This is a genomic window from Roseomonas nitratireducens, from assembly GCF_017813355.1.
GTDB classification, from domain to species: Bacteria; Pseudomonadota; Alphaproteobacteria; order Acetobacterales; family Acetobacteraceae; genus Neoroseomonas; species Neoroseomonas nitratireducens.
In genome coordinates, this window is record NZ_JAGIYZ010000002.1 from 225,551 (window position 1) to 282,046 (window position 56,496).

A 56,496-nucleotide genomic window follows, 5' to 3' on the forward strand; every position below is an offset into this window, starting at 1 on the left:
GCTGGCGGTTGCCGAAGGCCATGTCCGCGTTCAGCTGGGCGGCGAGAGCGGCATCGCGCTGGACCTGTCGGCCGGCGACGTGGTGGTGCTGCCCGCCGGGACCGGGCACCGCAACCTCGCCGCCGATGCGGCGCTGCTGGTGGTGGGCGCCTATCCCGAGGGCGCGGCGCCGCCCGACCAGCTACATGGCGCGCCGGAGGAACGGGCACGGGCCGTGCAGGCCATCGCCGCGACACCCGACCCGACGACGGACCCGGTCACTGGACGGCCCTACCCCGCCGGGTGAACGCCCCTCGCGCCGCCACGGCAAGGAAAGCCACGCTGCCGCCGGCCATGGACAGTATGACGATCAGAGGATGCGTCGGGAGGTCGTGGCCCAGGCCTTCGATCCCGTGGAAGACCCCGGCCGCGGTGAGAGGCAGCGCCACCAGCATCGCGAGGTTCCAGGGGCGCGGCGGCGCGGCCAGCGCGAGGAGCACCGGCGCCGGCCCATCAGGCGCGCCCGCCCGGCGCAGCAGCAGCCACACCAGGCCCAGCAGCGCAGCCAGCAGCAGCGGCGCGGCGGGCACGCGCGGCACGACCACGCCGAAAAACACCGCGGCCACAGCCAGCCCGGCCAGGACCACCGAGCCGCGGCGCGGCCGGAACGACGCGGGCCGGCCGAGCCAAACGCAGACATGGCCGAGCAGCAGGCCGCCCGTCGTGACCAGGGCATGCTGCACGAAGGCCGGGTGAGGCATCGCCAAGGGAGGGTCGTTGAAGCGCCACGAGAAGGCCCAGACGCCCCAGAAGACGCCGAGCGCCACCGACCAGCCCAGCGCCGCCCAGGCTCTCGGGGCGCGCAGGGCGAGCCCGATCGCCCACCAGCCCGCCAGCAGGGATACAGGCATGTGCCAGGCCAGCGCCGGCCAGACGATGGTGTAGGGAAACGGCATGGAGGGGTAGCCGAACAGCGTGCCGGCGATCCCGCCCTCGGCAAGCCAGCCGAACAAGGCCCCGGCCAGCACGAGCTCCCGGCCATTGCGCAGCCGGGCGGCCGCCACCGCGGCCAGGACGAGGTAGCCCAGCACCGAGTAGGTCAACCAGGTGACAAGGCGGGAGCCGATGCTGTCCTCGAGCGGGCGCCAATGGGCGAAGAACACGGTCTCGGAGAAGAAGAACAGGACCTGACCGGTGCCCAGGACCAACAGCGCCGTTCGCCACGGCGCTGCAGGCCCGGGAAGTGTCGCCGGGCCCGCCCCGCCGCGGGCCGCCGGCGCTGACGGCGTCACGCCGCGGCGGCGGTCAGCACGATGCGCCCGACGACCTTGCCGTCCTTCAGGCGGTTCAGCGCGGCATCGGCCTGGTTCAGCGGCATGTTGGTAATCGGGATGGCGGGCAGCGCGCCGGACTGGGCGATCGCGACCAACTCCCGCAGTTCCTTCACGTTGCCGACATAGGAGCCCTGGATCGTCAGCGCGCGGATCGGCACCAGCGGCAGCGGTACGGACATCTCGCCGCCGAACAGCCCGACCTGCACCAGCTTGCCGCCCTTGCGCAGCGAGTCGAAGCAGAATCGCGAGGTGTCGGTGCCGTTCACCAGGTCGATGATCGCGGCGACCGGGCCGCCCGCGGCCTCGATGATCTTCTTCGACGTGTCGGGGCCGTCGGCGAGCACGGTCTCGGTCGCGCCCTCGGCCCGCGCCGCGTCCAGCTTGCCCTGCGCCACGTCGACCACGACGATCCGCTTGTGGCCCTTGGCGCGCAGCACGGCGATGGCGTTCAGCCCGAGGCCGCCGGCGCCGACCACCACGACGGGCTCGTCCGCCGGCAGCGGCATCACCTTGTTGATGGCGCTGAACACCGTGATGCCCGAACAGGCATAGGTCGCCGCCAGCGACGGATCGAGGCTGCCCACCGGGACCAGGTGGCGCGGCTCGGGTGCGAGCACATGCGTCGCGTAGCCGCCATTCTGGTAGACGCCGAGGCTGCGCGGCGTGAGGCACATGTTGTCCTCGTCCGAGGTGCAGGCGCGGCACTTGCCGCAGCCGACCCAGGGGAAGACGATCATGTGGTCGCCGACCTTCAGCCCCGCGCCATTGGCCTCCGGCCCCCATTTCAGCACGCGGCCGACGATCTCATGGCCCATGGCGAGCGGCAGCGTCACGCCGCGGTCGGTCAGCCGCATCTTGCCGCGGGAGCCGAGATCGTACTCGCCTTCCCAGATGTGCAGGTCGGAATGGCAGACGCCCGCATGGGTGATCTCGAGCAGCACCTGCTTGCCGGTCGGCTCCGGCGTCGGCAGTTCGAGTTCCTTGAGCGGCTTGCCCGTTTCGACGACGGCCCATGCCCGCATGGCGCTTCCTCCGGTTGCTTTTCGCTGGAAGCATCCGACAGCGCGCGCGGAGGACGGTCAAGACCGCGCCATGCGCGTCAGCTGCGGATCTCGAGCACCGCGACGATGTAGGTGTGGGTCTGCGGGTACTCGGCATAGGGGCGGTCGCCCACATTGCCGAGCGGCGTCTCCTTCCCCCAATTGTACATCACGCCGTCCTCGTTGACGTAGACCCAGTGCCGCAGCCCGGCATAGGTCCCGCCCTTGTCGAGCCTGTTGCCCACGCCGACGACGCAGTTCCGGTAGGGGCGGAGATTCGCCTGGGTCCAGTCCATCCCGCCCGGCCGTTCCACGCAGGTCAGGCCCATCCACTGGATGTAGGCGACGAGCGCGGCCTTGGTCATGCCGATGCCCCAGCCATCCTCGCCGGTCTTCTTCAGGCCCGTCGCCTTCGGCTTCGTCAGTTCGGCGATCTTCAGCTCGCACTCGGTGATCAGCGTATCGATCGTCTTCTTCGCGTGGACGCCGCCGAAGCTCTGCGTGAAGGCGACGATCTCGTCGGCGATCGGCTTGTTGTTCCGGATGAACTTGAGGAAGGCGAGCAGCGACAGGCCAACATTGTATTCGAGTTCGGCCTGGCTGAGCCCTTGCAGCGCGTTGCCGCCGCGCTTGAGCAGCAAGGCGTGGATCACCGAGACGAAGCCGCAGACCCCGCCCCAGAACTCCTGCCCGAAGAGCTGCGTTCCGCCCTGCGCCTGCGTCTGCGACATGCCCGCCTCCTGCCTCGTGAGGGAGGAGGAGCGCGGCTCCCTTCTCCCCGATGCAACCAGCCGGTTCGAAGGCTAGCGATCACGCAACCGCCGCGGCAAGCGTCGCGTGGCGGCGCCCCGCCTCAGCGGGGCGTGGCGCCGCGGAGGAATTCGAGCGCCGCGCGCAATCCCTCCCCTGTGCCGCCGTTCAGCACCGCCGGATGCGCCGGCCCCGGCAGCATCACAAGTCGCCCGTCGCGCGCGGCTTCCGCCATGCGCCGCGCATGGGCGGCCGGCGTGATGCGGTCCGCCTCGCTCGCCACCACCAGCACGGGTGCCGCGATGCGCGGCATCCGCGACAGGCTCTCGAACGGATGGCGCAGCAGCAGGCCGGTGGGCAGGAAGGGATAGGTCTCCCGCGCCAGGTCGGCGACCGAGGTGAAGGGGCTTTCCAGCACGACCGCCGCGATGTCCGACCGCCCTTCGGCCAGCCGCGTGACGACGCCGGTGCCCAGGCTTTCCCCCCACAGCACGGTCGGCGCGCCGGGGAAGCGCTGCCGCGTCCAGGCGAGCATCGCCTGCGCGTCGCGCGCGAAGGCTTCTTCCCCCGGCCGGCCGGGATTGCCGCCATAGCCGCGGTATTCCGCGAGGACAACGCCATGCCCTGCGGTGTTGAGAACGGTTCCGAGGCCGCTGCGGTCCCCCGCATTGCCGCCATTGCCGTGGAAATGCAGCACGACGGGCATTCCCTGGCGTCCCGGCGCGACCAGGAAGCCGAGCTCGAGGCCGTCATCGGTGCGCAGCACCTCCCGCCGCCAGCCCTCGGGCGCGATCAGCGGGCGCGGGTCGGGCAGGAAGATCAGCCGTTCCTGCCCCGCCCAGAGGGCGCCGGTGAGCAGCAGCGGGATCGCGGCGACGATGGCGATGGCGGTGAGCATGCGGCGGTACATGGGGGCGCGCGGCGCGGTCGTCGCCTCATTCGCAGGGCTGGCTGCCGATCGCGGCGCCCGCGAGCGCGCCGACCCCGGCCCCGATCAGCGCCCCGCGCCCGGCATCGGCGCTGGCGGAACCCGCGAGCGCACCGACACCGGCGCCGATCGCAGCCCCGGTCAGCGCCCCGCCGCCCGGATCCTCGCAGAGCGGCCCGGCCGGCAACGCGAGCGGCACGGGCTGGACGACGACGCAGGCCGCGAGCGGCAGCGCGATCAGGGGCAGGAGGCAGCGGCGCATGGCGCGACGTTGCGCGGGCGATGCGGCGGCGATGTGGCGGCCGTGAACGGCGCCTCAGTCGGGGCGGATGTTGTTCTCCCGCACCACCCGGCCCCAGATCTCCATCTGCCGCGCGACGAAGGGCGCGAACACCGCCTCCCCCTGCGGATCGAGGTCGATGCCGAGGCCGATGACCCGCTGGCGCACCTCCGGGATGTCGAGCGTCTTGCGGATGGCCGCCTCCATCCTCTCCTTGATCGGCGCCGGCAGGCCGGCGGGGCCGAGGAAGCCCCAGAAGGCGCGGGCGTCGATCCCCGGGATGCCGGCCTCGGCCAGCGTCGGGATGTCGGGCATGGAGGGCGAGCGCGTCGCCCCGGTCTGTGCCAGCGGAAGGAGCGCGCCGGAATCGATGTGCACGCCGATCGCCGGGCGCGTGGCGATGGGCAGGTCGACCTCCCCGGCCACGGCGGCCGTGGCGAGCGGCCCGCCGCCGCGATAGGGCACGTGCACCAGGCGGAAGCCGCCGGCGCGCTGGGCCAGTTCCATCGTCAGATGCGCGAGCGAGCCGTTGCCGATCGTCCCGTAGGTCACCGTCTCCGGCCGCGCCTTCGCCGCTTCGACCACCTGGGCGAGGCTGCGATAGGGTCGCGTGCGGTGCGCGGTCAGCACCATCGGCGCCGTGCCGAACAGCAGCAGCGACGTCAGGTCGCGCTGCGTGTCGAAGCCGATGCTCGGGATCAGCGCCGGGTTGACCGCATGGGTGTCGAACACGATCAGCCAGGTGTTGCCGTCGGGCGCGGCGCGCGCGACCTGCGCGGTGCCGAGCGCGCCGGACGCGCCGCCGCGGTTCTCGACCACGACCGGCACGCCGAGTTCCTGCGTCAGCCGCGGCTGCAGCAGCCGCGCCATCGCATCGGTCGATCCGCCGGGGGGAAAGGGAACGACGATGCGGATCGGCCCGTTCGGCCAAGCGGACTGCGCGCGCAGCGGAAGCGGCGCGGCAAGAAGCGAGGTTGCGGCCAGCAGGTGGCGGCGCAGGACCATGGGACGTTTCCTCCGGCGGGTTTATCCGCCGGAGGTCGCCCGCCGCGCCCGCGCCGTCAAGGCGCGGACGGGCTCAGCTGCCGCCGCTCCCCCCGCCCAAGGTCAGGGAGGTCAGCGCGGACCGCGCGCTGGGGACGCGCGGCGGGCGCGACAGGCGCTGGATGGTCGCGGCCGGGCCGGCGGTGAAGATGCTGGCGGGCAGCGCGGCCTGCGCGGCGGCGCGGTTGTTGGCGTCGAGCGCCGTCGCTGCCTCGCGCAGGGCACGCGCCACCGCCGTGCCGTCGGCGCTGGCCGGAACCCCCAATTCGCGGCGGGCCTCGTTGCGCGATTGGGCGAGCTGCGTCACCGCGGTGCCGGAGCGGGAGGCGTAGTGCGGGCTCTGCGGGACCTCGATGGCGAGGTCCTCGATCGCCGCGATCGCGCGCGCGGCCTGGGCCGGCTGGTTCGCGCGCGGGCGCGAGAACCAAGCCGAGGCGTCGGCCGCCATGCCGCGGACCGGATCGGTCGTCACGGCCGAAGATGGCGCGACGGCCTGGGGCACGGGGGCCTGGGTACCGGGGGTGGTGCATGCCGCGACGGCGAAGCCCAGCGCGGCGAGAGGCATGAGGCGCATCACGACGTCTCCCTTCCTGGTGTTTCCGTAGGATAGCACGGAAGGAAGACTATCCCGCGGATCCCGCCTGCGACCTTGATTCGCCGCAAGCGGCCGGGACTTTACCCGTAGCCTTCCTGCCGCAGCCGGTCGCCCAGCACCTTCACCTGCACGGCCAGCGCCATCGTCTCCCGGTCGCGCAGGCTGGCGCGCAGCCCCTCGGCTTCGGCCGCCATCTCGGTCAGCAGCCGGTCGAGCCCCGGCGGCGGGGCGGCGCCGGCGGCCAGCCGGTCGGCGATCCGCTCGAGCCCGTCGAGATGCATCTCGATCAGCGGCCGCGCTTCCGCGAGGCGGGCGGGCAGAAGGCTGAGATCCGCCAGCACGCCGTCGAGCGCGAGGAGCACGCCGCCCATCGCCGGCGCCGGCAGCGCCGGGACGCGCGCGGCGAGCAGTTCCAGCCTGTGCCGCGCCTGGCGGAGCGGTTCCGGCAGCGGCGGCGGCGCGGGCGGCGGCGGCGGCGGGACGACTTCCCGGACGCCGGTGTACAGCAGGCTCGTCCCGCCCCAGGCGCCGATGGCGAGCAGCAGCGCCGCGACCGGCCCCGCCCCGGCGCCGAGCAGCGTGACGATCCCCGCCGCGCCGCCCATCGCCACGGCGGCGATCTGCGCATCCCCGCGCCGGCCGCGCCGCATCAGCCAGGTGGCGAGCATCGGCAGCGCGATGCCCGCGACGCAGCCCAGCAGCGCCCATTCGCGCCCGGCGAACAGGTTGAACAGCGTGGCGGGCAGCAGCGGCAGCACCGTGAAGGGCAGCAGCCAGCGCCGCCAGAAGGCGGAGATCATGGCGTCGTCACCGCCATCACCGCGCCGAACAGCGCGAGCAGCCCGGCGATCCACATGGTGCCGCCGAGAAGGAAGAAGCCGATCACCCGCGTGCCGAGCGGCGGCGGGGTGCTGGAGGGCGCGCCTGGCGCGTTGGCGGGATCGTTCACAGGGGGTTAGATCGTCCGGCACAGGCGGCCGATCAAGCCGCATCGGGGAGGAAGGCGGCATGGCGGAACGGATCGCGGTGGTGGGCGCGGGGCTGATCGGGGGCGCCTGGGCGATCGTCTTCGCCCGCGCCGGGCACAGCGTGCGCATCTGGGACCCTGCGCCGGGCGCGGCGGAGGCGGCGCTGGCGACGGTCGCCGCGCGGCTCGGCGATTTCGCCGCCGCCGGTCTCGTCGCGGAGGCGCCGGCGACGATCGCCGCGCGCGTGGCGGCGGCGCCGACGCTCGAGGCCTGCCTCGAAGGCGCGGACCATGTGCAGGAGAACGGGCCGGAGCGCGTCGAGGTGAAGCGCGAGACCTTCGCGCGGCTCGACGCCATCGCGCCGGCGGGCGTGGTGCTCGCCTCCTCGACCTCCGGCATCCCGGCCTCGGCCTTCACCGAGGGGTTGGCGGGACGTGCGCGCTGCCTCGTCGCGCATCCGGTGAACCCCCCTTCCCTCGTCCCGCTCGTCGAGCTGGTCCCGGCGCCCTGGACCGACCCGGCCGTGGTGGCGCGCACCCGCGCGCTGATGGGCGCCGTGGGCCAGGTGCCGGTGACCGCGATGAAGGAGACGAAGGGCTTCGTGCTGAACCGCCTGCAGGCCGCGCTGGTCGCGGAAGCCTTCCGGCTGGTGCGCGACGGGGTGATGAGCGTCGAGGATGTCGATGCCTGCGTGAAGGACGGGCTCGGCCTGCGCTGGTCCTTCATGGGCCCCTTCGAGACGATCGACCTGAACGCGCCCGGCGGCGTGGCGGACTATGCCGCGCGCTTCGGCGGGCTGATGGGCTCTATCACCGAGGAACAGACGCCCTTCCGCTACGACGCGGAGACGGTCGCGAAGGTGGATGGCGCGCGGCGCGCGGTGCTGGAGCGTGACGACATCGCCGGGCGCAGCGCCTGGCGCGACCGGCGGCTGATGGCGCTCGCCGCCTTCCGCAAGGCGCAGGGAGCGTGACGCATATCATCTCCGGCCGGCTGGCCGCGGCGGTATCGGCCAGCGCGGGGATCGGGCGAACAGGCCGGGATGCGCCAGCGGCGCGGGCTTTGTGATGGCGTGTTCCCCGGGCATCCTCGTCGCGCGGCACGGGGCCGTATCGCTGGGGCAAGGGACGCGACGATGACGACGACGTTCAGCCACATGGGCACGCGGCGCACGCCCGGTCCGCCACGCTGGCTCGGCTGGCTGTTCCTCCTGCTCGGCCTGCTCTTCGCCGCCGGCGCGGGCGGCTTCGTCTGGTTCGAGATGAAGTTCCGCGAACGCTCGGTCGAGGTCGAGGGACGCATCGTCCAGATGATCCAGCGCGCCAGCAACAGCAGCGGCGGCAGCCGTTCCTCGACATGGACGCCGGTCTTCGCCTTCCGCCTGCCCGACGGGAAGGAGGTGCGCGTCGAGGCCTCGTTCTCCTCCTCTCCGCCCTGCTGCGCGGTCGGTGACCGCGTGACCGTCCGCTACGACCCCGCGGATCCCGTGGATGCGCGCATGGCCGGCTTCATGTCGGACTGGTTCCTCATCACCGTCTTCGGCGGCATGGCGGCGGTGTTCCTGCTGCTCGGCGGCCTGCTGCTGCGCTTCGCCGCGCGCGGCGGGGCGCCGGTCGTCGCGGGGGGACCCGCGCCGGGCGCCTTCGCGGGGCAGCCCATGTCCACGCCCGCCGCCGCGCAGGCCGGGTCCCCGCCCGGCGTCGCGACCTTCCAGGTGCCGCTGATCGGGCTGAGGCGCGAGGGCGCCGCCTACATCCTGCAGGCCCGCTGGTCCGATCCGCGCAGCGGCGTCGCGCGCTTCTTCGAAAGCGTGCCCATCCCCTTCGATCCCGTGCCGCAGATGCGGCAGATGGACAGCGTCGCGATCGCCTTCGATCCGTCGCAGCCGGACGGGCCCTACATGATGGACCTGTCCTTCCTCCGCGCGCCGGGCTGACCCGCGCGGGGCGCGCTTGACGCGGCGCGGCGCGGCGCGCAGACGGACCCGCACATGTCCTTCCCTGACCTTCCCCCGGCGCTGGCATCCGCCCTCGCCGCCCGCGGCTATGCCGAGGCCACCCCCGTCCAGTCCGCCGTGCTGGCCCCTGAGGCCGCCGGGCGCGACCTGCTCGTCTCCGCCCAGACGGGCTCCGGCAAGACCGTCGCCTTCGGCCTGGCCCTCGCCCCGGACCTGATGGGCGAGGCCGCGCGCCTGCCTGCGCCCGGCGCGCCGCTCGCCCTGGTCGTCGCGCCGACCCGCGAACTGGCGCTGCAGGTGAAGACCGAGCTCGCCTGGCTCTATGCGGAAGCCGGCGGGCGCGTCGTCTCCTGCGTCGGCGGCATGGACCCCGTGGCGGAACGGCGCGCGCTGCTCGCCGGGGTGCATATCGTCGTCGGCACGCCGGGGCGGCTCGTCGACCACCTCGAACGCGGCAATCTCCGCCCCGAGGCGTTGCGCGCCGTGGTGCTGGACGAGGCGGACGAGATGCTCGACCTCGGCTTCCGGGAGGAGCTGGAGGCGATCCTCGAGGAAACGCCCGCCGGGCGCCGGACGCTGATGTTCTCGGCGACCGTGCCGCGCGGCATCGCGGCCCTCGCCAAGACCTACCAGCGCGACGCGCTGCGCATCGAGGCCGCGGGCAGCGCCGGCCCGCATGGCGACATCGAATACCGCGCCGCGCTGGTCGCGCCGCATGAGCTTGAGCGCGCCGTCGTCAACCTGCTGCGCTTCGAGGCGCCGCGCCTCGCCATGGTGTTCTGCGCCACGCGCGCGGCCGTCGCGCGGCTTTCGGGCAACCTCGCCGAACGCGGCTTCCCCGCCGTCTCGCTGTCCGGCGAGATGTCCCAGGCCGAGCGGCTGCGCGCGCTGCAGCAACTGCGCGACGGGCATGCGCGGGTCTGCGTGGCGACCGATGTCGCGGCGCGCGGCATCGACCTGCCGGAACTCGGCCTCGTCATCCATGCCGAACTGCCGCGCGACCCCGACACGCTGCTGCACCGGTCGGGCCGCACGGGGCGCGCGGGGCGCAAGGGCGTGTCCGTGCTGCTGGTGCCGCATCCGCGCCGTCGCCTCGCGGAGCGGCTCATCTCGGCGGCGCGGGTGACGGCTGCCTGGGGGCCGGCGCCATCGGCCGAGGCGATCCGGGGCCGCGATGCCGAACGGCTCGCCGAGGAAGCGCGCGCGTTGCTGGCCGAGCCGCCGGCCGATACGGATGTCGCGATCGCCCGCGAACTGGCGGGCGCGGGGGCGGAAGCGCTCGCCGCCGCGCTGGTGCGCGTCCTGCGCGCGCCCCTGCCCGCGCCCGAGGAATTGTCGGAATCGGCCCCCCGCCCGACGCGGCGGGAGGCGCCCGAAGCCCCGCGCGAGGGCGGCGCGGAAGGCGTGTGGTTCCGCGTCGATGTCGGCCGGGCCGGGAACGCCGATCCGCGCTGGCTGCTGCCCTTCCTGTGCCGCCGCGGCCATGTGACGCGCGCCGAGATCGGACGCATCCGCATCACGGCGCGGGAGACGCAGGTGGAGGTCGCCCCCTACGCCGCCGCCCGCTTCGCCGCCGCCGCGCGGCGGACCGAGGGCGAGGAGGACGCGATCCGCATCGCTCCCATGCAGCCCCTGCCGCGGGACCATCAGCCGCCGGGCGAGGAGCCGCGGCGCCGCCCCGTCAGGCCGCCTGAAGGAAGCCGAGCCGGTCGCCCTCGAACACCCCGCAGGTGAGCGGGCCGCCCGACCAGGCGGCGGTGTCGACGCAGATGCGGTTGTCCCGCACCACCGGGTTGAAGCCCGCGGTGTGGCCATGCACCACGACGAAGCCGTGGTCGCGCGGGCTGCCCAGGAAGTCGTGGCGGATGCGCAGCAGGTCCTCCCGCGACTGTTCCTCGAGCGGGATGCCGGGGCGGATGCCGGCATGGACGAACAGGTAGCCGCCTTCCTGGTGGTAGAGGTGCAGGCGGCGCAGGAAGCGCAGGATCGCCGGGTCGAAATGCTGCGGCCATTCCTCCCGCGCGCTGTCGGGGTCGATCCCCCAGGCCTCGAGCGTCGCGCGCCCGCCGCCCCAGAGCCAGTCGGCCGCCGCACCGCCGTCGCCCTGCAGCGCGGCGAGCATCGTCTCCTCATGGTTGCCGCAGAGGAACATCGTCTCGAGCCCCGGCACCGGGTCGTGGGCGACCAGGTCCTCCAGCACGCGGCGGCTGTCGGTGCCCTTGTCCACGTAGTCGCCCAGGTGCAGCAGCAGGGCTGACGGGCCGGGGCGCGCCCTGAGGTCGTCGGCGATGGCGCGGTGCAGCGCCTTCATCTTGTCGAAGGCGCCGTGAACGTCGCCGATGGCGTAGATGCGCCGGCCGCGCGGCAGCGAGGCCGGGGCTTCCCGCATCTCGATCATCGGCGCTCCGCGCGCGGGTCGAGCGCGTCGCGCAGCCCGTCGCCCATCAGGTTGAAGGCCAGCACGACGATCATGATGGTCACGCCCGGGAAGATCGACAGCCACGGCGCCTGGGTGAGGAAGCGCTGGGAGGAATTCAGCATCGACCCCCAGGACGGGTTGGGCGGCTGCATGCCGAGGCCGAGGAAGGACAGCGCCGCCTCGGCGATGATCGCCTCGGCGATGGCGAGGCTGGCCTGCACCAGCAGCGGCGGGATGATGTTGGGAAGGACATGAACGAAGGCGATGCGCCAGGGCGGGTTCCCAAGCGCCCGCGCGGCCTCGATCCAGTCCGTCGACTTCGCGTCCAGCGCCATGCCGCGCGCCAGGCGCACGAAGACGGGGCTCGCCGTGATGGCGATGGCGAGCATCGCGTTTTCCAACGCCGGACCGAGGAAGGCGGCGAGCGCGATGGCGAGGATCAGGAAGGGCACCGAGAGCATCGCATCCGCGACGCGGGAGATGATCGCATCCGTCCAGCCGCCGGCGAGCCCGGCCAGCAGCCCGAGCGGCACGCCGATCAGCAGCGCGCCGAGCACCGAGATGACGCCGGCCATCAGCGAGGCGCGCGCGCCCCAGATGACGCGGGAGAGAACGTCGCGCCCGTTCTCGTCCGTGCCCATCCAATGCTCCCAGGAGGGCGGCTTGCGGATGCGCGACCAGGAGGTCTGCAGCGGATCGTAGGGCGCGATCAGCGGCGCGAGCAGCGCGACCGCGACGAAGAGAACGACGATGACCAGCCCGAAGACGGCGAGGCGATGGCGCAGGAAGCGCTTGACCGCGCGCCGCGTCGGGCTTTCGCCGGCGGGGATGGCGGCGGTCGCGCTCATGCCTGCCGGAGCCTCGGGTTGATGGCCATGTAGAGCATGTCGGCGACCAGCGAGAGCAGCACGAAGATCAGCGCGGTGGCCAGCACCACCCCCTGCACCACCGGATAGTCGCGGTTGAAGACCGCATCGACGATGAGCTTGCCGAAGCCGGGGATGGTGAAGATCTGCTCGGTCAGCACGGCGCCGGCCAGAAGCCGCCCGAACTCGATGGCGCCGAGGGTGACGACCGGGATCAGCGCGTTGCGCAGCGCGTGCTTCCAGACGACGACGCGTTCCTTCAGCCCCTTCGCCCGCGCCGTGCGGACGTAGTCCTGGCTGAGCGCCGTCAGCATCGCCGCGCGCGTGTGGCGCATCAGCACGGATGCGACGCCGGTGCCCAGCACGAAGGCCGGCATGATGGTGGTCGCCAGCGACTGCCACGGATCCTCGCTGATCGGCACGTAGCCCGAAGGCGGCAGCCAGCCGAGCTCCACGCTGAACAGCAGGATCATCATGATGCCGAGCCAGAAGTTCGGCGTGGAGATGCCGAACAGCGCCGCCCCGTTCGCCGCCCAGTCGGCGGGCGTGTCCTTCTTCACCGCCGAGAGGATGCCGAGCGGCACGCCGATCAGCACCGCGATGACGAAGGCCATGGAGGCGAGCTGGAAGGTCACCGGCAGCTTGGCGAGGATCAACTCGCTGACCGGGACGCGGATACGCCAGGAGAAGCCGAAATCCCCCGTCAGCACCTTGCCCATCCACAGCAGGTATTGTTCGTGGATGGGGCGGTCGAGGCCCAGTTCGGCGCGGATGGCCGCGAGCACCGCGGGGTCGCCGCGCTCCTCGCCCGCCAGGATCAGCGCCGGGTCGCCGGGCATGAGCTGCTGCAGCCCGAAGATCAGGAAGGAGAGGATCAGGAGGGTGGGGATCACCTGCCCCACCCTGCGCAGCAGCCAGATGCCCACTTACTGGAACCGCATGCCCTGGAGGCGGATCATGCCGTCCGCGATCGGGCGGTAGCCGACCAGCCGCGTCTGGTGCGCCATGATGTTCTTGCGGTGCCACAGGTAAATGCGGTTCACGTCCTGGCCGAGCGAGATGCGGATCGCCTGGGCATAGAGGTCGCGGCGCTTGGCGACGTCCAGTTCGGTGCGCGCCGCATCCAGCAGGCGGTCCACCTCGGGGTTGGAATAGCGCCCGTCATTCTGCCCGCCGCCGGTGCGGCTGAAGGTGTAGATGTTCCCGTCCGGGTCGGTCCGCCCCGACCAGCCCACCAGGTAGGTCTGGAAGTCGCCGCGTGTCGCCGCCTGGAGCGAGGAGGCGAATTCCATCGCGCGCAGCGTCACGGTGAAGCCGGCCTCGGCGACCATGGACTGGATCACCTCCCCCACCTGCCGCAGGTCGGGGTTGTTCGGCACCGTCATCTCGATCGCGACCGGCGTCGTGACGCCGGCTTCGCGCAGCAGCGCGCGGGCGCGTTCGACATTGCGCGTCGTCGGCGGGAAATCGCGCACGTGGAAGGGATTGGCCGGCGGGAAGGGCTGGCGCGTCGGCGTGTACATGCCTTCGTAGACGACCTGGTTGATGGCCGCGCGGTCGATCGCCAGCTCGAAGGCCTGGCGGACGCGCGCGTCGCGGCCGAGCGGCGTGTTCGCCCGCTCCCCGTTCCCGACATTGATGGTGATGCCGAAATAGCCGAGTTCATCCACGGCGACGGAGCGCAGGTTGCGCTGGCGCTGGATGGCGCGGATGTCGTCGGGTTCCATCCGCTCGGCGAACTCGACGGCGCCGGACTGGATGTTGGCCAGCCGCACGGTGTTGTCCGGGATCGGCAGGTAGGTCACGCGGTCGAAATGGATGTTCGCCGCATCCCAGTACTCGCGGAAGCGCTCGACCACGATGCGTTCCTGCGCGACGCGCTCGACGAAGCGGAAGGGGCCGGCGCAGACCGGGCGGGTGCCAAAATTGCGGCCCGCCGCCTCGGCCGCCTTGGGGCTGACGATCATGCCCGCGCGGTCGGTCAGCGCCGCGAGGAAGGAGGCGGAAGGCGCCTTGAGCGTGATGCGCACCGTGCGCGGGTCCACCACCTCGACCGCCTCCATGTCCGCGATCTCGGAGCGGCGGAACGACCCCTGCATCGTCATGTGGCGGTTGAGCGAGTAGCGCACCGCCTCGGCGTCCATCGCCTCCCCGTCGTGGAAGCGCACGCCCTCGCGCAGCGTGATGAGCAGCGTCGTGGGGTTCTCCCAGCGATGCGCGGTGGCGAGCTGGGGCACGATCTCGAGCCGTTCGTTGATGTCGAACAGCTTGTCGCACAGCGCCGCGTAGACGATGCGGCCGACATAGGTGCGGCTCAGCGTGGGGTCGAGGATGTCCGGGTCCTCGCGCAAGGCGATGCGCAGGTGCTGCGCCTGCGCCGGCGCGATCGTCGCGACGGCGGGCAGGATGGCGGCGGCCGCGGCCAGCAGGGCCTTGACGGTGCTCTTCATGGTTGCGCTCCCGGTTGCGGGCCAGGGGCCCGGAAGAAGGATTGCAGGCGCCGCAGCCTTTCGCCACCGGCGGCCCGTTCCGGGCGCGGCGGGGCGGGCGGCAGGCGCCCGTCGAGGTGGCAGGCGACGCGATGCGGCCCGGCCGACAGTTCCGGCACCGTCACGCGGCAGCGATCCTCGGCGAAGGGGCAGCGCGTGTGAAAGCGGCAGCCCGGCGGCGGGGAGATGGGGGATGGCACGTCGCCCTCGATCGGCGGCGCCTTCGCGCCATGCCCGGGCACGGCTGCCAGCAGCGCCCGCGTATAGGGGTGCAGCGGCGCGGTCAGCACCTGTTCCGCCGGCCCTTCCTCGACGATGCGGCCGAGATACATCACCGCGACGCGGTCCGCGACGTGCCGCACCACGCCGAGGTCATGGCTGATCAGCACGAAGGTCAGCCGGAACTCGCGGATCAGGTCGGAGAGCAGGTTGATCACCTGCGCCTGCACGCTGACATCGAGCGCGCTGACCGGCTCGTCGCCGACGATCAGGCGCGGGCGGCTCGCCAGCGCGCGGGCGATGGCGATGCGCTGCCGCTGCCCGCCCGAGAATTCATGCGGCCAGCGCCGCGCGAGTTCCGGCCTCAGCCCGACGCGCGCCAGCAGGTCCGCCACGCGCGCCCGTTCCTGGTCGCGCGGCACGATGCGATGGAGGCGGAGCGGCTCGGCGATCGCCTGCTCGACCGTCATGCGCGGATCGAGGCTCGCGAAGGGGTCCTGGAAGATCAGCTGCATGTCGCGCCGGCGCGCGCGCAGCGCGGCCGCCGAGAGGCGCGTCAGATCCTCCCCCGCGAAGCGCACCGACCCCGCATCGGGCGTGATGAGGTTCAGCATCAGCCGCCCGAGCGTCGACTTGCCGCAGCCGCTCTCGCCCACGATGGCCAGCACCTCGCCTTCCTGGACGGAGAGCGAGACGCCATCGACCGCGTGCACCGCGCCTGCGCGACGGCCAAGCGCGTCGCGCACCGGGAAGCGCTTCACCAGCCCGTCGAGTTCGAGGAGCGTGCCCATGGTCACGTCAGGTGGACCGGACCGCGCCGGCCAGTCCCCAACAGACAAAGAAGGGAGGGGGCCCGGGGGAGGTTCCCCTCCCCCGCTCTTTCCTCGTCCATCACGCCGCCTCCAGCACCTGGTCGAGCGGCGCCCGCCAGCAGGCGGAACGGTGCCCGGGTGTTACCTCGACCAGCGGCGGCGCCGCTTCCGCGCAGCGCGGCAGGACGAAGGGGCAGCGTGGCGCGAAGCGGCAGCCCGGCGGCGGCGCGCGCAGGTCCGGCACCGTCCCCTCGATGCTCGCGAGCCGCTCCCCGCGCTCCCCTTCCCCCGGCGCCGCGCCGAGCAGGCCCGCGGTGTAGGGGTGTTCGGGCCGCGCGAATATCGCCGCGGCCTGCGCCTGTTCGGCGACACGCCCGGCATACATCACCGCGACCTCGTCGGCGTGGTCGGCGACGACGCCGAGGTCGTGCGTGACGAGCACCACCGCCGTGCCTGTTTCCCGCTTCAGGTCGTCGAGCAGCGACAGGATCTGCGCCTGCACGGTGACGTCGAGGGCGGTGGTGGGTTCGTCCGCGATCAGCAGGCGCGGCCGGCACGCCAGGGCCATGGCGATCATCACGCGCTGGCGCATCCCGCCGGACAATTGGTGCGGATATTGCCGCGCGCGGCGCGCCGCGTCCGGGATGCGCACGCGGTCGAGCATGCGCACGGCTTCGGCAAAGGCCGCGGACTTGTCGAGGCCCTGGTGGACGCGAAGCGCCTCCGCCACCTGGTCCCCGGCGGTGAAGGCCGGGTTCAGGCTCGTCATCGGCTCCTGGAAGATCATCGCCATCTCGCCGCCGCGCAGGCGGCGCCGGTCCTCGCGCGACATCGCGGCCAGGTCGCGCCCAGCAAGGCGGATGGCGCCGCCGACCTCGGCCGTGTCCGGCAACAGCCCCATCACCGCAAGGGCGGTCACCGACTTGCCGCAACCGCTTTCGCCCACGATGGCGAGGGTGCGCCCCGGCATGACCCGGAGCGAGACGCCGTCGAGCACGCGCACGCGACGTCCATCCTGGCGGAAGTCGAGTGTGAGGCCGGCGATGTCCAGCGCGGGGGCGTCATCCGCCCCAGCCTGCCGCGCCGTGCCTGTCCCTGCTTCGGAAGCCATGCCGCGACTAAGCGCGCCATGGGCTGCGGCGCAAGGGGGACGGGGCGGCTGTCCTGGCCCCCGCGCGCGCCGGTCTGCCTAAGCGGCTCGCAGCCCTGCCGCCTTTCCGTCCAGCGCGGCGAGCAGGCTTCGTCCCGAAGCCGCATCCTCGAAACGCAGGCGCACCAGATCGCCTTCCGTCGCGACGACGATCGCGGGCAGCGCCCGATGCCCCTGGACGGCGAGGCCGACCGGGGTGCCTACGGCCTGCGGCGGGCCGCCGGCGACCGCGGCGCCCCCTTCCGAGACATTGACGAGCCGCACCGCGTGGCGAGCGCCGTTGGCCTCGATGATGGCCGTGGCATCGGCGGCGACGCGCGGATGCTGGCGGCGGTCCACCTCCGCGGTCGATTCCCGCACGAGGCGGATCAGGGTCCCGCGCAGGTCGCCCATGGCCGCGTCCGCGTCGCGCGCCGCCTGCCTCAGGGCGGCCGCGCGAGTCTCGACGTCGCGCGTCATGCCGCTCAGGGCGCTGCTGCGGCCGCTCATGTCGCGCGCCGCATCGGCCGCGCCGGCCGCGGCGCGGGAGATCTCGCTCGTCGCGCTGCTCTGCTGGGCCATGACCTGGGCGATGGCCATCGCCGCCCCGTCGACATGCTGCACGGTGGTCGCGATCCCGCCCACCGCGCGCACGGCCTGCTCGGTCGCGCCGACCACCGCCTCGATCTGCCGGGCGATCTCGGCCGTGCTGCTCGCGGTCTGGTTGGCGAGGGACTTCACTTCCCCCGCGACCACGGCGAAACCCTTGCCGGCCTCCCCCGCGCGCGCGGCCTCGATCGTCGCGTTCAGCGCGAGGAGATTGGTGCGGGAGGCGATGTCGGAGATCAGCCGCGCGACCTCCCCGATCCGTTCTACCGATTGCTGCAGCCCGGCAATGGCGCGGTTGCCGTCCTCCGCGCCCGCGACGGCGCGGCGCGTGGCGGCGGCGGCTTCCTCGACCCGGCCGGTGATCTCGCGGATGGAGGCCGACATCTGCTCGGCGGCCGCGGCGCTGCCCGCGGAATGGTCGAGCGTCGCCCGTGCGCCGCCGACGAGGGCGTCGCTGCCGGCCGCGGCGGTCGCGGCGCCGTCGGCCATCGCATCCGCCTCCGCGGCCATGTCCGCGATCCGCGCGGCGATCTGGTCGAGGCTCCGGCGCGTCTCGGCCTCCAGCCGGTCGGCCATGGCGCGCAGCGCCGCGACGCGTTCGGCCACCGCGGCATCCCGCGCTTCCTCCTGCGCGATACGCAGCGCCTTGTTCTCCTCGGCGTTGCGGCGGAACACGTCGAGCGCGCGGGCCATGCCGCCGATCTCGTCGCGGCGGGACGCGTCGGGCAGCGCGATGTCGGTCGCGCCAGCGGCTAGGCCCTGCATCGCCCGCGTCAGCCGGCCGATCGGCTGGCCGATGCCCGCGCGCACGAGCCAGAGGGCGATCAGCCCGGCCAGCACGGCGCCGCCGACCATGGCGGCCAGCAACAGGGTCGCGAGACGTTCGCCGGTGGCGATGATGTCCTGCGCGGCGGCCTCAGCCTCGGCGCTGAAGCCGGACGCGGCGGCGGAAAGCGCCTGGTTCACCCGCGTGCGGTTCGCGCGGTTGTCGGCGTTGTTGCCCATCGCGTCGGCGGCGGGCGCGCCCTGCTCGACGCCGATGCGCGCGAGTTCGCTGCGGAAGCGAATGAAGTCCGCCAGCGCCGCCAGCAGCGGCGGCACGGTCTCGACGCCCTGGGCGATGGTTGCAAGGCGGTCCGCGTCGCGCCGGATATCGGCCAGGTGGCGGCGGAGCCCCGCGGCGAAGCGTTCGGATTCCGCGCGGTTCTTCGCCATGTAGAGCCCGCGGCTCTCCATCACCACGGCATAGACGCCGGCATCGATCCGCTGGGCGAGATAGGCGCGTTCCTGCAGTCGCCCCACATGCGCGACGTCGTTTCCGTAGTCGCGCAGGGCGGAATGCGCGAGCACGCCGCCGCCCACGGCGAGCAGGGCGAGAAAGCCAACGAGCGCGTAGACGCGCGCCGCGATCGATCCGAGCCAGCGTCCCATCACGGGGTTCCCGACGACATTTGCCGACATTGTCGGGAAATCCGGTTAAGCGGCGGTTTCGCCGCGACGAGATCAGGCTGCGGGCGGCGCCAGCACCCCGCGCCGCACCTGGTCGAGCTCGATGCTCTCGAACAGGGCGCGGAAATTGCCCTCCCCGAAGCCCTGGTCGCCCTTGCGCTGGATGAGTTCGAAGAAGATCGGGCCGATGACGGTACCGGTGAAGATCTGCAGCAGCCGCCCGCCGGAAGGCGAGCCATCCATCAGGATGCGGTTGGCGGCCAGCCGCGCCATGTCCTCCCCCGTGCCGGGCAGGCGCTGGGGCAGCAGTTCGTAGTAGGTGTCCGGCGTGTCGAGGAACCGCACGCCCTGGCCGCGCAGCGCCTCGACGCTGCCATGGATGTCGGCGGTGCCCATGGCGATGTGCTGGATGCCCTCGCCGTTGTAGGCGCGGAGGTATTCCTCGATCTGGCTGCGGTCGTCGGCGCTCTCGTTGATCGGGATGCGGATCTGGCCGCAGGGGCTGGTCATGGCCTTGGACTTCAGGCCCGTCAGCTTGCCCTCGATGTCAAAGTAGCGGATCTCGCGGAAGTTGAAGAGCCGTTCGTAGAAGCCCGCCCAGGCGTCCATCCGGCCGCGATGGACGTTGTGCGTCAGGTGGTCGATCACGGTCAGGCCCGCGCCGCGCGGGTTCGGATCGGCGCCCGGGATCGGGCGGAAGTCGACGTCCCAGATGTTCCCGCGCGGGCCGTAGCGGTCGACCAGGTAGATCAGGCTGCCGCCGATCCCCTCGATGGCCGGGATGTTCAGTTCCATCGGGCCCACGCGGCCATGGAAGGGCCGGGCACCGAGGCTGACCGCCCGGTCGAAGGCCGCCGCGGCGTCCGCGACGCGGAAGGCGATGGCGCAGCAGGACGGGCCGTGCACCCGGGCGAAGCCCTGCGCGAAGGAGGTCGGCTCGCCGTTCAGGACGAAGTTCACCTCCCCCTGCCGCCACAGCGTGGCGTCCTTGGAGCGGTGCCGCGCGACGGGGGCGAAGCCCATGGCGGCGAAGGTGGCTTCGAGGGCGGCGGTGTCGGGCCCGGTGAACTCGACGAATTCGAAGCCGTCGGTGCCCATCGGGTTGGCCTCGCAGACGGTGCCGGCGACGGGGGTGCGGTCGGGCGGGATGTCCATGGAAGCCTCCTGATGCGTTCCCGCGCAGGATCGCGGCGCGGCGAGGAGGGATTTCCGCGAAGTAGCGCGCCGGACGAGCTATCTTTGGTGGATTCCCGCGCCCAGGAGCCCAAGCATGGCTGATTCCATCATCGAGCTGGACGCGATCGACAGGAAGCTGCTGCGGGAGGTCCAGCGGGACGGGCGGGCGAGCCTCGTCGCGCTGGCCGAGCGCGTGGGCTTGTCCCCCACCCCCTGCCAGCGGCGCCTGAAGCGGTTGGAGGAGGCCGGCATCATCGCCGGCTATGGCGCCCGGGTGGATGCGGCGCGGCTCGGCCTCGGCCTGACCGCCTTCGTGCAGGTCAGCCTGTCCTCCCGCGCCGAGGAGACGGTCGAGGCCTTCCACGCCGCGCTCGGGCGCATGCCGGAGGTGCTGGCCGCCTGGGCGATGAGCGGGGAGACCGACTACCTGATCCAGGTCCTGGCGCGGGACCTGGAGGATTACGGGGAATTCGCCACGCGGCGGCTGCTCCGGCTGCCCGGCGTGAAGGACACCCGCAGCGCCTTCGTGCTGCGCACCGTCAAGCCCCCGGCGGGGGTGCCGGTCTGACCCCGGGGGGACTATCGTCGCGCGCCGGGCCGCCGTAGCGTTCGGCCGTCGAGAATCAGGATGCCCCCGCTGCGGGGGCGGGCCGCGGACGAACGCAGGCCATGGGGTGGGGAGCAGGCATGACAGACATCAGATACGTGGCGCCGAGCACGCTGGAGGAAGCGGTCGGCGCCTTCGCCGCGGCATCCGGCGCGGCGCGCATCCTGGCGGGCGGAACCGACCTGCTGGTGCAGATGCGCAACGGCGTGGTGAAGCCCGGGACCATCATCGACATCAAGAAGATCGCCGAGATGACGGCGATCGAGGAACTGCCCGACGGGCGCATCCGCATCGGCGCCGCCGTGCCGGGCGCCGTGCTGTCCGAGCATCCCCGCTTCGGCCGCGCCTGGCCGGGCGTGCTGGAGGCGATCAACCTGATCGGCTCGAAGCAGGTGCAGGGCCGCGCCTCCCCCGGCGGGAACCTGTGCAACGGCTCGCCGGCCGGCGACAGCGTGCCGGCGATGATCGCCGCGGGCGCGGTGGTGACGGTGCAGGGCCCGGGCGGGCGGCGGGAGATGCCGGTGGAAGCCGTGCCCGCCGGGCCCGGCCGCACCAACCTGGCGCCTGGCGAGATCGTGGTCTCCTTCACCCTGCCGGCGCGGCCGAAGGGGTCGGGCGATGCCTATCTGCGCATGATCCCGCGCACCGAGATGGACATCGCGGTGGTCGGCTGCGGCGTTAACCTGACCATGGCGGGCGGCGTCGTGACGGCGGCGCGCGTCGGGCTCGGCGCGGTCGCGCCGACCGTGCTGCTGGTCGAGGACGCGGCGAAGGCACTCATCGGCTCGCGGCTGGATGACGCGGCGCTGGAAGCGGCGGCGGCCGCCTGCCGCGCCGCCTGCAAGCCGATCAACGACAAGCGCGGCACGATCGCCTACCGGATCAAGGTGGCGGGCGTGCTGCTGAAGCGCACGGCGGCGATCGCCGCGGCGCGCGCGGGGGGGAACTGAGGGCATGTCGAAGCTTCACGTCACCACGACGATCAACGGGGAACCGGTCGAGTTCCTCTGCGACCCGTCCGCCTCCATGCTCGATGCGCTGCGCGGGCCGCTCGGCCTGACCGGCACGAAGGAAGGCTGCGGCACCGGGGATTGCGGGGCCTGCTCGATCACCGTCGACGGGCGCCTCGTCTGCGCCTGCCTGATGCTCGCCGTCGAAGCCGAAGGCCATGAGATCGGCACGATCGAGGGCATGGCGCAGGGCGACGAGCTGCACCCGCTGCAGCGGAAGTTCCTCGAGATGGCCGCGCTCCAGTGCGGCATCTGCACGCCGGGAGTGCTGATGGCCTCCCGCGCGCTGCTCGAGAAGAACCCCGACCCGACGGAGGAGGAGGTGCGCTTCGGCCTGGCCGGGAACCTCTGCCGCTGCACGGGCTACGACAAGATCGTCCGCGCCGTCCTGGAGACGGCCGCTGAAATGAGGGAGGCCGCGCGATGAACGACATGACGAACAAGTGGATCGGCCAGCGCACGATCCGCCCCGACGGCGCCGACAAGGTGACCGGGCGCGCGCAGTACAGCGCCGACACGACCATGCCCGGCATGGTGTGGGGCAAGCTGCTGCGCAGCCCGCATGCCCATGCGCGCATCCGCGGCATCGACACGAGCAAGGCCGAGGCCCTGCCCGGCGTGAAGGCGGTGGTGACCGCGAAGGACATCGTCGAGTTCCCGCTCGACAAGTCCGTCATGCTCGGCATCCAGGACATGCGCTGGATGTGCCGCAACGTGATGGCGCGCGAAAAGGCGCTGTTCCATGGCCACCCGGTCGCCGCCGTCGCCGCGATCAGCGAGGAAGTCGCGGCGCATGCCTGCTCCCTGATCGAGGTGGACTACGAGGTCCTGCCCCACGTCATCGAGATCGAGGACGCGATCAAGCCCGACGCGCCGATCCTGCATGAATGGAACCAGTTCGAGGGCAAGCCGTCGAACATCGCCGGGACCATGGTGCTCAAGGCCGGCGACATCGAGAAGGGCTTCGCCGAGGCCGACATCGTCGTCGAGCGCACCTTCACCACGCGCCCGGTGCACCAGGGCTACATCGAGCCGCATGCCTGCACCGTGTCCTACGCGGCGGACGGGCGGGTGACGATCTGGTCGTCCTCCCAGGGCCAGTTCATGGTCCGGGCGATGACCTCGCTGCTCACGGGCATCCCGCAGAGCAACATCCGCGCGATCCCGGCCGAGATCGGCGGCGGCTTCGGCGCCAAGACGATCGTCTACCTCGAACCCGTCGCGGTGATGCTGTCGAAGAAGTCCGGCCGCCCGGTGAAGATGGTCATGACGCGGGAGGAAGTGCAGCGCGCGACCGGCCCGGCGCCGGGCTCGCTTTCCACCGTCAAGATCGGCGCGAAGAAGGACGGCACCATCGTCGCGGCGCAGGGCACCTTCTACCTGCAGGCCGGCGGGCTGCCGGGCTCGCCGCTGCGCGGGCCGGTGGGCTGCTCCTTCGCCGCCTATGCCATCCCGAACGTGCTGTCGGTGGGCTACGACGTGGTCTCCAACCGCTCCAAGGTCGCGGCCTATCGCGCGCCCGGCGCGCCGCACGGCGCGTTCGCCGCCGAATGCGTGATCGACGAGATCGCGCAGGCGCTCGGCCTCGACCCGCTGGAGATGCGGCTGAAGAACAGCGCCAAGGCCGGCGACAAGGCGATCTATGGCCCGACCTTCGGCGCCGTGACGTTCAAGGAGACGGTGGAGTCCATCAAGCACCACCCGCATTACCGCGCGCCGCTCGACAAGAACCCGCGCCCGGGCGTCAAGCGCGGCCGCGGCGTCGCCTCCGGCTTCTGGTACAATGCCGGCGGCGAGAGCAGCGTGCAGGTGAACATCACCGAGGACGGCAACGTCCTGGTGACGACCGGGCATCCGGATGTCGGCGGCAGCCGCGCCTCCATCGCCAACGTCGTCGCCGAGCTGCTCGGCGTGGATCATGGCCGCGTCAACGTCATGATCGGCGACACCCAGACGATCGGCTTCTCGAACCTGACGGGCGGCAGCCGCGTCACCTTCGCGTCCGCCATGGTGGCGACCGCCGCGAGCGAGAAGGTGATCGGCCAGCTCAAGGAACGGGCGGCGAAGATCTGGGGGATCGAGGCCGAGGCGGTGAAGTGGGAGGACGGCATGGCCCTGCCCGCCGGCGACAATGCCGGCAAGTTCCCCCCGCTCAGCCTCAAGGAACTCGCCGCCAAGGCGAACGAGATGGGCGGGCCGATCGGCAACCAGACCCAGCTCAACACGACGGGCGCGGACCCCGGCTTCGCGACGCATTGCGTCGACGTCGAGGTCGACGTCGACCTCGGCATCGTGCGGGTGCTGCGCTACACGGCGGCGCAGGATGTCGGCCGTGCGCTGCACCCGGGCTATGTCGAAGGCCAGATCCAGGGCGGCGTGGTGCAGGGCATCGGCTGGGCTCTGTCGGAGGAATACCTCTACGACAGCAAGGGCCGCGTCGATAACGCGAGCTTCCTCGACTACCGGATGCCGGTCTGCTCGGACGTTCCGATGATCGAGGCGCTGATGCTCGAGATCCCGAACCCGAAGCACCCGCAGGGCGTGCGCGGCGTGGGCGAGGCGCCGATCGTCCCGCCGCTCGCTGCTATCGCGAACGCGGTACATGACGCGCTGGGCAAGCGCTTCTACGCGCTGCCCATGTCTCCCCCGCGCGTCAGCGCGCGGATGGACGAGGCGAACTGAGGCGAAGGCCGCGGCGGGGCGCCCTGCCCCGCCGCGCGCCACGATCCCGGGCGCTGGTGCCGAGCCGCGGCGCCAGCGCCTTTTTCGTGCGCCCCGTCAGAAGTCCAGCAGGTTGTCGCGGAACATCGCGTGGCTGTAGGCGCGGCGCGCCAGGCCGCGGCGCTGGAGTTCCGGCACGAGCCCGTCGCAGATCTCGGCGATGACGCGCCGCGAGGTGTCATTGGTCGAGAGCAGGAAGCCGTCGCCGCCGATCTCCTCCATCGCCGCGCCCATCTGCTCGGCCACCTGCGCGGGCGTGCCGATGAGCGGGATGGAACCGGCATCCGAGTAGATCTCGGCCGCCTCCCGCAGCGTCTTGTTGCCGGCCTTCTTGAGGAACTCATCGAGCGATTGCTGGTGCCCGTTGGTGGTCAGGCTGCCGAGCGGCTTGTCGAGCGGCAGCGCGCCGAAATCGAGGTTGGTGATCTTGGACAGGTGCGCGAGCCGCTTGGCGATCTGGTCCTCGGTCGTCGCGAGCTTCCGCCGATGCTTCGCCCGGGCCTCCTCGTCGGTATCGCCCAGGACCGGGGAGACGAGGAACAGCACCATGCAGCGGTCGGGGTCCCTGCCCTGTGCCGCCATGCGCGCGCGGACGTCGTCGCGATAGGCCTTCATCCCCGCCGTGCCCTTGACCATCGCGACGATGGTGTCGGCATGGGTCGCGGCGAATTGCCGCCCGCGCGGCGACCCGCCGGCCTGCGCGATGACCGGCTGCCCCTGCACGCAGGGGCCTGAATTGAGCGGCCCGCGGACCTTGAAATGCGTCCCATGGTGGTCGATCGCGTGGACCTTGGTGTGGTCCACGAGGATTCCGCGTTCCCGGTCCGCGACGATCGCGCCGGGTTCCCAGGATCCCCAGAGCTTGCGCACCACCTCCATGTACTCGTCGGCGATGTCGTAGCGCGTGTCGTGCGGCGGCATGCCGTCCAGGCCGAAATTCCGCGCCGCGTAGTCCGACGATCCGGTCACCGCGTTCCAGCCGATCCGCCCGGAGGAGACCTGGTCCAGCGTCGCGACGAGGCGCGCGAGGAGGTAGGGCGGATAGGCGAAGGTGCCGAAGGTCGCGACGATGCCGATATGCTTCGTCGCCTGGGCAAGCAGGGCCGCGACGACGGACGGATCCTGCCGCGGCACGGAAAGCCCGTGATGGAGGTAGATCTCCCGCGACCCGCCGTAGCTTTCGCCGATGTAGGAGGAATCCTCGAGTAGCACGTAGTCGAAGCAGGCGCGCTCGAGGTTGCGCGTCATCTCGATGAAGAAGTCCGGCACCATCCATTCGGTGCCGATGTTGCCGGTCCAGGGTTCCCCCCAGGCCTGCACCGAGGATCCCTGGAGGAACCATCCGAGGTGAAACGCCTTGCCCGCCATGCTCGCCCCGCCACGCTGCAGCGCTGCAGCGTTGCAAGACGCGGCGCCCCCGTAAAGCGCACCCCTCGGCAGTCAGTTCCCAAAGGCCAGAAAAGGGAGGGGGATCGGGGGAGGTTCCCCTCCCCCGACCTTCCTACAGCTTCACCCGCAGCGCATGGGCGATCTCGCCCACGATGCCGCGCCGGAAGGCGAGCACCACGGCGACGAAGATCGCGCCCTGGATCACGGTGACCCAGGCGCCCATCTCGGCCAGGTAGTTCTGCATGGTGACGATGACGGCCGCGCCCACGACCGGCCCGAAGACCGTGCCGAGGCCGCCGACCAGCGTCATCAGCACCACTTCGCCCGACATGGACCAGTGCACGTCGGTCAGCGTGGCGATGCCGAAGACGAGCGACTTCACGCCGCCGGCGACACCGGCGAGCGTCGCGGACAGGATGAAGGCGACGAGCTTGTAGTCGTCCGTCCGGTAGCCGAGCGAGGTGGCGCGCGGCTCGTTCTCCCGGATCGCCTTCAGCACCTGCCCGTAGGGCGAGTGGATGATGCGGTGGACGAGGAGGAAGCCGATCAGGAAGACGGCCGCGACGAACCAGTACATGGTCATGTCGGAGGCGAGGCTGATCGAGCCGAAGAGGCTGCCGCGCGGGATCGCCTGGATGCCGTCCTCGCCGCCCGTGAAGGGCGCCTGGACGCAGAAGAAGTAGACCATCTGCGCCATGGCCAGCGTGATCATGGCGAAGTAGATGCCCTGCCGTCGGATGGCGATCCAGCCGAAGACCCAGCCCTGGATGCCCGCGACCGCGGCACCGGCGAGGACCGCGATCTCCGGCGAGATGCCATAGGCCTTGGCCGTGTAGCCGGCGATGTAGCCCCCCATGCCGAAATAGGCGGCGTGGCCGAAGGACAGCAGCCCGACATAGCCGATCAGCAGGTTGAAGGCGCAGGCGAACAGCGCGAAGCAGAGCAGCTTCATCAGGAAGACGGGGTAGAGGAAGAAGGGCGCGATCGCGAGGAAGGCGATCAGCACGCCGAGCGCGGCGAGCTGCGCCCGGCTGAAGCCCCAGACCCCGTCGGCGCTCGTGGCGGGCGCGATGGTGCCGGCGGTGGTTTCGGATGCCATGGCTTCAGGCCCTCCCGAACAGGCCGGCGGGACGTGTGAGCAACACGATCGCCATGATGACGAAGATGACGGTGGCCGATGCCTCGGGCCAGTAGACCTTGGTCAGGCCCTCGATGATGCCGAGGCCGAAGCCGGTCAGGACCGAGCCGAGGATCGAGCCCATGCCGCCGATGACCACCACCGCGAAGACGACGATGATCAGGTTGGTACCCATCTGCGGGTTGACCGAGTAGATCGGCGCGGCCAGCACGCCGGCGAGCGCGGCGAGCGCCACCCCCGCGCCGTAGGTCAGCGTGATCATCCGCGGCACGTTCACGCCGAAGGCCTGCACCAGCGCCGCGTTCTCGGTCGCGGCGCGGAGATAGGCGCCGAGCCGCGTCTTCTCGATGACGAGCCAGGTCGCCAGGCAGCAGATCAGCGCGAAGAGCACGACCCAGCCGCGGTAGATCGGCATGAACATGAAGCCGAGGTCCCAGGCGCCCTGGAGTTCGGCCGGGATGCGATAGGGCAGGCCGGAGGAGCCGAACTCGTTGCGGAAGACGCCCTCGATCATCAACCCGATGCCGAAGGTCAGCAGCAGGCCGTACAGGTGGTCGAGCTTGTACAGCCTGCTGATCATCGTCCGCTCGATGATCACCCCCGTCGCGCCGACGATCAGCGGTGCCAGCAGCAGCGCCCACCAATAGCCGAGCCCCAGCCAGTTCAGCAGCATCCAGGCGACGAAGGCGCCCATCATGAACTGCGCGCCGTGGGTGAAGTTGATGATGTTCAGCAGCCCGAAGATCACCGCGAGGCCGAGCGAGAGCATCGCGTAGAAGGCGCCGTTGATCAGCCCGAGCAGGAGCTGGCCGAACAGCAATGGCGTCGGGACGCCGGTAATGGACTCGAGGAATTCGAGCATCGACGATCAGGTCCTTGTCACGAGCGCACGAGCGCGCAGCCGCCCTCGGCCTGGGGGCGGAAGGCGTCCTCCCCCGGGGTCGTTGCGGCAACCTTGTAGTAGTCCCATGGGCCGCGGGATTCCGCGGGGGACTTCACCTCGAACAGGAAGACCGGGTGCAGCTTGCGCCCGTCTTCCCGGATCCGGCCGGGGCCGAAGGCGTCGTCATCGGTCGGCATGGCCTTCATGCGCGCGACCGCGGCGCGGCCATCGGCCTTCGCCGCGGCCACGCCGATGTCGGCGACCGCCTTCAGGTAGTGCAGCGCCGCGCCGTAGCAGCCGGCCTGCACCATCGCCGGCGGGCGGCCCTGGTTCTGCGCGCGGACGCGGGCGGTCAGCGCGCGGGTGCGGTCGTTGAGATCCCAGTAGAAGGATTCCGTCAGCAGCAGCCCCTGCCCGCTCTCGAGCCCGAGCGCGTGCACGTCGACCAGGCCCATCAGCAGGGCGGCAAGCTTCATCGAGCGATGCAGCCCGAATTCCCGCGCCGCCTTGATGGTGTTGACCGTGTCGGTCGAGGCGTTGGCCATGCCGAGCACCTTGGCCCGGCTCGCCTGCGCCTGGACGACGAAGGCCGAAAAATCGGTGGTCGCGGGGAACGGATAGCGCGCCGCGCCCAGCACGCGCCCGCCCGCTGCCTCGACGAAGCGCGTCGTGTCGCGCTGCAGGGCGTGGCCGAAGGCGTAGTCGGCGGTGATGAAGAACCAGCTGTCCCCGCCCGTGCGCACGATGGCCGCGCCCGTGCCCTTGGCGAGCATCCAGGTGTCGTAGGTCCAGTGCACCGTGTTCGGGCTGCACTGCGAACCGGTCAGGTCCGATGTCGCGGCGCCCGAATTGAGGAAGACCTTGTTCTTCTCCCGTGCGATCTGGTTGACCGCGAGCGCGACGGAGGAGGTGGGCACGTCGAGCACCACATCCACGCCCTGGTCGTACCATTGCCGAGCGATGTTGGCGCCGACATCGGGCCGGTTCTGATGGTCGGCCTGCACGACCTCGACATTGAAGCCGCGCGCGCCGAACTCGGCGACGGCGGCCTGGGTCATGACGACGCAGCCGGGCCCGGTGGCGTCGCGATAGGGGCCGGACATGTCCGAAAGCACGCCGAGGCGGATCGTGTTCGCCTGGGCGCGGGCGCGCGAGAGCGGCCCGGGCAGCATCGCGCCGGCGGCGCCGGCGGCAAGCACTCCTCGACGGTTCAGCATGGGCTCTCCCTCCCTGTCATGCGGCCGCCGCGGCGGGGGCTGTTGCCGCCCCTCGCCGCGGCGCGCCACTCCCCGGTCAGCTCCTGACCAGTGCGCATCCGCCTTCGGACAGCGGGCGGAAGGCTTCATCCGCCGCGGTCGTCTGCAGCAGCTTGTAGTAGTCCCACGCACCGCGGCTTTCGCCCGGCGCCTTCACCTCGAGCAGGTAGGCGGGGCAGAGGCGGCGGCCATCGGCGCGGATCGAGCCCGTGCCGAAGGCGTCGTCGTCGGTCGGCATGGCCTTCATGCGCGTCACGGCATCGGCGCCGGAGGCGCGCGCTGCGGCCACGCCCATGTCGGCGACCGCCTTCAGGTAGTGCAGCGTGCCCGAGTAGCAGCCCGCCTGGGCCATGCCGGGGCGCAGCTGCTGGGGCATGTTCGGCAGCACGCGCTGGGTGAAGGCGCGCGTCTTGTCGTTCAGGTCCCAGTAGAAGGTCTCGGTGCAGACCAGCCCCTGCGCCGTCTGCAGGCCGAGCGCATGCACGTCCGAGATGAACATCAGCAGCGCGGCGAGCTTCACGCCGCGGCGGGTGATGCCGAACTCGGCCGCCTGCTTGATGGAGTTGATCGTGTCACCGCCCGCATTGGCGAGGCCGATGACCTTCGCGCGCGACGCCTGCGCCTGCACGAGGAAGGAGGAGAAGTCGGTCGTGCCCGGGAAGGGCGTGCGCACCTGGCCGAGCACGCGCCCGCCGGCGGCGCGCACGAAATTGCCCGTGTCCCGTTCCAGCGCGTGGCCGAAGGCGTAGTCGGCGGTGATGAAGAACCAGGTATCGCCGCCCGCGCGCACCATCGCCCCGCCCGTGGACTTGGCGAGCATGTAGGTGTCGTAGGTCCAGTGCACCGTGTTCGGCGTGCAGGCGGACCCCGTCAGGTCGGAGGTCGCGCCGGAGGAGTTGATGAAGACCTTGTTCTTCTCCCGCACCACCTGGTTCACCGCGAGCGCGACCGAGGAGGTCGGCACATCGATGATCATGTCGACGCCGTCGCGGTCGATCCATTGGCGGGAGATGTTGACCCCGACATCGGGGCGGTTCTGGTGGTCGGCCACCAGCACCTCGACATTGATGCCCTTCGCCGCCGCGCCGAAATCGGCGATCGCCTGGCGAACGCACGCCACCGAGCCCGGCCCGTTCACGTCGCGATAGAGGCCGGACTGGTCGTTCAGCACGCCAATCTTGATCGTATTGGCGGCCTGGGCACGCGCCTGCGACAGAGGCAGCGCACCGAAGGCCGCGCCGGCGGCGGATGCGGCCAGAAGGCTGCGGCGGGTTGTCTCGGTCATGCAACTCTCCCTAGCAAGAAAAGCGTCCCGGCCCGTGGGCCGGGACCGGTTGGATCAGGTGCGCACCAGCGGGCAATTGCCCTCGGCCAGCGGACGGAAGGCTTCCTCCGCCGGCGTCGTCTGGAGCAGCTTGTAGAAGTCCCAGGGCCCGCTGCTCTCCGCGGGTGACTTCACCTCGAACAGGTAGGACGGGATCAGGCGGCGGCCATCGGCACGGATGGTGGCGCGGCCGAACAGCTCGTCGTCGCTCGGCGCGGCCTTCATGCGGTTGACGACATCGACGCCCGAGGCCTTCGCCGCCGCCACGCCCATCGCCGCGACGGTCTTGAGGAAGTGCAGCGTCGCCGAATAGCAGCCGGCATGGATCATGTTCGGGTAGTTGGTCGGCGTGCGGCGCACGACGCGCTGCGTCCAGGCCCGCGTCTTGTCGTTCATGTTCCAGTAGAAGGATTCCGTGCAGACGAGGCCCTGCGCCGTCTGCAGCCCGATCCCCTGCACGTCGTTCACGAACAGCAGCAGCGCGGCGAGCTTGATGCCGCGGCGCGTGATGCCGAATTCCGCCGCCTGCTTCACGCAGTTCGCCGTATCGGCGCCTGCATTCGCCAGCCCGATCACCTTGGGCCTCGCGGCGGCCGCCTGCACGAGGAAGGAGGAGAAGTCGGTCGTGCCCGGGAAGGGCGTGCGCACCTGGCCGAGCACGCGCCCGCCGGCGGCGCGCACGAAGGCCGCGTTGTCGCGTTCCAGCGCATGGCCGAAGGCGTAGTCGGCGGTGATGAAGAACCAGCTGTCGCCGCCCGCGCGCACCATCGCCCCGCCCGTGGACTTGGCGAGCATGTAGGTGTCGTAGGCCCAGTGGATCGTGTTGGGGGAACAGGCCGGGCCGGTCATGTCCGCGGTGGCGGAGCCGACATTGATGTACGCCTTGTTCTTCTCCCGCGCGATCTGGTTGACCGCGAGGCCGACGGAGGAGGTCGGCACATCGACGATCAGGTCCACGCCCTGGTCGTACCATTGCCGCGCGATGTTGGATCCCACATCGGGGCGGTTCTGGTGGTCGGCCTCGATCACCTCCACGGCGAAGCCGTGGCTCGCGCCGAATTCGGCTGCGGCTTCGCGCGTCGCGGCGACCGAGGTCGGGCCGGTGTTGTCGCGATAGGTGCCGGACATGTCGGTCAGCACGCCGATGCGCACGGTGTTGGCCTGGGCGCGGGCGCGCGACAGCGGCGCGACGCCGAGTGCCGCACCGGCGGCGAGGATGCTGCGGCGGGATGCCTGGATCATGTGCTTGTCTCCTCCCTCTCGTTCGTTATGTCGTTCGTGGTCAGCTGCGCACCAGCGGGCAGCCGCCCTCCGCCACGGGGCGGAAGGCTTCCTCGGTCGGGGTCGTCTGCAGCAGCTTGTAGTAGTCCCAGGGCCCGCGGCTCTCGGCCGGCGTCTTCACCTCGAAGAGGTAGGAGGGGTGGATCTTCCGCCCGTCGGCGCGGATGGAACCGCGGCCGAAGCAGTCATCCTCGGTCGGCATGCCCTTCATGCGCGCGACCGCGTCCGCCCCGGAGGCCTTCGCCGCGGCGACGCCCATGTCCTGCACGGCCTTGAGGTAGTGCAGCACGCCCGCGTAGCAGCCGGCATGCGTCATGGCGGGCATGTTGGGCGACATGGCGCTGCGCACCCGGTCGGTGAAGCGGCGCGTGCCCTCGTTCAGGTCCCAGTAGAAGGTTTCCGTGCAGACCAGCCCCTGCGCCGTCTGCAGGCCGAGCGAATGGACGTCGTTGATGAACATGAGCAGGGAGGCGAGCTTCACGCCGCGGCGGGTGATGCCGAATTCGGCCGCCTGCTTGATGCAGTTCGTCGTGTCCGTCCCCGCATTGGCCAATCCGATGACCTTCGCGCGGGACGCCTGCGCCTGCACGAGGAAGGAGGAGAAGTCGGTCGTGCCCGGGAAGGGCGTGCGCACCTGGCCGAGCACGCGCCCGCCGGCCTGGCGCACGAAATTGCCGGTGTCGCGTTCCAGCGCGTGGCCGAAGGCGTAGTCGGCGGTGATGAAGAACCAGCTGTCCCCGCCCGCGCGCACCATCGCGCCGCCGGTCGAGCGCGCCAGCATCCAGGTGTCGTAGGTCCAGTGCACCGTGTTCGGCGTGCAGCGCGCCCCGGTCAGGTCCGAGGTCGCGGCGGTGCTGTTGATGTGGACCTTGTTCTTCTCGCGGCAGATGTCGTTGACCGCGAGCGCGACGGAGGAGGTGGTGACGTCGAGGATGGCGTCCACGCCCTGCGTGTCGATCCACTGCCGCGCGATGTTCGAGCCGACATCGGGGCGGTTCTGGTGGTCGGCGTAGAGCACTTCCACCGCGAAGCCACGCGGGCCGAAATCGGCCACCGCCTGGCGCACGCAGGCCGCCGCCGTCGGGCCGGAAATGTCGCGGTACATCCCGGACCCGTCGTTCAGCACGCCGATGCGGATCGTGTTCGCCTGCGCCCTTGCGCGGGAGAGCGGCGCGATGCCGAGCGCCGCGCCGGCTGCCAGTACGCTGCGCCGAGATGCCTGGGTCATGCCGTCCGTGCCCTTCTTCCGATTGCCGTCGCGTGTCAGTTCAGCTGCGCACCAGCGGGCAGCCGCCTTCGGCGAGCGGCCGGAAGGCCTCCTCCGCCGTGACGGTCTGCAGCAGCTTGTAGTAGTCGTGCTGGTAGCGGCTCTCCTCGGGACGCTTGACCTCATAAAGATAGGCCGGATGCATCTTGCGGCCGTCCTCGCGGATGGTGCCGCGGCCGAAGGCGTCGTCCTCGGTCGGCATCGCCTTCATGCGCGCGACGACCGCGCGGCCATCGGCCTTCGCCGCCGCCACACCCATGTCCGCCACCGCCTTGAGGTAGTGCAGCGTGCCGGAATAGTCGCCCGCGTGGCTCATCGCGACGGGGATGTCGCCGCCCGCGATGGCGCGGATGCGGCGCGTCAGGTCGCGCGTCTTGTCGTTCGCGTCCCAGTAGAAGGTATTGGCGCAGACGAGGCCCTGCGCGGCCTGCAGCCCGAGGGCATGCACGTCGGTGATGAACATCAGCAGCGACGCGATCTTGATGCCGCGCCGCGTGAGCCCGAACTCGGCCGCCTGCTTGATGCTGTTGACGGTGTCGGAGCCGGCGTTGGCTAGCCCGATCACCTTCGCCCGGCTCGCCTGCGCCTGCAGCAGGAAGCTGCTGAAGTCGGTCGTGCCCGGGAAGGGCGTGCGCACCTGGCCGAGCACGCGCCCGCCGGCCTGGCGCACGAAATTCGCCGTGTCGCGTTCCAGCGCGTGGCCGAAGGCGTAGTCGGCGGTCAGGAAGAACCAGGTGTCGCCGCCGGCGCGCACCATGGCGAGGCCGGCGACCTTCGCGAGCATGTAGGTGTCGTACACCCACTGGATCGTGTTCGCGTTGCAGGCCCGGCCCGTCAGGTCGGACGTCGCGGTCGAGGTCGCGATCGCGACCTTGTTCTTCTCCCGCGCGAGTTCGGAAATCGCGAGCGCGACGGCCGATGAGGCGAGGCTCGTCACCACATCGACATTGTCGCGGTCGAACCACTGGCGGGCGAGGTTCACGCCGACATCGGGGCGGTTCTGGTGGTCCGCCGTCACGATCTCGACGTTGAAGCCGCGATTGCTGAATTCCTGGATCGCGAGCCGCGTCGCGGCGATCGTGTTCGGGCCGTTCAGGTCGCGGAAGGTGCCCGACAGGTCGGTCAGCACGCCGACCTTGATGGTGTTCGCCGCCTGGGCGCGCGCGCCGCGCGGGGCGACGAGCCCACCTGCGAGTGGCAGCGCCACGGCCCCGGCGATGAAGCTACGCCTGTTGGTCTCGATCATGGTCTCGTTCTCTCCCTGTTGCGCGCCGGGGCCTTCTGCGGGCCCTCAGACGCCGAGGTATTCGTGCAGCCTTTCGAGCGAGGCGGTCAGGTCCTCGTTGCGGACCATGTCGACCACCTTGCCGTGTTCCATCACGTAGTGCCGGTCGGCGACCGTCTGGGCGAAGCGGAAGTTCTGCTCGACCAGCAGGACGGTGAAGCCGCGGCGCTTCAGTTCGCGGATCGTGCGGCCGATCTGCTGCACGATCACGGGCGCGAGCCCTTCCGAGGGCTCGTCCAGCAGCAGCAGCTTGGCGCCGGTGCGCAGGATGCGCCCGATCGCGAGCATCTGCTGCTCGCCGCCCGACAGCTTGGTGCCCTGGCTGCGCGCCCGCTCCTTCAGGTTCGGGAAGAGCGTGTAGATCTCCTCGACCGGCAGGCCGCCGGGTCGCACCACCGGGGGCAGCATCAGGTTCTCGGTGACGTCGAGGGAGGCGAAGATCCCCCGCTCCTCCGGGCAATAGGCGATGCCGGCGCGCGCGATGGTGTCCGACCGCGCCCCGATCAGCTCCCGCCCGGCATAGTGCACCGAGCCCGAGCGCTTCGGCACCAGCCCCATGATGGAGCGCAGCGTCGAGGTCTTGCCCGCGCCGTTGCGGCCGAGCAGCGTGACGACCTCGCCCTCGTGGATGTCGATGTTCACGCCGTGCAGCACGTGGCTTTCGCCGTACCAGGCTTCGAGCCCGCGCACGGCGAGCAGCGGCGAGCCGCCTTCCTGGGCCGCGATCGGCAGTTCGGCGAGCGCGTCAGCCATGGGCGTTCTCCATCGCGGGGGCTTCGGTGCCGAGATAGGCGGCGATGACATCCGGGTTGCGGGACACGGCGGCGTAGTCGCCTTCCGCCAGCACCGCCCCGCGCGCGAGCACGGTGATGGTGTCGCACAGCCCCTGGACCACGCGCAGGTTATGCTCGACCAGCAGCACGGTGCGCCCGGCCGCGACGCGCTTCACGAGCGCGACGATGCGGTCGACGTCCTCATGCGTCATGCCCGCCGTCGGTTCGTCGAGCAGCATCATGATCGGGTCGAGCGCGAGGGTCGTCGCGATCTCGAGCGCCCGCTTGCGGCCGTACGGCAGCTCGCCCGCGGTCAGGTTGGCGTAGGTCGACAGGCCCACATCCTCGAGCAGTTCGCGCGCGCGGTCGTCGAACTTCCGCAGCAGCGAATCGGAGCGCCAGAAGTCGAAGGACCCGCCGCGCTGGCGCTGCAGCGCGACGCGGACATTCTCGAGCACGCTCAGATGCGGGAAGACCGCCGAGATCTGGAACGACCGCACCAGGCCGAGCCGCGCGACCTCGGCCGGCTTCATGCCGGTGATGTCGCGCCCGTCGTAGCGGATGGTCCCGCGCGTCGGCTGCAGGAACTTGGTCAGCAGGTTGAAGCAGGTCGTCTTGCCGGCGCCGTTCGGGCCGATCAGCCCGTGGATCGTGCCGCGGCGGACGCTCAGGGCGACGTCGTTGACCGCGACGAACCCCCGGAACTCCTTCGTCAGACCCGCCGTCTCCAGAATGGCGTCGGACACGCTGCGCTCGCTCCCCTTGCCTGGCGGCCTGCGCGGCCGCTCTCGCTTCGATACCAGCGATGTAGGCGAGGCGTGGTGCGCCGCGCAAGGCGCCGCGCGCCGGAATCTACGCCATGGCAGGGGTTTGCGGCGACCTGCACGAAAAAGGGGCAGCCGGTCGCGCGGCCGCCCCTGTGTTTCGGCTCCCGCGCGCGGGATCAGTCGGCGGCGGCGGAGAGTTCCTCCGGGGCCACCTGGCGGTCCGTGACCTTCGACAACTCGATCACGAAGTCGACCACCTTCTCCTCGAACAGCGGCGCGCGCAGGTTCTCGGCCGCCTGGGGGTTCTTGCGGAAGAACTCCAGCACCTGCTGCTCCTGCCCCGGGTAGCGGGAGGCTTCCTGGCGGACGGCGCGGGCCATCTCGTCGGCGCCGACCTGGACGTTGTTCGCCCGGCCGATTTCCGACAGCAGCAGGCCGAGCCGGATGCGGCGCTCGGCGATGCCGCGGTACTCGGCCTTCAGCGTCGCCTCGTCCTTGCCCTTGTCGTCCTCGTCCAGCCGCCCGGCCTTGAGGTCGGCCTCCACGCGCTGCCAGATCTGGGCGAACTCGGCCTCGACCATGCCTTCCGGCACCGTGAAGGCGGCGCGGTCGGCGAGGATGTCGAGCAGGTTGCGCTTCAGCCGCAGCCGGGACAGCGCATCGTATTCGCGCTGCAGGGACCCGCGGATCGCGTCCTTCAGGGCGGCGAGATCGGCCATGCCGACCGACTTCGCCAGCTCGTCGTCCACCGGGCGGGCGCTGCGCGTCTTGAGCGACTTGGCCGCGATGGTGAAGCGGGCGCGCTTGCCGGCCAGTTCGGCCGAGCCGTAGTCGGCCGGGAAGGCAACGTCGATGTCGCGGCTCTCGCCCGGGGCGAGGCCTTCCATCTGCTCGGTGAAGCCCGGGATGAAGCCGGCCCCGCCGACCTCGATCGGCATGTCGCTCGCCGCGCCGCCAGCGAAGGCGGGGGCGGTCGGTTCCTCGCTGCCGGCATAGACGCGGGCCGGGCCGATGCGGAGCGTGACGTCGACCGAGGCGCCGGCGGGGATCATGATCTCGAGCACCGGGCGCGCGAAGGTGATCGCCGGATTCTCGGGCACCGTGAAGCTGGCGCGGCAGGGCGCCTCGCCCGGCGTGGCCGGCTCGCGCCGCGCCTCGATGAAGTCGGTCGCGGAGCGGTAGTTGAAGCCGATACCGGTCCCGGCGGGCAGCGCGCCGGTGATCGCCCGCGCGGCGATCGTCAACGTCAGCACCGCCCCGGGCTTCGTAGCCAGGTCCGACGGGTTGCCAGGGAACACCCGGATGAAGCCGCCGTCACCGGCAGCACCCTTCACCGTCACGTCGAAATACGGCAGGCCGCCTTCCGTGCCGATCGCGGCGATTTCGCGCGTCAGCCCTTCGGAGACGTCGACGGACCAGCCCTCCGGCACCTCGCCCGGATTGCCCGGCCGCGCCCCGAGCCCAAGCCCGTTCTTCAGCAGGTCCGGCGGCAGGCGGCCGGTGAAGTCGCAGACCAGCACGTCGCCCTTGGCGGCCGGGCGCGGCTCGGCATCCTCGAGCGTACCGTTGCGTTCGGCGATGGAGGCGAGCGCCTTGTCGATCGCCTCGTCCGAGGGCTCGGTCTTCAGGCGCTCAAGCTCGATGCCGGAGAATTCGGGCATCGGCACCTCGGGCATCACCTCGAGGTCGACGCGGAATTCGAGGTCGGCGCCCTCGGCGAAGTTCACCACCTCGATCTTCGGCTGCAGCGCCGGGCGCAGGCCGCGGTCGGACACGACCTGGCGGGTCGCGTCATTGACCTGCTGCTCCAGCACCTCGCCGAGGATGGCGGCGCCGTAGCGCTGCTTGACCACGGTCATCGGCACCTTGCCCGGGCGGAAGCCGGGCATGGAGACGGTCTTCGCGATCTCGGCGAGCCGCCGGTCGCGCGTGGCGGAGATCTCGCCAGCGGAGACCGTGACGGAGTAGGCGCGCTTCAGCCCGTCATTCGCGAGCTCGGTGACCTGCATCGAGGGACGTCCATCCAAAGGCTAGAGAAACCCAGCGGCGCCTGGTGCGGGCGAAGGGATTCGAACCCCCACGGCTTGCGCCACCGGAACCTAAATCCGGCGTGTCTGCCAGTTCCACCACGCCCGCCCGCAAGGCGCCGCAGGGCGGCAGGGGCGGGGATGTAGCGCAAGGCGGCGGGCGTGGAAAGTGCGGGCGGACATGACGGGCCCGTGAACGCCCGCCAGCCGGCTACCCCAGCAGCGCCTCGGCGCAGGCATCGAGGATGGCGTCGGTGTCCAGCCCGTATTCCCGGTACAGGTCCGGGATGTCCCCCGCCTGGCCGAAGCGATCCACCCCGAGCGGCACCACGCGCTGCCCGCGCACCGCCCCCATCCAGGCATGCGCGGCCGGATGCCCGTCCAGCACCGTGACCAGCGCCGCGTCGCGCGCGAGCGGGGCGAGCAGGCGCTCGATATGGGACTGGTCCGCCCTGCCCGCCCGTGCCTCGCGCCGTGCCGCGAGCCAGCCGGCATGCAGCCGGTCGGGGCTGGTGATGGCCAGCAGGCCGGCGCCGGGCTCCTCGGTGCGCAACTCCTCGAAGGCGGCCTGGGCCTCGGGCGCAAGCGCACCCTGGTAGGCGATGGCGATCCGCGCGCCTTCGGCGGGCGGGACGATCCAATGCCCGCCGGCGATCACCGCGGCGGGGTCGAGGTTGCGCGCCGGCTGCTCGAGCCCTCGCGTCGACAGCCGCAGCCACACGGCCGAGCCGTCGGGCTTCTGCATGTGGTCGAAGGCGTGGCGGAGCAGGATGGCGAGCTCGTCCGCATGGGCCGGCTCGTAGCTCGCGAGCCGGTCGGCGGCCATGCCGATCAGCGGCGTGTTCACGCTCTGGTGCTGCCCGCCTTCGGGCGCCAGCGTCAGGCCCGACGGCGTGCTCACCAGCAGGAAGCGCGCATCCTGGTAGCAGGCGTAGATCAACGCATCGAGGCCGCGGTTGACGAAGGGGTCGTAGACCGTGCCGATCGGCAGCAGCCGCGCGCCATAGAGGCGGTCGGCAAGCCCGAGGCCGGCCAGCACCAGGAACAGGTTCTGCTCGGCGATGCCGAGTTCCACATGCTGGCCCTCGGGCGACATGCCCCAGCGCTGGGCCGAGGCCAGCTTCGCGTCGCGGAAGACGTCGTTCTTCTTGTGCCGGTCGAAGATGCCGCGGCGGTTCACCCAGGGGCCGAGATTGGTGCTCACCGTCACGTCCGGGCTGGTCGTCACGATCCGCTTCGCGAGTTCGGCGAATTCCCCCTGCCCGCGCCCGATCTCGGCGAGGATGTCGCCGAAGGCGGCCTGGGTGGAATGCTTGCGCCCCTCCCCCACCCGCGGCGCGGCGAAGGTCGCGGGCACGTGGATCGTGGGGGATGAGAGGCGGCGACCTTCCGGCGTCAGCTTCTGGGCGAAGGGCACGGAGGCAAGGAAGGCGCGGATTTCCTCCTCCGGGATGCCGAGGCCCTCGAACAGGTCCCACTCATGGCCGGGACGGATGTTCAGCGCGGCCCGGAAGCCCTCCATCTGCTCCTTGGTCATCAGCCCGGCATGGTTGTCCTTGTGCCCGGCGAAGGGCAGGCCCATGCCCTTGATGGTGTAGGCGATGAAGCAGGTCGGCTGGTCGCCCTCGGCATCCTGGGTGCGGAAGGCCTCGATCAGCGTCTCGATGTCGTGCCCGCCGAGATTGGTCATCAGCGCGGCCAGTTCATCGTCGGTCAGCGGGTCGATGATGGCGCGGATGCCTTCGATGCGGCCGAGCTCGGCCAGCAGCGCCTGGCGCCAGGCGGCGCCGCCCTGGAAGGTCAGCGCGGCGTAGAGGCTGTTGGGGCAGTCGTCGATCCAGCGGCGCAGCGCCTCGCCGTCCGGACGGGCGAAGGCGGCTTCCAGGCGCCGGCCGTATTTCAGCGTGACGACGTTCCAGCCCATGTCGCGGAACAGGCCCTCGATCCGCCCGAAGAGACGGTCGGGCACGACGGAATCGAGGCTCTGCCGGTTGTAGTCCACCACCCACCAGACGTTGCGGATGTCGTGCTTCCAGCCTTCGAGCAGCGCTTCGTAGATGTTGCCCTCGTCCAGCTCCGCATCGCCGACCACCGCGACGTGCCGGCCCGCCGGCAGGTCCTTCGGCGCGAGGTCGTGCAGCCGCACATAGTCCTGCACCAGAGAGCCGAAGGAGGCGAGCGCGACGCCGAGCCCGACCGAGCCGGTGGAGAAATCCACCTCCGGCCCGTCCTTCACCCGCGAGGGGTAGGGCTGGATGCCGCCGAACTGGCGCAGCGTGTCGAGCTTTTCCCGCTGCTGGCGGCCGAGCAGGTAGTTGATGGCGTGGAAGACCGGCCCCGCATGCGGCTTCACCGCGACGCGGTCGGCCGGGCGGAGGATGCCGAAATAGAGCGCGGCGAGGATCGAGACGGAGGAGGCGCAGGAGGCCTGGTGCCCGCCCACCTTCAGCCCGTCCCGGTTCGGGCGGACGTGATTCGCCTGATGGATCATCCAGGCGCTGAGCCAGAGCAGCTTGCGCTCCAGCGCGTGCAGGATGGCCTCGCGACGATCCTCGCCCGGCGCCACCACGCGCTTGCCCTTGCCCTGCACTGTCATCGGACGCGTCCTCGAACCCGGTTTCCCCCGATGATGGGCAAGCGGGGCGCGCAAGGGAAGCCGCAGGCAGGCAGGCCGGGCGGAGGGCAGCGAACGTGGCTGCCGGGCGCGAAATCCTGGCAAGGCGCGCGGGCCGGCCGTCGCCGCCCCGAGGGCCGGATCGAAGACGGGCGGATGGTCCGCCCGATGTCAGCCGCGGCGGGAGCGTCCGGCGACGGGATCCCCGCCGCGGGCGGGCGCGGGGCGCAGCATGGCCGTGCGGGTGGCGAACAGCAGCAGCAGGGCCGGCGCGCCGAAGAAGACCAGCAGCGGGACGGACATGGCGATTCCCTCCGGTTTCGGGGACCGATTCCTACCCGGCGGCGAATGAACGCGCGGTGTCCGGCGTCACGCGCCGGAGCGCCTCAGCCCTTCGCGAGCCGCCGCAGCGTCGCCGAGACGGGGCGCTTGCCCTCGCCCACATACAATTCGTGGTTCTCCTCGATCCGGTCCGGATCATAGAGGTAGTTCACCATCAGCCCCGCCGCCTGACGCAGCCCGTTCTCCGAGGTGTCGGCGCGCCAGTTCAGCCGCTCGATCCGCGCCCCATTCGACAGGTGGAAATGCGCCACCGGGTCGCGCGCCCGGCCGGCGCGGCCCGGCGCGTCCTCCTTCGCGAGGAAGCGGGCGCAGAGCCGCGAAAGGACCGGTTCGAGCAGCTTCTGCACCGCCTCGTCCCGGTGCCAGGACCGGCGCGCGAGCAGGCGGGCGAGAAGTGCCGCGTCCTCCGGCAGCGGGTCGGCGGACGAGGCGCTGCCCTCGGGCGCGACCAGGGCGAGCGGCGCGGGCGCGGCCACCTTCAGCGCCTTGCGCTCGTCCTCCGTCAGCGCCGCCTCCCCCTTCGCCAGCGCCGTGTCGAGCCAGCGGCGGAAGCCTGGGATGGGCGAGAGGGTGCAGAAGGTGCGGATGTTGCGGAACTCGTCGGACAGCAGCCCGACCACGCGCTTGATCAGGAAGTTGCCGAAGGAGATGCCGTCGAGCCCGCGCTGGCAGTTGTTGATGGAATAGAAGACCGCCGTGTCGGCGCTGGCCGGGTCGAGCACCGGCGCCTTCTCGTCGAGCAGCCGCTGCACGCTGTCGGCCATGCCCTGGACGAGCGCGACCTCGACGAAGATCAGCGGTTCCTCGGGCATCCTCGGGTGGAAGAAGGCGTAGCAGCGTCGGTCGGAATCGAGCCGGTTCTTGAGATCCCGCCAGGTGCGGATCCGGTGCACCGCCTCATACTGCACGAGCTTTTCCAGGATGATGGCCGGGGAATGCCAATCGATCCGGCGCAGTTCCAGGAACCCCACGTCGAACCAGGCGGCGAGCAGGCCCTTGAGGTCGGTCTCGAGCGCGTGGAGCAGCTTGTCCCCGTCCATGCGCGCAATCAGGTCGCCGCGCAGGTCCACCAGGAACTTCACCCCGTCCGGGATGGCGGCGAAGGCGGTCAGCAGCCGGATGCGCGGGGGTTCCAGTGCGCGGCGCAGGCGGGCGGTCGCAACCGCCCGCTCGGCCGGGTCGGCCGCGGCGGCGACGGCCTCCATGGCGCGGGCGACGGCGGCGGGATCGGAATCGAAGGCGGCGAGCGCGCGGAGGAAGTCGGTGCGGCCTGCCTCATCGAGGGTGCGGTAGGCCTCGGCCATCCCGGCGGCGCGGTTGCGCGCGGAGACCTCGCCGCCCTTGGCTTCGAGGCAATCCTTCAGGCGCGCGGCGATGTCGGCCTGCTGCTCGGTGCCGGAGACGGCGGCTGCCATGTCGCGCCACAGGGTGCTGACGCGGCGGAGCGCCCTGTCCAGTAGGCCGGCCTGGACTGCGACTTCGGACATGCCTCGCTCCCGCTGAGAGAGGCTTGAAATCTAGGGAAACAATTCGGGATATGCCAGCGCATCCTTGGGGCCGCGCCGTAAGGCGCGACCCCAAGGCGCGGGTCAGTTCTTGCCGCCGATGCCCAGGAGCGCGGCGCGGACGGAGGAGACGACGCTCGCCGGCTCCGGGTCCGCCACCGGGGCGGGCGGGGCGACGGTGCGGACGACCTCGGCGACCGCGGCCTCGGCCGCCACGGCGGCCTGGGCGGGGGCGGCCTGCGGCGCCGGCATCGGGATGGCGCTCGCCTGGACCGGCCCCTGGTTCGTGTACGGCGACTGGGCCAGGGCCGTGTTGCCGACCGCCGAGACCGAGGGCTGGGCGGCGGGCGCGCCGTGGTTGATGGAGATCACCTCGGCCCCACGGGCGGGATCGCCGCCGTGAAGTTCGAGCCCCGATGCAACCGAGGGCTGCGCGTCATAGAGCGCCAGCAACCGGCGGACGCCCTCCAGCCGCTGGAAGGGCTTGGATGCGCGCATTTCCGCGACGATGGTCCGCTCCTCATGGTGGAGCATGGCGACGAAGCTGCTGCTCATGGGACCCCTTCTCCTCTCTGGGACACGCAGAAACTATGTCGAAAGAAACCTCACAATCAATATTTTGAGCGGCCATTTTCTCATTTTTCACCAAGTCTACATCTTGTGGGATGCCAAGGTCGCCAATCAACATCTTGTGGTCGCGGCGCCGATCTGCGTCGCGGGAGGATACACGCTCCGGTTTATGTGACCGTATTCCACGCCCTGAGCCACGGCCTGTGGCTGGCGCGCACCACTCAGGCCATGCAGGCGGTGCGCGGGCTGCGTCTAGGGGTTGTATTCACACGCGATACGAGCGTGCGGCCTCAATTGCTTGATTCAAATGGGCGGGCAGGTCCTCGGCAATCAGGCCCGGCCCGCTTCGCCACGCGGCCTCCCCATGCAGCCAGGCGGCGGCGGACGCGGCCTCGAAGGCCGGCAGGCCCTGGGCCAGCAGGGCGGCGATCAGCCCCGCGAGCACATCCCCAGTGCCCCCGCTGGCGAGCCAGGCCGGCGCATGGTCGTTGATCGCCACGCGCCCATCCGGCGCGGCGATGACCGTGTCGGCGCCCTTCAGCAGCACCACGGCGCCGGTCGCGGCCGCCGCCCGCCTCGCCGCGGCCGGGCGGTCGCGGCCGATCGGGCCGAACAGGCGCAGGAACTCGCCCTCATGCGGTGTCATCACGGCCGCGCCGCGCAGCCGGGCAGGTTCGCCGGTCGCCGCCGCAAGCGCCCCGGCATCGGCGACTACCTGACGTCCGGCCGAAGCAAGGCCATGCAAGATATTGAGATAACGCGGTTCCGGCTCCAAGCCCGGCCCGACCACCCAGGCCTGCCGCCGCCGATCGGCCTGGAGTTCCGCCACCGGCGCCTCGGTTACGATCACGCCCGGCTCGCCGGCCCTGATCACATCGCCCGTGGCCCGGTCCGGCGCGACGAGGGTCACCAGCCCTGCCCCGCCGCGCCGCGCGCCCGCCGCGGCCAGCCGCGCCGCACCCGTCATGCCCGCCCCGGCCAGGATCGTGACGTGCCCGCGCGTGTATTTGTGCGCCGCCGGATCGGGATCCGGCAGAGTCCACAGGCCAGGCCCGTTCCGCCAGGACCGCCCGCCGACCGCGGGCAGCACGGATGCCGGCAGGCCGATATCGGCCAGCATCACCTTGCCGCAGAGCAGGCGACCCGGCAGCAGCAGGTGCCCTGGCTTGAGCCGGAAGAAGGTCACGGTCGCATCCGCGGCCCGGACCGCGCCGCGCGGCTGGCCCGTGGCGCCATCGAGGCCCGAGGGCACGTCCACCGCCAGCACCGGGCCCGGCGCGGCCGCGATGACCCGCGCGACCGCCTCCTCGAGCGGGCGCGCGAGGCCGGCGCCGAACACCGCATCGACCAGCAGGCCGCAGCGCGCAGCCTCGGCTTCCGTGAAGGGCACGACCGGCCCGCGCCAACGCATCGCGGCGCGCGCCGCGTCGCTGCCCGGCCGCGGCGGGGCGAGCGCGGCGACCGCGACGGGCCAGCCCGCCTGTTCGAGCAGCCGCGCGGCGACGTAGCCATCCCCGCCATTGTTCCCCGGCCCCGCCAGCACGAGCGTCCGGCAGGGGCGGACCAGCCGCCGCGCCGCGCGCGCGACCGCCCTGCCCGCGGCTTCCATGAGCCGGTCGCCCGGAATGCCCCCGGCGATCGCGAGCGCATCCGCCCGCCCCATCTCCTCGGGCGTCAGCAGGTCGAGCGGCTTGCGCGGGACCGGCGGTTCGGACTTGATCGGCATCATTGGCTCGCCAAAGAGTGCGCCCACTCGAATAAAGGGAGAAAGCCGTGGCTGGACAGCATGATCGCGAAAGGTCGCTCGCGGAACTCTACCGCGACGATCCGGATCGGGCCGACGCGGTCGTCTGGGGGCGGCGCGGCGCGCTGAAGGGGGCCGCGCTCGTCGCCATGGGTGCGGCGGTCGGCGCCGCCATTCCCTTCGCGCGGCACATGCCCGCGGGGCTGGTGCCCGCCGCGCTCGCACAGGGCGCGGGCGGGCCGCAATTCCTGCAGATGGAAGGCAAGGCGCGCCTGATCCTGCAGGGTGAGCGCCCGCTCAACGCCGAGACGCCGGAACACCTGCTCGACGACGACGTGACGCCGGCGGCGAACTTCTTCATCCGCAACAACGGCTCGGTGCCCGAGCCGGTCGCGGATCCGCGCGCCTGGAAGATCACCATCGACGGGGAGGTGACCGGCCCGCTGGAGATCACCCTCGGCGAACTCGAGCAGCGCTTCGAACTGGTGACGCGGCGGCTGCAGATGGAGTGCGGCGGCAACGGCCGTTCCGGCTTCGCGCCGCAGGCCGCTGGCAACCAGTGGGGCAACGGCGCGGTCTCCAACGCCGAATGGACCGGTGTCCGGCTGCGCGACCTGCTCCGCGCGGCGGGCGTGAAGGACGGTGCGAGGTTCACCGGCCACCATGGCGCGGACAGCCATCTCTCGGCCAACGGGCCGGCGATCAGCCGCGGGATGCGGATCGACAAGGCGATGGACGAGGATACGCTCGTCGCCATCCGGATGAACGGCGCCCCGATCCCGCAGATGCATGGCGCGCCGGCGCGGTTGCTGGTGCCGGGCTGGCCGGGCTCGCTCAGCCAGAAATGGTTCACGCGGATCGAACTGCGGACGGCCCCCCACACCGGGCGCGGCATGGGCGGCACATCCTATCGCGTGCCCGTGCGGCCGATCGTGCCGGGCAGCCGCAACACGGGCGCGGATTTCACGGACATGGAGAGCATGCCCGTCCGCTCGGTGCTGACCAGCCACGCGCATGGCACGCGCCTGCCGGCGGGGACGCGGAGCCTCGACATCCGCGGTCAGGCATGGGCGGGGGACCTCAGCGTCTCGGCCGTGCATGTCTCGGTCGATTTCGGCGCCACCTGGCAGGCGATGACCGTGGCCGCGCCGCCGAACCGGCATTCCTGGCAGCGCTGGAGCGGGCGCATCGCCTTGCCCTCGGACGGGTATTTCGAGATCTGGTACCGCGCGACCGACAGCCAGGGCCGGGCGCAGCCGCATGCCGCGTCGAACTGGAACCCGCAGGGCTACGGCGCGAACCCGGTCAGCCGCGCGGCGATCCTGGTCGGCTGATGCGCCGGCTCGCCTGGATCGGGGCCGGCGTGCTGCTCGCCAGCTCCTTCGCCCTCGCCCAGGATGGCGACCTCGCGCGCCGGCAGGCCGAGGCCGCGGCGGCCATCGCCGGCCGTGTCGAGGAGGAGACCGTGCTCGCCGAGGGCGAGGGGCGCGCCGAAACCTTCGCCTACTGCACCGTCTGCCACAACACGGCGCTGATCCGGCGGTCCGCCTTCGACCGCGAGCGCTGGGACGAACTGATGGACTGGATGGCGGAGAAGCACGGCATGAATCCGATCGATGGCGAGTTCCGCCGGACGATCGTGGACTACCTCGCGACCCGGTACGGGCCGCGGCAGCGCGGGCCCCGTGGAGGGAACCCTTTCCTGAACTGATACGGCGCCGCATGACGCAACGATTGCCCGCGGGTCATGCGCGCGGTCCTGGCGCCGCCTCCGCGCAATGTTTGCCGGCGCCTCGGTCGCGCCCCCGAGAGGGGGAGGCTTCCCCCCTTTCCGCCCCTGCTATGCTGCGGCGCCACAAGCGGAGTCGCGCATGGCCTTCGTCATCGCCGTCGCGCAGCGCAAGGGCGGCGCGGGGAAATCGACCATCGCCGCGAACCTCGCGGCCGCCTATGCGGAAGCGGGGCAGCGCGTCGCGCTGCTCGACATCGACCCGCAGCGCAGCCTGGCGCGGTGGGACGAGCTGCGCGGCCGCGCGCGCAAGGCGCGGCCCCTGCATTTCGAGGCGCCATCCGGCTGGCGCGTGCCGGGAATCCTCGACCGCCTGAAGCGCGAGGCCGACATCGTGCTGCTGGACACCGCGCCGCATGACGACACGGATGCGCGCGTCGCGGTGCGCAGCGCGGACCTGGTCCTGGTGCCGCTGCAGCCTTCCGCGGCCGACCTGTGGTCGATGGACGCGACGCTGGACCTTGCGAAGAAGGAAGGACGCCCGGTGATGCTGGTGCTGAACCGCGCGCCGGCCTCGGGCCGCCTGCTCGACCAGGTCCGCGCGGCGATCGCGGAGCGCGGGCTGCCGCTGGCGTCGGCCACGATCGGCAACCGCACCGCCTTCGCCCAGGCCTTCATGGCCGGGCTCGGCGCGGTGGAGGCGGCGCCGAAGGGCGTGGCGGCGGAGGAGATCCGCGCCCTTGCCGCCGCGCTGCGGGGCGCCTAGGGCTGCGCCATGGCCAGCCTGATCTACGTCCTGCACCTGATTGCCGCCGTCCTCTGGGTGGGCGGCATGGCATTCGCCATCCTTGTCCTGCGCCCCGCGGCGCATGATGCGCTGGAGGCGCCGCAGCGGCTCGCCCTGATGCAGGGCGTGTTCCGGCGGTTCTTCCTGGTGCTGTGGCATGTGGTGCCGATCGTGCTTCTCACCGGCTGGGCGCTGCTCGGCGGGTGGTACTGGGGCTTCGGCGCCAGCGTGTGGCACGTGCATGTGATGCACCTGACGGGACTGGTCATGACGGGTGTCTTCCTGGCGGTGTTCCTCGGCCCCTGGCGGGGGATGCGCGCGGCGCTGGCGGCGGGTGACCGGCCCGCGGCGGCGGCGGCGCTCGACCGCATCCGGCTGGGCGTGACGCTCAATCTCGGGCTCGGCCTGCTGACGGTCGCGGTCGCCGGCTGGGGACGCTTCGGCGGATGAGCCGGATGCGCGCGAGCGGGGTCGAGATCGTCGAGGACGCGGCCCCGGAATTCGAGGCGGTCGGCGCCATCCAGCGCGGCCTGCACGACTTCAACCAGGCGATGGGCGGCCCCTATGACAGGGAGCCGGTGACGCTGCTGGTGCAGGACCCGGACGGCAAGACGCTGGGTGGCCTGCTGGGCCTGACCTTCTGGGGCTGGCTGTTCGTGGACTGGCTGTGGCTGAGCCCGGACCTGCGCGGCCAGGGCGTGGGCGCCGAACTGCTGGCGCGCGCCGAGGCGATCGCGCGGGAACGCGGTTGCACCAACGCCTACACGGACACCTTCTCCTTCCAGGCGCCGGGCTTCTGGCAGAAGAACGGATATGCCGAGTTCGGCCGGCTCGAGGGCATGCCCGCCGGCCATGCGCGGGTGTGGTTCCGCAAGGCGCTCTGAGCGCAGGGGCCCGGTTGGGCCATCGCAGAATCGGGACAATTCGGATCGGGGCGGATGGCCGGCGCGGCCATGCCGCGCGCGGTGATTCGCGGGTTGCGGCGGTTGCGCAGGGCGATGCGGTCGGCCGAACGAAGGTGATTCAGGCGGGAAAACGCCTAACCGAAAATTAATGTTATCGGTTGGTTAACCCATTTTCACCCAGGGCGCGGGATTTGCCCCACCCAGAACTCCCTGATTTCACCCACTTTTGAGCGAGATCAAGTTTTCAGAAATTTCTGAAGACCGGCAATGCAATTGGAGATTGTCCGGGCAACAACCCCGAGTTGGTTGTCCCAATTGTGAGTTTTTTCTGAACTCCAGAACACGAACGCGAGAGATGCCGTATCGCTTCGTGTCATTTGCTCCAGTTCTAAAGTTCCTGGCGGTTGTGCTCATGGAATTTTTCTACAACTGGTGCGCGTGACTTGGTCGGCGCGGGAGACGATACATGGTCACGCTCGTCAAGCACGATCTCGAATTCATTCTTCGTCAGATCAAGATTGCCGAAGCACATGCTTCGGGAACGCCTCTGACAGCAATCCGTGTCGATCCAGCTGGCAATGTTGTTGGCGCAAACGACCCTGGTGCGTTGGCCATCAGCAACACCCTGCTCCCCTATGGCCTCCGTACTGTCGACGGGACCTACAACAACTTGAACCCGGGCCGGGAGCTCTGGGGTTCCTCCGGGCAGCCGTTCGTTAATGTGCTGTCCACGCAGTACAGGAACGAGCAGGACGAACTTCCGTTCGTGCTTGGTCCGCAGAATGTCGTCACCAACACAGACTACGGCGCGACGCTCCCCGACGCCGACAACGTCGTCGACTCCGACCCGCGCACGATCAGCAACCTGATCGTCGACCAGACCATCGAGAACCCGGCTGCGGTGTCGGCGGGCCTCGCCCATGCCGGCCTGACCGGCAACGCGCTTCTGACCGCGCTGAACGCCGTCATGGCGGTGACGGACCTCGAGGCACGCAAGGCGCTGCTGACCACCTACAACGTGGTGGTCGAGACGACGAACAATGGCGGCATCACCGCGCACAACGTCTTCCTGCCGAATGTCGCGCCGGATGAGGGCCTGTCTGCCCCCTACAATTCCTGGTTCACCCTGTTCGGGCAGTTCTTCGACCACGGCCTCGACCTGGTGAAGAAGAACGCCGATAGCGGCACGGTTTTCATCCCGCTGAAGCCGGATGACCCGCTGTACCGCGACCCCGCCGGCGCCGACGGCCAGCTCGGCACCGCGGACGACGTGCGCACCAACTTCATGGCGATGACGCGGATCGATGAGACCGCGCCGAACAACCTGACGACGCCCTTCGTCGACCAGAATCAGACCTACACCTCCCACGCCTCGCACCAGTTCTTCCTCCGCGAGTACAAGCTCGTGGAAGGCAAGCCGGTTGCGACTGGCAAGCTGCTGGAAGGCTCGGGCGGGCCGAATGGCACGCATGGCGGCCTCGCCACCTGGGGCGACATCAAGGCCCAGGCGCGCGACGTGCTCGGCATCGACCTGACCGACGCCTTCATCGGCAGCGTGCCGCTGGTCAAGACCGACCAGTACGGCAACTTCGTGCCGGGCGCGAATGGCATGCCGCAGGTCGTTTTCCTGGTCCCCGGCCCGACGCCCGGCACGATGGTCGAGGACCTGCGTTCCGGCACGCCCGGCGCGCCGCTCGACATCTCGGGCGCGGCCCGCATCGCCAACGCCTTCCTGGACGACATCGCGCATGACGCGGTGCCGGTCATCGGCGCCGGCGGCGTGCTGCTGCAGGACACCGACACCGACGTCGGCAACGCGGTCGCGAAGAATGCGCGCGGCCAGAACATCGAATACGACAACGAACTGCTCGACGCGCACTACATCACCGGTGACGGGCGCGGCAACGAGAACATCGGCCTGACCGCCGTCCACCACGTCTTCCACTCCGAGCACAACCACCTGGTCGACCAGGTGAAGATGCGCGCGCTGGAATCGGGCGACATCGCCTTCCTGAACGACTGGCTGCTGACCGACCTGCCGGCCGACACCGTCCTGCCCGCGGCGACCGACACGGCCGCGCTCGAGGCCCTGGCCGGCACGCTGAACTGGGATGGCGAGCGCCTGTTCCAGGCGGCGCGCTTCACGAACGAGATGCAGTACCAGCACCTCGTCTTCGAGGAGTTCGCCCGCAAGGTGCAGCCGGACGTCGACGCCTTCGTCTTCAACGCGTCGATGGACATCAACCCGGCGATCTTCGCCGAGTTCGCCCATGTTGTGTACCGCTTCGGCCACTCGATGCTGAACGAGACGGTCGATCTGGTGAGCGCGACCGGCCAGAAGAATCCGATGGACCTCTTCAAGGCCTTCCTTAACCCGATCGCCTTCGACGCGGCCGGCGGTGCGGTCGGGCATGACGAGGCCGCGGCGGCCGTGGTGCGCGGCATGACCGCGCAGGTCGGCAACGAGATCGACGAGTTCGTCACCGACGTCCTGCGCAACCAGCTGGTCGGCATTCCGCTCGACCTCGCGGTGCTGAACATCGCCCGCGGCCGTGACGCGGGCATCCCCTCGCTCAACGAGGCCCGGAAGCAGTTCCAGACAATCGCGCAGGGCGACACCCAGCTCGACCCCTACACGAGCTGGACCGACTTCGCGCTCAATATGAAGCACCCTGCTTCGATCGTGAACTTCATCGCGGCCTACGGCACGCATGAGACGATCACGGCCGAGACGACCGTCGACGGCAAGCGCGCCGCGGCGATGAACCTTGTGTTCGGCACGCCAAGCGAAACCGTCGAGGCGCGCGCGGACCGGCTCGACTTCCTCAACGCCCGCGGCGCCTATGCCGGCGGAAGCCTCGGCGGCCTCGAGGATGTCGACCTGTGGGTCGGCGGCCTGGCCGAGAAGAAGATGCCCTTCGGCGGCATGCTCGGCTCGACCTTCTCCTTCATCTTCGAACTGCAGATGGAGAACCTGCAGAACGGCGACCGCTTCTACTACCTCTCCCGCGTCCAGGGCCTGAACCTGCTGAACGAGCTGGAGAACAACTCCCTCGCCAAGATGGTGATGAACAACACCACGCTGGGCGACCAGGACTACGCGCTGCCGGGCGACATTTTCTCGACGCCCGACCACACCTTCTACGTGGACCCGGCGAAGCAGGCCCTGTTCGGCACGCCCGAGCCGACGGTCGACGATCCGACCCTCGCCGCCCTGGGCGTCGGTGGTGTCGAGCGCGACACGAACTACATCCGCTACAACGGCGCCGACCACATCGTCGTCGGCGGGACGGACGGTAACGACACCATCATCTCCGGCGGCGGCGACGACGCGCTCTGGGGCTTCGACGGCAATGACCGGCTCGAGGCTGGCGACGGCGTGGACAAGGTCCATGGCGGCAAGGGCGACGACATCATCACCAACAACGCGACGCCGATCGGCGAAGTCGACATGCTGCATGGTGAGGAAGGCAACGACGTCATCCATGGCGGCCACGGCCTGGCGCTGATCTTCGGCAACCAGGGCCAGGACGCGATCATCACCGGCCCCGACGGCAAGGAGGCCTTCGGCGGCACCGAGAACGACTTCATCCTCGGCGGCGAGGGCGGCGACTTCCTCCTCGGCAACGAGGGCGACGACTGGATCGAGGGCGGCAACGGCTTCGACGGCATCGCCGGCGATAACTCCGAGCTGTTCTTCAACTCCTCGATCATCGGCCACGACGTGATGTTCGCCGGCCAGAACGAGAACGACTTCGACGCAGAGTCCGGCGACGACATCATGGTCCAGGGCGAAAGCGTCATGCGCAGCGAGGGGATGTGGGGCTACGACTGGGCCAGCCACAAGGGCTTCAGCCGCGGGGCGGATGCCGACCTGACGGTGCCGATCTTCGCCACCGACCAGCAGGACATCCTGCGCAACCGCTTCGACCAGGTTGAAGGCCTGTCGGGATCCGACTTCGGCGACGTCCTGCGCGGCGACAGCCGGAGCAGCCAGAACGCTCCCGAGGTGCCCGGCGCCGTCGAGAGCCAGATGGCGAACAACGAGCTGACCCAGGCTGGCGTGAACCGCATCGACGGGCTGCGGGAGTTGATGGGCAACTTCGTGGCGGCGGCGCCGACCACGGGGGACCTCGAGAAGCTCATCGCCTTCGACCGGGGGAACGTCCTCCTCGGCGGCGGCGGCGCGGACACGATCGAGGGCCGCGGCGGCGACGACGTGATCGACGGCGACGCCTGGCTCGACGTGCAGATCAAGGTGGACCTGCCGGATACGGAGAACGACCTCTTTGTCGACAGCCTGACCCAGATCCAGGCCGCGCTGCTGAGCGGTGCGATCAACCCGGGCCAGATGAGCATCGTCCGCAGCATCAAGTATGCGCTGCCCTTCACCGTGGATCCGACCCGCGCGATCGACACGGCCGTCTATACGGGCAATCGCGCGGACTACGACTTCAGCGTCAACGCCGATGGGTCCTGGACAGTGGCGCATACCCGCGGCACGCAGACGGACGGAACCGACCGGCTGCTGCACATCGAGCGGCTGCAGTTCGCCGATGGGGCCTGGGCGCCGCCGAACGCGACGCTCACGCTGAGCGACCTGACGCCGACCGCCACGCGCATGCTGACGGCGACGCTGGTCGAACCAGACGGCTTCCAGGGCGGCATCGCGCCGACCATCGTCTGGGAGACCCGCATCGGGAACGGCGCTTGGACGCAGGTCGGTAATGGCGCCACCTTCACACCCACCGTGGCCATGGGCGAAGCAGCCGCCTTCATCCGTGCGACCGCGACGTATGTTGACGCCGTCGGCGCCACCGAGACAGTGACCGTTATCTCGGAAAAGGCGGTGGGCCGCCGCGTCTTCGACACAAGTGCGTCGAGCCCCATCGTCCTCGATAACCGAGACAACCTCGCCTACGGCAACGGTGGCAACGACTCCATCGTAGGCGACGGCGGTAACGATACGATGGATGGTGGTAACGGCAGCGACCAACTCTGGGGTGGGCTCGGTTCTGACTCGATCATTGGCGGCGCTGGCAACGACAGCCTCGGTGGTGGCTGGGGCACTGGCGCCGACACGATGGAAGGAGGCCTCGGCAACGACGCCTACTACGTCTCGAACGAATTCAGCACCCTGATCGAGGCCGCGAACGCCGGCATCGATACGGTCGTGACCTCGCTCAATACCTTCACCCTTGGTGCAAACTTCGAGAACCTGACCTTCAACGGGACTGGGGCCTTCGTCGGTACCGGCAACGAGCTGAACAACCGGATCATTGGCGGGAACGACGTCAATACGTTGATCGGCCTGGCAGGCAACGACCTCCTGGCCGGCTATGGCGGCAACGACACGATCAACGGCGGCGAAGGCAACGACACCATCGGCGGCGGTGACGGTAACGACTTCATCGACGGCGGTGAGGGTGCCGACACCATCCACGCAGGCACTGGCTCCGACACGGTCATCGGTGGCGACGGCAACGATACGATCCTTGGCGAGACGTCCATCGATGTCGTCGGGGGCAATGACTCGCTGCTTGGCGGAAATGGGGCCGACTACCTGTTCGGCTTTATCGGGAACGATACGCTCGATGGTGGTACCGGCACGGACGTCCTTCGCGGCGGTGTTGGCAACGACCTCTACATCGTCGACGATATCGGCGACGATGTCGTCGATGGTGGTGTCGGCTCGGATACGGTGCAGGCCTCGATATCGTCCTACACTGCGGGCGCCGGCATCGAGCATGTGGTCTTCACCGGTACTGGTGCCTTCGCGGGCACCGGCAACACCCTCGCCAACCGCATTGTCGGTGGCGACCAGGGCGACGTCCTCATTGGCTTCTCGGGCAACGACACGCTCGACGGCGGCGAGGGCGCCGACCAGCTTCTCGGCGGGCTCGGCAATGACCTGCTGCTCGGCGGCGGCGCTGCGGACGTGCTCAACGGCGGCGACAACATCGACACCGTCGATGGCGGCGCCGGCGACGACAACCTGACCGGCGGCATCGGCGCGGACGTGTTCCGCTTCGGCACGGCCTTCGGCAACGATGTCGTCACCGACTTCGTCGCCAGCGGCGCAGGTCAGGACCGGATCGACGTCCGCGGCCTCGGCCTGACGGCGGGCGACCTGAACCCGGGCGGCAGCATCACGGTCGCCTACGCCGCCGGCAACGCCTTGATCACGATGACCGAGGGGACCATCACGCTGAACGGCGTGACCGGGGTCGGCACCAACGCGATCACCGCAACCGACTTCATCTTCACCTGACGCGACAGGGCCCCGGGGCGAACCCCCGGGGCCCATCGTCCTGCCCGCTCAGCGCTTCACGCCGAGCGCGACTTCCCGGTGCCAGATATACAGCCCGGCACCGACCAGCACCGCGATCCCCGCGAAATCCCACCCGTCCGGCAGTTCCGCCCAGATGAAGGCGCCAAGCGCGGTGGTCCAGACGATCCCCGCATATTCGAAGGGGGCGAGCAGCGTCGTCTCGCCGCTGCGATAGGCGCTCGTCATCAACACCTGCGCCAGCGCCGAGACCGAGCCGATGGCGAACAGCAGGGCCCATTGCAGCGGGCTCGGCCAGACCCAGACGGGGACCGCCGCGATGCCCGCGATCACGGCGGAACCGACCGCGAACCAGAAGACGATCGCGACCGAGCTTTCCCCCGCCTCCCCCATCCGCCGGATGGTGATCATGGCGAGCGCCCAGCCGACCGACCCCAGCAGGCACAGAAGGACGGCAAGCCCCTCCCCCCTCAGCCCTTCCGAGCCCGGCCGCACCATCAGCAGCACGCCCGCGAAGCCGACCAGCACGGCAAGCCCCCGTCGCCATCCGACGCGCTCGCCCAGCAGCGGCACCGACAGCACCGTCAGGAACAGCGGCATGGTGAAGCCGAGCGCCGTGACGGTGGCTATCGGCAGGTGCACGTAGCCGTAGAAGGCACCCACCATCCCCATGAGCCCGAACAGGGTCCGCGCCGCGTGGCTCATCGGGTTGCGCGTGGCGAGCGCGCCCCAGCCGCCGCTCGCCATCACCACGGGCAACAGCAGCGGTATGGCGAAAAGGTTGCGGAACAGGATCACTTCGGCGACCGGGATGCCCGCGCCGATCGCCTTGGCCGCCGCCGCGGCCAGCGCGAAGGTGGCCGAGGCGATGAGCACGAGGACGATGCCCCGCCGCCGGGCGCGCGCCCGGGCGGCCGGGTCGGGCTGCGCGTTGGTGGGGTCTGGGGTCATGGACGATCCGGAGCCCTGAGGGTAGGGTCCGACGCGCATGAAGGCCAGACCTCCGAAGGCGAAGCCGATCCCGCCGCATCCGGACGTGACGCTGCTCTCGGACGAGGTGGTCTGGGATGGCCGCTTCCCCCTGCAACGCATCCGCTTCCGCAAGCGCCGCTTCGACGGCGAGGAAAGCGGGGTGCAGACATGGGAACTCTGGCGCCGCGGCTTCGCCGTCGCCGTGCTGCCCTGGGACCCCTGGCATGACCGCGTCGCCCTGATCGAGCAGTTCCGGCTGCCCGCGCTGGCCGCCGGGCTCGAACCGCTCATGGTCGAATGCCCCGCCGGCCTGATGGAGGATGGCGAGGACCCGGTCGAGGCCGCCCGGCGGGAAGTGCTGGAGGAGACCGGCCTCGCCCCCGACCGCTTCGCCCCCCTCGGCCGCTACATCCTCAACCAGGGCGGGTCGGACGAGACGATCAACCTCTTCATCGCGCGGGTGCGCCTGCCCGAGGAAGGGCTTGCCGGCCACCATGGCCTGGCGAGCGAGCATGAGGACATCCGCCTGACCGTCCTGCCGGCGGCCGAGGCGATCGCGATGCTCGACGACAACCGCATGTGCAACGCGACCGGCGCGCTCTGCCTGTCCGGCTTCGCACGACGGCGGGATGCGCTGCTGAAGGACTGGATGGACTGAATGGCGACCGAACTGGTCTATCGCGAGGATGCCTATGCGCGGGAGATCGCCGCGCGCGTCATCGCCGCCGCGCCCGAGGGCGTCGTCCTCGACCGCACCAATTTCTATGCCCGCGCCGGCGGCCAGCCCGGCGATCTCGGCGCGATCCGCTGGGCGGGCGGGGAGATGGCGGTCGCCGACACGCTGAAGGGGCCGGACGACACGGTGCTGCATGTCTCCGCCCCCGGCGCCGCGCTGCCGGCGGTGGGCGCGGAGGTGACGGCCGTGCTGGACTGGCCGCGGCGCCACCGGCTGATGCGCATGCACACCACACTGCACCTGCTGTGCAGCCTGATCCCCGACGCCGGTGTGACCGGCGGGCAGATCGGCGCGGACAAGTCCCGGCTCGACTTCGACCTGCCGGACCCGCCGACCAAGGAAGCGCTGACCGAAGGGCTGAACGCGCTGATCGCCGCCAACCATCGGGTCAGCGAGCGCTGGATCAGCGAGGATGAGCTCGACGCCAATCCCGGCCTGGTACGCACCCTTTCGGTGCAGCCGCCGCGTGGATCGGGCCGCATCCGCCTGGTGCGGATCGGGGCCGAGGAAGCGCCCGTCGACCTCCAGCCTT

General features: G+C 70.8%; 49 protein-coding genes, 1 tRNA gene and 2 pseudogenes (2 of these 52 only partly in view). 16 read left to right on the plus strand and 36 right to left on the minus strand.

Going from position 1 to position 56,496, the window contains the following annotated elements:
* Positions 1–286: the 3' portion of a cupin domain-containing protein gene (locus J5Y09_RS03465; RefSeq protein WP_209350343.1), read on the plus strand. 218 nt of this gene lie to the left of the window's left edge; 286 of the gene's 504 nt are visible here — the last part of the coding sequence; the start codon falls outside the window, past its left edge; the stop codon is at positions 284–286.
* Here J5Y09_RS03465 and J5Y09_RS03470 read toward each other — a convergent pair.
* The 9 genes from J5Y09_RS03470 to J5Y09_RS03510 all read right to left on the minus strand — a co-directional run bounded on the left by J5Y09_RS03470 (position 258) and on the right by J5Y09_RS03510 (position 6,899).
* Positions 258–1,187, minus strand: a complete 930-nt coding sequence (locus tag J5Y09_RS03470; RefSeq protein WP_209350344.1) for a hypothetical protein — start codon at positions 1,185–1,187, stop codon at positions 258–260. The genes J5Y09_RS03465 and J5Y09_RS03470 overlap by 29 nt on opposite strands.
* A gap of 80 nt (positions 1,188–1,267) precedes the next feature.
* Positions 1,268–2,335: an alcohol dehydrogenase gene (locus tag J5Y09_RS03475; protein WP_209350345.1), complete on the minus strand. Its 1,068-nt coding sequence runs from the start codon at positions 2,333–2,335 to the stop codon at positions 1,268–1,270.
* Between the two features lie 77 nt (positions 2,336–2,412).
* A complete protein-coding gene (locus J5Y09_RS03480; protein ID WP_209350346.1) occupies positions 2,413–3,084 on the minus strand; it encodes a hypothetical protein in 672 nt (223 codons plus the stop codon).
* Positions 3,085–3,206: 122 nt separating this feature from the next.
* The gene (locus J5Y09_RS03485) at positions 3,207–4,001 is read right to left on the minus strand and encodes an alpha/beta hydrolase (RefSeq protein ID WP_209350347.1); all 795 of its coding nucleotides are present in this window, start codon (positions 3,999–4,001) and stop codon (positions 3,207–3,209) included.
* A gap of 37 nt (positions 4,002–4,038) precedes the next feature.
* Positions 4,039–4,293: a YMGG-like glycine zipper-containing protein gene (locus tag J5Y09_RS03490; protein WP_209350348.1), complete on the minus strand. Its 255-nt coding sequence runs from the start codon at positions 4,291–4,293 to the stop codon at positions 4,039–4,041.
* A gap of 54 nt (positions 4,294–4,347) precedes the next feature.
* Positions 4,348–5,316 (minus strand): tripartite tricarboxylate transporter substrate binding protein, encoded by a 969-nt coding sequence (locus J5Y09_RS03495; protein ID WP_209350349.1) that lies wholly within the window; start codon positions 5,314–5,316, stop codon positions 4,348–4,350.
* 73 nt (positions 5,317–5,389) lie between these two features.
* Positions 5,390–5,929: a hypothetical protein gene (locus J5Y09_RS03500; RefSeq protein ID WP_209350350.1), complete on the minus strand. Its 540-nt coding sequence runs from the start codon at positions 5,927–5,929 to the stop codon at positions 5,390–5,392.
* Positions 5,930–6,030: 101 nt separating this feature from the next.
* The gene (locus J5Y09_RS03505; protein WP_209350351.1) at positions 6,031–6,750 is read right to left on the minus strand and encodes a hypothetical protein; all 720 of its coding nucleotides are present in this window, start codon (positions 6,748–6,750) and stop codon (positions 6,031–6,033) included.
* On the minus strand, positions 6,747–6,899 hold the full coding sequence (locus tag J5Y09_RS03510; protein WP_209350352.1) for a hypothetical protein: 153 nt from the start codon (positions 6,897–6,899) through the stop codon (positions 6,747–6,749). Before J5Y09_RS03510 ends, J5Y09_RS03505 begins: the two co-directional genes overlap by 4 nt.
* A gap of 59 nt (positions 6,900–6,958) precedes the next feature.
* Here J5Y09_RS03510 and J5Y09_RS03515 point away from each other — a divergent pair, with 59 nt between their 5' ends.
* The 3 genes from J5Y09_RS03515 (at position 6,959) to J5Y09_RS03525 (ending at position 10,609) form a co-directional block, all read left to right on the plus strand.
* Positions 6,959–7,891, plus strand: coding sequence for a 3-hydroxyacyl-CoA dehydrogenase (locus tag J5Y09_RS03515; RefSeq protein ID WP_209350353.1), 933 nt, complete (start codon positions 6,959–6,961; stop codon positions 7,889–7,891).
* Positions 7,892–8,053: 162 nt separating this feature from the next.
* Complete coding sequence (locus J5Y09_RS03520) at positions 8,054–8,854, plus strand: DUF3592 domain-containing protein (protein ID WP_209350354.1); 801 nt, start codon at positions 8,054–8,056, stop codon at positions 8,852–8,854.
* Between the two features lie 54 nt (positions 8,855–8,908).
* Positions 8,909–10,609, plus strand: a complete 1,701-nt coding sequence (locus J5Y09_RS03525; RefSeq protein ID WP_209350355.1) for a DEAD/DEAH box helicase — start codon at positions 8,909–8,911, stop codon at positions 10,607–10,609.
* On the opposite strand, the gene J5Y09_RS03530 is transcribed toward J5Y09_RS03525, so the two are convergent.
* The 8 genes from J5Y09_RS03530 to hppD form a co-directional block, all read right to left on the minus strand.
* The gene (locus tag J5Y09_RS03530) at positions 10,557–11,273 is read right to left on the minus strand and encodes a metallophosphoesterase (RefSeq protein ID WP_209350356.1); all 717 of its coding nucleotides are present in this window, start codon (positions 11,271–11,273) and stop codon (positions 10,557–10,559) included. The two genes, J5Y09_RS03525 and J5Y09_RS03530, sit on opposite strands and share 53 nt — an antisense overlap.
* Positions 11,270–12,142 carry an ABC transporter permease gene (locus tag J5Y09_RS03535; RefSeq protein ID WP_209350357.1) on the minus strand — a complete coding sequence of 291 codons (873 nt, stop codon included), beginning with the start codon at positions 12,140–12,142 and terminating at the stop codon, positions 11,270–11,272. Before J5Y09_RS03535 ends, J5Y09_RS03530 begins: the two co-directional genes overlap by 4 nt.
* Positions 12,139–13,086, minus strand: coding sequence for an ABC transporter permease (locus J5Y09_RS03540; RefSeq protein WP_209350358.1), 948 nt, complete (start codon positions 13,084–13,086; stop codon positions 12,139–12,141). Before J5Y09_RS03540 ends, J5Y09_RS03535 begins: the two co-directional genes overlap by 4 nt.
* Positions 13,087–14,610 carry an ABC transporter substrate-binding protein gene (locus J5Y09_RS03545; protein WP_209350359.1) on the minus strand — a complete coding sequence of 508 codons (1,524 nt, stop codon included), beginning with the start codon at positions 14,608–14,610 and terminating at the stop codon, positions 13,087–13,089.
* The gene (locus tag J5Y09_RS03550; protein ID WP_209350360.1) at positions 14,607–15,659 is read right to left on the minus strand and encodes an ABC transporter ATP-binding protein; all 1,053 of its coding nucleotides are present in this window, start codon (positions 15,657–15,659) and stop codon (positions 14,607–14,609) included. The genes J5Y09_RS03545 and J5Y09_RS03550 overlap by 4 nt, the downstream gene beginning before the upstream one ends.
* Before the next feature lie 100 nt (positions 15,660–15,759).
* Positions 15,760–16,791, minus strand: coding sequence for an ABC transporter ATP-binding protein (locus tag J5Y09_RS03555; RefSeq protein ID WP_209350361.1), 1,032 nt, complete (start codon positions 16,789–16,791; stop codon positions 15,760–15,762).
* A gap of 78 nt (positions 16,792–16,869) precedes the next feature.
* Positions 16,870–18,849, minus strand: coding sequence for a methyl-accepting chemotaxis protein (locus J5Y09_RS03560; RefSeq protein WP_209350362.1), 1,980 nt, complete (start codon positions 18,847–18,849; stop codon positions 16,870–16,872).
* Positions 18,850–18,921: 72 nt separating this feature from the next.
* Positions 18,922–20,022, minus strand: coding sequence for a 4-hydroxyphenylpyruvate dioxygenase (gene hppD, locus J5Y09_RS03565; protein WP_209350363.1), 1,101 nt, complete (start codon positions 20,020–20,022; stop codon positions 18,922–18,924).
* 115 nt (positions 20,023–20,137) lie between these two features.
* Between hppD and J5Y09_RS03570 the strand changes: the two genes are divergently transcribed.
* The 4 genes from J5Y09_RS03570 (at position 20,138) to J5Y09_RS03585 (ending at position 24,342) form a co-directional block, all read left to right on the plus strand.
* Positions 20,138–20,611: an Lrp/AsnC family transcriptional regulator gene (locus tag J5Y09_RS03570; RefSeq protein ID WP_209350364.1), complete on the plus strand. Its 474-nt coding sequence runs from the start codon at positions 20,138–20,140 to the stop codon at positions 20,609–20,611.
* A 119-nt stretch (positions 20,612–20,730) separates the two neighbouring features.
* Positions 20,731–21,600 (plus strand): FAD binding domain-containing protein, encoded by an 870-nt coding sequence (locus J5Y09_RS03575; RefSeq protein WP_245216792.1) that lies wholly within the window; start codon positions 20,731–20,733, stop codon positions 21,598–21,600.
* Between the two features lie 4 nt (positions 21,601–21,604).
* Entirely contained in the window at positions 21,605–22,087 is a 483-nt protein-coding gene (locus J5Y09_RS03580) for a (2Fe-2S)-binding protein (RefSeq protein ID WP_209350365.1), read from the plus strand.
* A complete protein-coding gene (locus tag J5Y09_RS03585; protein WP_209350366.1) occupies positions 22,084–24,342 on the plus strand; it encodes a xanthine dehydrogenase family protein molybdopterin-binding subunit in 2,259 nt (752 codons plus the stop codon). The genes J5Y09_RS03580 and J5Y09_RS03585 overlap by 4 nt, the downstream gene beginning before the upstream one ends.
* A 96-nt stretch (positions 24,343–24,438) precedes the next feature.
* Here the strand turns inward: J5Y09_RS03585 and J5Y09_RS03590 are convergent, their stop codons facing one another.
* From J5Y09_RS03590 to J5Y09_RS03670, 18 genes and pseudogenes are all read right to left on the minus strand, one after another.
* Entirely contained in the window at positions 24,439–25,749 is a 1,311-nt protein-coding gene (locus tag J5Y09_RS03590) for an NtaA/DmoA family FMN-dependent monooxygenase (RefSeq protein WP_209350367.1), read from the minus strand.
* 133 nt (positions 25,750–25,882) lie between these two features.
* Positions 25,883–26,869 (minus strand): branched-chain amino acid ABC transporter permease, encoded by a 987-nt coding sequence (locus J5Y09_RS03595; protein WP_209350368.1) that lies wholly within the window; start codon positions 26,867–26,869, stop codon positions 25,883–25,885.
* A gap of 4 nt (positions 26,870–26,873) precedes the next feature.
* Entirely contained in the window at positions 26,874–27,770 is an 897-nt protein-coding gene (locus tag J5Y09_RS03600; RefSeq protein WP_209350369.1) for a branched-chain amino acid ABC transporter permease, read from the minus strand.
* Between the two features lie 17 nt (positions 27,771–27,787).
* Entirely contained in the window at positions 27,788–29,008 is a 1,221-nt protein-coding gene (locus tag J5Y09_RS03605; protein WP_209350370.1) for an ABC transporter substrate-binding protein, read from the minus strand.
* 76 nt (positions 29,009–29,084) lie between these two features.
* Positions 29,085–30,332 (minus strand): ABC transporter substrate-binding protein, encoded by a 1,248-nt coding sequence (locus tag J5Y09_RS03610; RefSeq protein ID WP_209350371.1) that lies wholly within the window; start codon positions 30,330–30,332, stop codon positions 29,085–29,087.
* Between the two features lie 54 nt (positions 30,333–30,386).
* Positions 30,387–31,613, minus strand: a complete 1,227-nt coding sequence (locus J5Y09_RS03615; protein ID WP_209350372.1) for an ABC transporter substrate-binding protein — start codon at positions 31,611–31,613, stop codon at positions 30,387–30,389.
* 40 nt (positions 31,614–31,653) lie between these two features.
* Complete coding sequence (locus tag J5Y09_RS03620; protein ID WP_209350373.1) at positions 31,654–32,880, minus strand: ABC transporter substrate-binding protein; 1,227 nt, start codon at positions 32,878–32,880, stop codon at positions 31,654–31,656.
* Between the two features lie 40 nt (positions 32,881–32,920).
* A complete protein-coding gene (locus tag J5Y09_RS03625; RefSeq protein WP_209350374.1) occupies positions 32,921–34,165 on the minus strand; it encodes an ABC transporter substrate-binding protein in 1,245 nt (414 codons plus the stop codon).
* A 45-nt stretch (positions 34,166–34,210) separates the two neighbouring features.
* Positions 34,211–34,957 (minus strand): ABC transporter ATP-binding protein, encoded by a 747-nt coding sequence (locus J5Y09_RS03630; RefSeq protein ID WP_209350375.1) that lies wholly within the window; start codon positions 34,955–34,957, stop codon positions 34,211–34,213.
* Entirely contained in the window at positions 34,950–35,723 is a 774-nt protein-coding gene (locus J5Y09_RS03635) for an ABC transporter ATP-binding protein (protein ID WP_209350376.1), read from the minus strand. The genes J5Y09_RS03630 and J5Y09_RS03635 overlap by 8 nt, the downstream gene beginning before the upstream one ends.
* A 197-nt stretch (positions 35,724–35,920) precedes the next feature.
* Positions 35,921–36,709, minus strand: a pseudogene (tig, locus tag J5Y09_RS24840) (trigger factor); the annotation flags it as partial.
* Positions 36,710–37,336: 627 nt separating this feature from the next.
* A pseudogene (locus tag J5Y09_RS24845) lies at positions 37,337–37,753 on the minus strand (trigger factor); the annotation flags it as partial.
* 42 nt (positions 37,754–37,795) lie between these two features.
* A tRNA-Leu gene (locus tag J5Y09_RS03650) sits at positions 37,796–37,880 on the minus strand.
* 102 nt (positions 37,881–37,982) lie between these two features.
* Entirely contained in the window at positions 37,983–40,367 is a 2,385-nt protein-coding gene (locus J5Y09_RS03655; RefSeq protein ID WP_209350377.1) for a 1-deoxy-D-xylulose-5-phosphate synthase N-terminal domain-containing protein, read from the minus strand.
* A 189-nt stretch (positions 40,368–40,556) separates the two neighbouring features.
* A complete protein-coding gene (locus tag J5Y09_RS24530) occupies positions 40,557–40,688 on the minus strand; it encodes a hypothetical protein (protein ID WP_280845094.1) in 132 nt (43 codons plus the stop codon).
* A gap of 83 nt (positions 40,689–40,771) precedes the next feature.
* On the minus strand, positions 40,772–42,214 hold the full coding sequence (locus tag J5Y09_RS03660; protein WP_209350378.1) for a malonyl-CoA decarboxylase: 1,443 nt from the start codon (positions 42,212–42,214) through the stop codon (positions 40,772–40,774).
* Between the two features lie 102 nt (positions 42,215–42,316).
* A complete protein-coding gene (locus tag J5Y09_RS03665; protein ID WP_209350379.1) occupies positions 42,317–42,787 on the minus strand; it encodes a hypothetical protein in 471 nt (156 codons plus the stop codon).
* A 280-nt stretch (positions 42,788–43,067) separates the two neighbouring features.
* The gene (locus J5Y09_RS03670) at positions 43,068–44,528 is read right to left on the minus strand and encodes an NAD(P)H-hydrate dehydratase (RefSeq protein WP_408904048.1); all 1,461 of its coding nucleotides are present in this window, start codon (positions 44,526–44,528) and stop codon (positions 43,068–43,070) included.
* 47 nt (positions 44,529–44,575) lie between these two features.
* Here J5Y09_RS03670 and J5Y09_RS03675 point away from each other — a divergent pair, with 47 nt between their 5' ends.
* The 6 genes from J5Y09_RS03675 (at position 44,576) to J5Y09_RS03700 (ending at position 54,238) form a co-directional block, all read left to right on the plus strand.
* Positions 44,576–45,880, plus strand: coding sequence for a sulfite oxidase (locus tag J5Y09_RS03675; protein ID WP_209350380.1), 1,305 nt, complete (start codon positions 44,576–44,578; stop codon positions 45,878–45,880).
* A complete protein-coding gene (locus J5Y09_RS03680) occupies positions 45,880–46,257 on the plus strand; it encodes a hypothetical protein (RefSeq protein ID WP_209350381.1) in 378 nt (125 codons plus the stop codon). Before J5Y09_RS03675 ends, J5Y09_RS03680 begins: the two co-directional genes overlap by 1 nt.
* Before the next feature lie 160 nt (positions 46,258–46,417).
* Positions 46,418–47,041 carry a ParA family partition ATPase gene (gene parA, locus J5Y09_RS03685; RefSeq protein ID WP_209350382.1) on the plus strand — a complete coding sequence of 208 codons (624 nt, stop codon included), beginning with the start codon at positions 46,418–46,420 and terminating at the stop codon, positions 47,039–47,041.
* Positions 47,042–47,050: 9 nt separating this feature from the next.
* Positions 47,051–47,512 (plus strand): hypothetical protein, encoded by a 462-nt coding sequence (locus tag J5Y09_RS03690; protein ID WP_209350383.1) that lies wholly within the window; start codon positions 47,051–47,053, stop codon positions 47,510–47,512.
* Positions 47,509–47,946: a GNAT family N-acetyltransferase gene (locus J5Y09_RS03695; protein WP_209350384.1), complete on the plus strand. Its 438-nt coding sequence runs from the start codon at positions 47,509–47,511 to the stop codon at positions 47,944–47,946. Before J5Y09_RS03690 ends, J5Y09_RS03695 begins: the two co-directional genes overlap by 4 nt.
* Positions 47,947–48,433: 487 nt before the next feature.
* Entirely contained in the window at positions 48,434–54,238 is a 5,805-nt protein-coding gene (locus J5Y09_RS03700; RefSeq protein WP_209350385.1) for a peroxidase family protein, read from the plus strand.
* Between the two features lie 48 nt (positions 54,239–54,286).
* On the opposite strand, the gene J5Y09_RS03705 is transcribed toward J5Y09_RS03700, so the two are convergent.
* Entirely contained in the window at positions 54,287–55,207 is a 921-nt protein-coding gene (locus J5Y09_RS03705; protein WP_209350386.1) for a DMT family transporter, read from the minus strand.
* Positions 55,208–55,244: 37 nt separating this feature from the next.
* Between J5Y09_RS03705 and J5Y09_RS03710 the strand changes: the two genes are divergently transcribed.
* Positions 55,245–55,886 carry an NUDIX domain-containing protein gene (locus J5Y09_RS03710; protein ID WP_209350387.1) on the plus strand — a complete coding sequence of 214 codons (642 nt, stop codon included), beginning with the start codon at positions 55,245–55,247 and terminating at the stop codon, positions 55,884–55,886.
* Positions 55,887–56,496, plus strand: the 5' portion of a protein-coding gene (locus J5Y09_RS03715) for an alanyl-tRNA editing protein (protein WP_209350388.1). The gene runs 113 nt beyond the window's last position; the window shows 610 of its 723 coding nt (coding positions 1–610); the start codon lies at positions 55,887–55,889; its stop codon lies off the right edge, out of view.

Excerpts from the sequence above, each read along its gene's own strand:
- J5Y09_RS03570 (WP_209350364.1), top strand. The coding sequence starts at position 20,138 with ATGGCTGATTCCATCATCGAGCTGGACGCGATCGACAGGAAGCTGCTG.
- J5Y09_RS03520 (WP_209350354.1), top strand. The coding sequence starts at position 8,054 with ATGACGACGACGTTCAGCCACATGGGCACGCGGCGCACGCCCGGTCCG.
- J5Y09_RS03625 (WP_209350374.1), bottom strand. The coding sequence starts at position 34,165 with ATGATCGAGACCAACAGGCGTAGCTTCATCGCCGGGGCCGTGGCGCTG.
- J5Y09_RS03530 (WP_209350356.1), bottom strand. The coding sequence starts at position 11,273 with ATGATCGAGATGCGGGAAGCCCCGGCCTCGCTGCCGCGCGGCCGGCGC.
- J5Y09_RS03670 (WP_408904048.1), bottom strand. The coding sequence starts at position 44,528 with ATGCCGATCAAGTCCGAACCGCCGGTCCCGCGCAAGCCGCTCGACCTG.
- J5Y09_RS03680 (WP_209350381.1), top strand. The coding sequence starts at position 45,880 with ATGCGCCGGCTCGCCTGGATCGGGGCCGGCGTGCTGCTCGCCAGCTCC.
- J5Y09_RS03500 (WP_209350350.1), bottom strand. The coding sequence starts at position 5,929 with ATGCGCCTCATGCCTCTCGCCGCGCTGGGCTTCGCCGTCGCGGCATGC.
- J5Y09_RS03590 (WP_209350367.1), bottom strand. The coding sequence starts at position 25,749 with ATGGCGGGCAAGGCGTTTCACCTCGGATGGTTCCTCCAGGGATCCTCG.
- J5Y09_RS03480 (WP_209350346.1), bottom strand. The coding sequence starts at position 3,084 with ATGTCGCAGACGCAGGCGCAGGGCGGAACGCAGCTCTTCGGGCAGGAG.
- hppD (WP_209350363.1), bottom strand. The coding sequence starts at position 20,022 with ATGGACATCCCGCCCGACCGCACCCCCGTCGCCGGCACCGTCTGCGAG.
- J5Y09_RS03600 (WP_209350369.1), bottom strand. The coding sequence starts at position 27,770 with ATGCTCGAATTCCTCGAGTCCATTACCGGCGTCCCGACGCCATTGCTG.
- J5Y09_RS24530 (WP_280845094.1), bottom strand. The coding sequence starts at position 40,688 with ATGTCCGTCCCGCTGCTGGTCTTCTTCGGCGCGCCGGCCCTGCTGCTG.
- J5Y09_RS03550 (WP_209350360.1), bottom strand. The coding sequence starts at position 15,659 with ATGGGCACGCTCCTCGAACTCGACGGGCTGGTGAAGCGCTTCCCGGTG.
- J5Y09_RS03690 (WP_209350383.1), top strand. The coding sequence starts at position 47,051 with ATGGCCAGCCTGATCTACGTCCTGCACCTGATTGCCGCCGTCCTCTGG.
- J5Y09_RS03695 (WP_209350384.1), top strand. The coding sequence starts at position 47,509 with ATGAGCCGGATGCGCGCGAGCGGGGTCGAGATCGTCGAGGACGCGGCC.
- J5Y09_RS03705 (WP_209350386.1), bottom strand. The coding sequence starts at position 55,207 with ATGACCCCAGACCCCACCAACGCGCAGCCCGACCCGGCCGCCCGGGCG.
- J5Y09_RS03485 (WP_209350347.1), bottom strand. The coding sequence starts at position 4,001 with ATGCTCACCGCCATCGCCATCGTCGCCGCGATCCCGCTGCTGCTCACC.
- J5Y09_RS03615 (WP_209350372.1), bottom strand. The coding sequence starts at position 31,613 with ATGATCCAGGCATCCCGCCGCAGCATCCTCGCCGCCGGTGCGGCACTC.
- J5Y09_RS03490 (WP_209350348.1), bottom strand. The coding sequence starts at position 4,293 with ATGCGCCGCTGCCTCCTGCCCCTGATCGCGCTGCCGCTCGCGGCCTGC.
- J5Y09_RS03630 (WP_209350375.1), bottom strand. The coding sequence starts at position 34,957 with ATGGCTGACGCGCTCGCCGAACTGCCGATCGCGGCCCAGGAAGGCGGC.
- J5Y09_RS03505 (WP_209350351.1), bottom strand. The coding sequence starts at position 6,750 with ATGATCTCCGCCTTCTGGCGGCGCTGGCTGCTGCCCTTCACGGTGCTG.
- J5Y09_RS03660 (WP_209350378.1), bottom strand. The coding sequence starts at position 42,214 with ATGTCCGAAGTCGCAGTCCAGGCCGGCCTACTGGACAGGGCGCTCCGC.
- J5Y09_RS03580 (WP_209350365.1), top strand. The coding sequence starts at position 21,605 with ATGTCGAAGCTTCACGTCACCACGACGATCAACGGGGAACCGGTCGAG.
- J5Y09_RS03585 (WP_209350366.1), top strand. The coding sequence starts at position 22,084 with ATGAACGACATGACGAACAAGTGGATCGGCCAGCGCACGATCCGCCCC.
- J5Y09_RS03515 (WP_209350353.1), top strand. The coding sequence starts at position 6,959 with ATGGCGGAACGGATCGCGGTGGTGGGCGCGGGGCTGATCGGGGGCGCC.
- J5Y09_RS03605 (WP_209350370.1), bottom strand. The coding sequence starts at position 29,008 with ATGCTGAACCGTCGAGGAGTGCTTGCCGCCGGCGCCGCCGGCGCGATG.
- J5Y09_RS03665 (WP_209350379.1), bottom strand. The coding sequence starts at position 42,787 with ATGAGCAGCAGCTTCGTCGCCATGCTCCACCATGAGGAGCGGACCATC.
- J5Y09_RS03475 (WP_209350345.1), bottom strand. The coding sequence starts at position 2,335 with ATGCGGGCATGGGCCGTCGTCGAAACGGGCAAGCCGCTCAAGGAACTC.
- J5Y09_RS03595 (WP_209350368.1), bottom strand. The coding sequence starts at position 26,869 with ATGGCATCCGAAACCACCGCCGGCACCATCGCGCCCGCCACGAGCGCC.
- J5Y09_RS03710 (WP_209350387.1), top strand. The coding sequence starts at position 55,245 with ATGAAGGCCAGACCTCCGAAGGCGAAGCCGATCCCGCCGCATCCGGAC.
- J5Y09_RS03700 (WP_209350385.1), top strand. The coding sequence starts at position 48,434 with ATGGTCACGCTCGTCAAGCACGATCTCGAATTCATTCTTCGTCAGATC.
- J5Y09_RS03610 (WP_209350371.1), bottom strand. The coding sequence starts at position 30,332 with ATGACCGAGACAACCCGCCGCAGCCTTCTGGCCGCATCCGCCGCCGGC.
- J5Y09_RS03655 (WP_209350377.1), bottom strand. The coding sequence starts at position 40,367 with ATGACAGTGCAGGGCAAGGGCAAGCGCGTGGTGGCGCCGGGCGAGGAT.
- J5Y09_RS03545 (WP_209350359.1), bottom strand. The coding sequence starts at position 14,610 with ATGAAGAGCACCGTCAAGGCCCTGCTGGCCGCGGCCGCCGCCATCCTG.
- J5Y09_RS03620 (WP_209350373.1), bottom strand. The coding sequence starts at position 32,880 with ATGACCCAGGCATCTCGGCGCAGCGTACTGGCAGCCGGCGCGGCGCTC.
- J5Y09_RS03555 (WP_209350361.1), bottom strand. The coding sequence starts at position 16,791 with ATGGCTTCCGAAGCAGGGACAGGCACGGCGCGGCAGGCTGGGGCGGAT.
- J5Y09_RS03560 (WP_209350362.1), bottom strand. The coding sequence starts at position 18,849 with ATGGGACGCTGGCTCGGATCGATCGCGGCGCGCGTCTACGCGCTCGTT.
- parA (WP_209350382.1), top strand. The coding sequence starts at position 46,418 with ATGGCCTTCGTCATCGCCGTCGCGCAGCGCAAGGGCGGCGCGGGGAAA.
- J5Y09_RS03525 (WP_209350355.1), top strand. The coding sequence starts at position 8,909 with ATGTCCTTCCCTGACCTTCCCCCGGCGCTGGCATCCGCCCTCGCCGCC.
- J5Y09_RS03495 (WP_209350349.1), bottom strand. The coding sequence starts at position 5,316 with ATGGTCCTGCGCCGCCACCTGCTGGCCGCAACCTCGCTTCTTGCCGCG.
- J5Y09_RS03575 (WP_245216792.1), top strand. The coding sequence starts at position 20,731 with ATGACAGACATCAGATACGTGGCGCCGAGCACGCTGGAGGAAGCGGTC.
- J5Y09_RS03535 (WP_209350357.1), bottom strand. The coding sequence starts at position 12,142 with ATGAGCGCGACCGCCGCCATCCCCGCCGGCGAAAGCCCGACGCGGCGC.